34 protein-coding genes and 1 pseudogene (1 of these 35 cut by a window edge) are annotated in these 45,492 nt (G+C 73.2%); 27 read left to right on the top strand and 8 right to left on the bottom strand.

The window, feature by feature from the left end:
• Window positions 1–92: 92 nt before the first annotated feature.
• The gene (locus AB0F77_RS30940) at window positions 93–4,163 is read right to left on the bottom strand and encodes a discoidin domain-containing protein (RefSeq protein WP_361954996.1); all 4,071 of its coding nucleotides are present in this window, start codon (window positions 4,161–4,163) and stop codon (window positions 93–95) included.
• A gap of 313 nt (window positions 4,164–4,476) precedes the next feature.
• Here AB0F77_RS30940 and AB0F77_RS30935 point away from each other — a divergent pair, with 313 nt between their 5' ends.
• From AB0F77_RS30935 to AB0F77_RS30865, 15 genes are all read left to right on the top strand, one after another.
• A complete protein-coding gene (locus AB0F77_RS30935; RefSeq protein ID WP_361954995.1) occupies window positions 4,477–6,639 on the top strand; it encodes a glycoside hydrolase family 27 protein in 2,163 nt (720 codons plus the stop codon).
• A gap of 115 nt (window positions 6,640–6,754) precedes the next feature.
• Window positions 6,755–8,041 carry an ABC transporter substrate-binding protein gene (locus AB0F77_RS30930; protein ID WP_361954994.1) on the top strand — a complete coding sequence of 429 codons (1,287 nt, stop codon included), beginning with the start codon at window positions 6,755–6,757 and terminating at the stop codon, window positions 8,039–8,041.
• Between the two features lies 1 nt (window position 8,042).
• A complete protein-coding gene (locus AB0F77_RS30925) occupies window positions 8,043–8,978 on the top strand; it encodes a sugar ABC transporter permease (protein ID WP_361954993.1) in 936 nt (311 codons plus the stop codon).
• The gene (locus tag AB0F77_RS30920) at window positions 8,978–9,835 is read left to right on the top strand and encodes a carbohydrate ABC transporter permease (protein WP_361954992.1); all 858 of its coding nucleotides are present in this window, start codon (window positions 8,978–8,980) and stop codon (window positions 9,833–9,835) included. Before AB0F77_RS30925 ends, AB0F77_RS30920 begins: the two co-directional genes overlap by 1 nt.
• The gene (locus AB0F77_RS30915) at window positions 9,832–11,907 is read left to right on the top strand and encodes an alpha-galactosidase (protein WP_361954991.1); all 2,076 of its coding nucleotides are present in this window, start codon (window positions 9,832–9,834) and stop codon (window positions 11,905–11,907) included. Before AB0F77_RS30920 ends, AB0F77_RS30915 begins: the two co-directional genes overlap by 4 nt.
• 64 nt (window positions 11,908–11,971) lie before the next feature.
• Window positions 11,972–12,742, top strand: coding sequence for an SDR family NAD(P)-dependent oxidoreductase (locus AB0F77_RS30910; RefSeq protein ID WP_361954990.1), 771 nt, complete (start codon window positions 11,972–11,974; stop codon window positions 12,740–12,742).
• 64 nt (window positions 12,743–12,806) lie between these two features.
• Window positions 12,807–13,544, top strand: a complete 738-nt coding sequence (locus tag AB0F77_RS30905; RefSeq protein WP_361954989.1) for a FadR/GntR family transcriptional regulator — start codon at window positions 12,807–12,809, stop codon at window positions 13,542–13,544.
• Window positions 13,541–14,686 carry a galactonate dehydratase gene (gene dgoD / locus AB0F77_RS30900; RefSeq protein ID WP_361954988.1) on the top strand — a complete coding sequence of 382 codons (1,146 nt, stop codon included), beginning with the start codon at window positions 13,541–13,543 and terminating at the stop codon, window positions 14,684–14,686. The genes AB0F77_RS30905 and dgoD overlap by 4 nt, the downstream gene beginning before the upstream one ends.
• Before the next feature lies 1 nt (window position 14,687).
• Entirely contained in the window at window positions 14,688–15,500 is an 813-nt protein-coding gene (locus AB0F77_RS30895; RefSeq protein WP_361954987.1) for a hypothetical protein, read from the top strand.
• Between the two features lie 30 nt (window positions 15,501–15,530).
• The gene (locus tag AB0F77_RS30890; RefSeq protein ID WP_361954986.1) at window positions 15,531–16,163 is read left to right on the top strand and encodes a bifunctional 4-hydroxy-2-oxoglutarate aldolase/2-dehydro-3-deoxy-phosphogluconate aldolase; all 633 of its coding nucleotides are present in this window, start codon (window positions 15,531–15,533) and stop codon (window positions 16,161–16,163) included.
• Window positions 16,160–17,044, top strand: a complete 885-nt coding sequence (locus tag AB0F77_RS30885; RefSeq protein ID WP_361954985.1) for an SMP-30/gluconolactonase/LRE family protein — start codon at window positions 16,160–16,162, stop codon at window positions 17,042–17,044. The genes AB0F77_RS30890 and AB0F77_RS30885 overlap by 4 nt, the downstream gene beginning before the upstream one ends.
• A 311-nt stretch (window positions 17,045–17,355) precedes the next feature.
• A complete protein-coding gene (locus AB0F77_RS30880) occupies window positions 17,356–18,354 on the top strand; it encodes a sugar kinase (RefSeq protein ID WP_361955002.1) in 999 nt (332 codons plus the stop codon).
• Window positions 18,355–18,417: 63 nt separating this feature from the next.
• Window positions 18,418–19,377, top strand: coding sequence for a helix-turn-helix domain-containing protein (locus AB0F77_RS30875; RefSeq protein ID WP_361954984.1), 960 nt, complete (start codon window positions 18,418–18,420; stop codon window positions 19,375–19,377).
• Window positions 19,374–20,420 carry an NAD-dependent epimerase/dehydratase family protein gene (locus AB0F77_RS30870; RefSeq protein ID WP_361954983.1) on the top strand — a complete coding sequence of 349 codons (1,047 nt, stop codon included), beginning with the start codon at window positions 19,374–19,376 and terminating at the stop codon, window positions 20,418–20,420. The genes AB0F77_RS30875 and AB0F77_RS30870 overlap by 4 nt, the downstream gene beginning before the upstream one ends.
• 144 nt (window positions 20,421–20,564) lie before the next feature.
• Window positions 20,565–23,939 carry a pyruvate carboxylase gene (locus AB0F77_RS30865; protein ID WP_361955001.1) on the top strand — a complete coding sequence of 1,125 codons (3,375 nt, stop codon included), beginning with the start codon at window positions 20,565–20,567 and terminating at the stop codon, window positions 23,937–23,939.
• Between the two features lie 728 nt (window positions 23,940–24,667).
• On the opposite strand, the gene AB0F77_RS30860 is transcribed toward AB0F77_RS30865, so the two are convergent.
• Window positions 24,668–25,297, bottom strand: coding sequence for a 2'-5' RNA ligase family protein (locus AB0F77_RS30860; RefSeq protein WP_361954982.1), 630 nt, complete (start codon window positions 25,295–25,297; stop codon window positions 24,668–24,670).
• A 13-nt stretch (window positions 25,298–25,310) separates the two neighbouring features.
• Window positions 25,311–26,759: a helix-turn-helix transcriptional regulator gene (locus AB0F77_RS30855; protein WP_361954981.1), complete on the bottom strand. Its 1,449-nt coding sequence runs from the start codon at window positions 26,757–26,759 to the stop codon at window positions 25,311–25,313.
• Window positions 26,760–27,230: 471 nt separating this feature from the next.
• Between AB0F77_RS30855 and AB0F77_RS30850 the strand changes: the two genes are divergently transcribed.
• From AB0F77_RS30850 to AB0F77_RS30810, 9 genes and pseudogenes are all read left to right on the top strand, one after another.
• The gene (locus tag AB0F77_RS30850; protein ID WP_361954980.1) at window positions 27,231–27,710 is read left to right on the top strand and encodes an ATP-binding protein; all 480 of its coding nucleotides are present in this window, start codon (window positions 27,231–27,233) and stop codon (window positions 27,708–27,710) included.
• A gap of 99 nt (window positions 27,711–27,809) precedes the next feature.
• Window positions 27,810–28,639: pseudogene (locus tag AB0F77_RS30845) on the top strand (helix-turn-helix transcriptional regulator).
• A gap of 140 nt (window positions 28,640–28,779) precedes the next feature.
• A complete protein-coding gene (locus AB0F77_RS30840) occupies window positions 28,780–29,835 on the top strand; it encodes an enoyl-CoA hydratase/isomerase family protein (protein WP_361954979.1) in 1,056 nt (351 codons plus the stop codon).
• A 58-nt stretch (window positions 29,836–29,893) separates the two neighbouring features.
• Entirely contained in the window at window positions 29,894–30,409 is a 516-nt protein-coding gene (locus AB0F77_RS30835; RefSeq protein ID WP_361954978.1) for a MarR family transcriptional regulator, read from the top strand.
• A 47-nt stretch (window positions 30,410–30,456) separates the two neighbouring features.
• Window positions 30,457–32,271, top strand: coding sequence for an MFS transporter (locus AB0F77_RS30830; RefSeq protein WP_361955000.1), 1,815 nt, complete (start codon window positions 30,457–30,459; stop codon window positions 32,269–32,271).
• 74 nt (window positions 32,272–32,345) lie between these two features.
• Window positions 32,346–32,903, top strand: coding sequence for an isochorismatase family cysteine hydrolase (locus tag AB0F77_RS30825; RefSeq protein ID WP_361954977.1), 558 nt, complete (start codon window positions 32,346–32,348; stop codon window positions 32,901–32,903).
• Between the two features lie 88 nt (window positions 32,904–32,991).
• Complete coding sequence (locus AB0F77_RS30820; protein ID WP_361954976.1) at window positions 32,992–33,450, top strand: MarR family transcriptional regulator; 459 nt, start codon at window positions 32,992–32,994, stop codon at window positions 33,448–33,450.
• Between the two features lie 46 nt (window positions 33,451–33,496).
• A complete protein-coding gene (locus AB0F77_RS30815; RefSeq protein ID WP_361954975.1) occupies window positions 33,497–35,218 on the top strand; it encodes an MFS transporter in 1,722 nt (573 codons plus the stop codon).
• A 358-nt stretch (window positions 35,219–35,576) separates the two neighbouring features.
• Window positions 35,577–36,041: a hydrolase gene (locus AB0F77_RS30810; protein ID WP_361954974.1), complete on the top strand. Its 465-nt coding sequence runs from the start codon at window positions 35,577–35,579 to the stop codon at window positions 36,039–36,041.
• A gap of 333 nt (window positions 36,042–36,374) precedes the next feature.
• Here the strand turns inward: AB0F77_RS30810 and AB0F77_RS30805 are convergent, their stop codons facing one another.
• Window positions 36,375–36,872 carry an Lrp/AsnC family transcriptional regulator gene (locus AB0F77_RS30805; protein WP_361954973.1) on the bottom strand — a complete coding sequence of 166 codons (498 nt, stop codon included), beginning with the start codon at window positions 36,870–36,872 and terminating at the stop codon, window positions 36,375–36,377.
• Window positions 36,873–37,106: 234 nt separating this feature from the next.
• Here AB0F77_RS30805 and AB0F77_RS30800 point away from each other — a divergent pair, with 234 nt between their 5' ends.
• Window positions 37,107–39,386 carry a pyruvate dehydrogenase gene (locus tag AB0F77_RS30800; protein ID WP_361954999.1) on the top strand — a complete coding sequence of 760 codons (2,280 nt, stop codon included), beginning with the start codon at window positions 37,107–37,109 and terminating at the stop codon, window positions 39,384–39,386.
• A 257-nt stretch (window positions 39,387–39,643) separates the two neighbouring features.
• On the opposite strand, the gene AB0F77_RS30795 is transcribed toward AB0F77_RS30800, so the two are convergent.
• From AB0F77_RS30795 to AB0F77_RS30780, 4 genes are all read right to left on the bottom strand, one after another.
• On the bottom strand, window positions 39,644–41,017 hold the full coding sequence (locus AB0F77_RS30795; protein WP_361954998.1) for a hypothetical protein: 1,374 nt from the start codon (window positions 41,015–41,017) through the stop codon (window positions 39,644–39,646).
• 231 nt (window positions 41,018–41,248) lie between these two features.
• A complete protein-coding gene (locus tag AB0F77_RS30790) occupies window positions 41,249–41,815 on the bottom strand; it encodes a flavin reductase family protein (protein ID WP_361954972.1) in 567 nt (188 codons plus the stop codon).
• Between the two features lie 403 nt (window positions 41,816–42,218).
• A complete protein-coding gene (locus AB0F77_RS30785; RefSeq protein WP_361954971.1) occupies window positions 42,219–43,151 on the bottom strand; it encodes a DsbA family protein in 933 nt (310 codons plus the stop codon).
• Window positions 43,148–43,651: an Rrf2 family transcriptional regulator gene (locus AB0F77_RS30780; protein ID WP_361954970.1), complete on the bottom strand. Its 504-nt coding sequence runs from the start codon at window positions 43,649–43,651 to the stop codon at window positions 43,148–43,150. Before AB0F77_RS30780 ends, AB0F77_RS30785 begins: the two co-directional genes overlap by 4 nt.
• Window positions 43,652–43,907: 256 nt before the next feature.
• On the opposite strand from AB0F77_RS30780, the gene AB0F77_RS30775 reads away from it, so the two are divergent.
• On the top strand, window positions 43,908–44,450 hold the full coding sequence (locus tag AB0F77_RS30775; RefSeq protein ID WP_361954969.1) for a cupin domain-containing protein: 543 nt from the start codon (window positions 43,908–43,910) through the stop codon (window positions 44,448–44,450).
• 572 nt (window positions 44,451–45,022) lie between these two features.
• Window positions 45,023–45,492: the 5' portion of an ABC transporter permease gene (locus tag AB0F77_RS30770; protein WP_361954968.1), read on the top strand. The gene runs 559 nt beyond the window's last position; only the first 470 of its 1,029 coding nucleotides appear in the window; it begins with the start codon at window positions 45,023–45,025; its stop codon lies beyond the right edge, outside the window.

Below are 45,492 nucleotides of genomic sequence, written 5' to 3'. Positions count from 1 at the left end.
GGGAACTCGCTCGCGGCGCCGGCCGGCGGGGGCGGGGGGGGGGGGGGGCCGGGTCCGCCCGGAAGGGACGGACCCGGCCCGGCTCCCGCCGGTCAGCCCTGGGCGGTGACCCGGGGCACGTTGTAGCCCTCGACCCGCAGCCTCGGACGGCCCTGGAGCGCCTCGGCCGGCCAGGACGCCGTCACCGTCCGCGACTCACCGGGCAGCAGCCACAGGTAGTTGTCGCCGTAGAGGGTCGGCAGCACCCGGTCCCCCGACTTCGAGTCGAGGAGCGTGAGGCGCACCATCGACGCGACCGACGAGCCCCGGTTGGTGACCTTCGCGGTCAGCTCGTGCCGCGGGCCCGAGCCGTCCGTGTCCGTGACGTCGACCGCGACCCGGGTCCGCTGCGCCTTGCCGAGCGCCTGCATCGCCTCCGGGGTGCGGTAGCGCCAGTAGGTGTTCTCGGACAGGACCTCGCCCCGCGCGCCGGTCAGCCGCAGCCGCAGCAGGTGGAAGTCCGGCAGCCCGTCCGTCCCGTCCGCGGTGAACACCTCGGTGGCCGCGGAGGACGCCAGATCGAGCTTCCGCTGCCGCTCGGGGACGATCTGACGGCCCGACAGGTCGTACCAGCGCGCCGAGACGGTGGCGCCCTCGATCCGCGCGGCCGTGTGGTTGACGGCGATCACCGTGCCGTCCTGCGGCGTGAACTGGACGTGGACCTGCTCGCTCGCCTTGCGCGCCCCGTAGTAGGCGCCGTTGACGTCGAAGTCGTAGTCGTAGGTCTGCCACACCGTGCTGTACCAGGCGGGGTGGGACATCCACAGCAGCAGACCGCTCGCGTCCTGCCACAGACGGGCGTTCCACGCCTCGAACATGGCCCGCACGTTCTCGTAGTTGACGAACTGCGCCTTGCGGCAGAAGTCGTCCAGGTCCTTCGCCGTGCCCAGCCGCGACTCGATGGCGGCGCGGTAGTTCTGCGGTGCCTGGTTCCCCCTCGTGCTCCAGTCGTGGTAGTACCAGGCGCCGCCGACGGGCCACTCGGGCTCGTCGCCGACCAGCCGGCGCATCGTCTCCGCCGTGGACACGACCGGCATGCCGATCTCGGTGTGGAAGCCGTAGTTCTTGCTGCCGTACGTCGAGGCCGAGTAGTAGCGCTCCGGCTCCACCCAGCCGTAGGGGCCGCCGCCGGTGACGATGCCGTCCGCCGAGTGGCTCTGGTAGAGCACCCCGGGCGCCCCGGAGCGCACCGCGTCCCGCATGCCGTCGTCGATCGCGGCGGGCGGGGTGCCCTCGTTGGCCCCGCACCACACCACGACGCTCGGGTGGCTGCGGTAGCGCAGCACGGTGTCGCGCGCGGTGTCGTTGAACGCCTTGTGGTCCGGCGGGTCCATGCCCCAGGCGTTCGGGAAGTCGTTCCACACCAGGATGCCGTGCTCGTCGCAACTGGCGTAGAACTCCTCGCGGTTGCTGCATCCCACCCAGTTGCGGATCATCGTGAAGTTCATGTCGCGGTGCATCCGCACGGCCGCGTCCATGCGCTCCGCCGGCATACGGCGCAGCAACTCGTCCCAGCCCCAGTTGCCGCCCCGGCAGAACACCCGCACGCCGTTGACGCTGATCTTCAGCGGGGCGACGGAGTTGTCGACCGACGTGACGTCCTTCCAGTCGGAGCCGTCGTCGGAGACCTGGACGGTGTACGTCTTCGCGTACGCCTGCTCCCAGGTGATCGCGACCCGGTCGAAGCGCTGCGGCGAGCCCAGGTCGAACCGGATCCACTGGTCGTCCTCGTAGAGCGAGGTCCAGCGGGTGTTGACATCCCCGTCCACCGCGTTGCCGGCCACCGTGCCCTCGCCCTCGGTGGACGCCGTGGCCGGCTTGCCCCGCGCGAGGTCGACACCGGGCCGGGCGCTGTCCGCGACGGCCAGGCCCCACATGGAGAAGCCCCAGCCGGTGGCCCGGGTACGGCAGAACACCCGGACGTAACGCCCCGTCACCGCGTCGAACTCGACGTCCTGCATGCTCGCCGAGCCGGAGGTGTTGAAGGGCAGGGGCGCCGCCGCGTTGTCGACGTCGCGCACGTCGCTCCAGGCCGAGCCGTCCTCGGAGACCTGGACGGTGTACGTCTTCGCGTACGCCTGCTCCCAGGTGATGGCGACGCGGTCGAAGGCGAGGGAGGACCCGAGGTCGACCTGGATCCACTGCTCGTCCTCGAAGGCGGAGGACCAGCGGGTGTCCGCGTCGCCGTCGGTGGCGTTGCCGGCCCCGTTGCCGGGGGTGTCGGTCGAGGACGCGGTCGCCTTCTTGCCGAGCGCCAGGTCGTCCGCCGGCGCGGTCCTGTTCAGGACGGACAGGCTCCACATCGACGAGCCCCACTCGGTGGCGCGCGTGTGGCACAGGACGCGCACGTAACGCGCCTTGCGCTGGGCGAAGTCCACGTTCTGCGTGAACAGGTCGCTGCTCCAGCGGAACGTCATCGGCACGGCGCCGTACTCGTAGCCGAACTGGCGTATGCCGAAGCGGGTGGTGCGCCGGTCGCTCTCCCGGCCGTCGACGGACGCGGTCAGGGTGAGCTGGTGCAGGTTCTGCTCGCCGTAGCCGTTGGGCCACCACAACTCCGGGTCGCGCAGGCGTAGTTGCGGGTGGTCGGCGGGGGAGAACACCACGTCGGCGCTCTCGCCGCCGGGCACGCTCACGGTCTGCGTCACCCGCACCTTGCCGAACGCGGCGGTGACGGCGATCCGTCTGGCGGCGTCGTCGGCGTTGCGGACGGGAACGACGACGGTCAGCTCGGCGGTGCGGGTGCCGGGCAGGTCGGGCAGCACCGTGTCCACCCGCGGGTCGCCGATGACGGCCGCGCCCGTGGAGCGCAGCCGGACGTGGTTCCAGATGCCGGCCGCGCGGTCGCGCACCGCGGGCATCCAGTCCCAGCCCGAAGAGGCCAGGTACGTCGGCGAGTTGCGGTTCATCATGTTCGCGCCCGCGTCCACGAACGCGAGACCCGCCGGGCCCTTGTCCGTGGGGCTGCCCGGGAACGGCATCGGGGTGATCTTCACGGCGAGCGCCTGCCCGCCGTCGGCCAGCAGCCCGGTGACGTCGTGGACGGAGCGGGAGAACGGGTTGCTGAAGGAACCGACCCGGCTGCCGTTGAACCAGATCTCGGCCTCGTGGTTGACGCCGTCGAACTCCAGCCAGACGTGCCGGCCCGAGCCCGTGGGCAGCCCCTTCGGCAGGGCGAACTCCCGCCGGTACCACCAGGAGTGCCGGGACAGGGCCTCGGGCACGTGCAGGTTGTCGAAGCCGGCCACCGGGTCCGGCAGGTGCCCCTGGTCGACGAGCGAGGTGAGCACGGTGCCGGGGACGGTCGCGGGCAGCCAGCGGCTCGTGTCGTAGGAGGTCCGGGACAGCGCGGCGCCGTCGCCGCCGGCCCGGTCGTCCATGGTCAGGTCCCAGCCGGACTCCAGCGGGACGGTGCCGTCCGCGGCCACGCGCAGGGGCTCGGGGTGCCGTTCGCGCACACCCCAGTCGGTCCAGCCGGTGGCCTCGGGACGCCGGGCGCGGGAGGTGCCGTAGACCTGGAAGCCGTTGACGCCCAGGGGGTTGGAGTTGGACCGCTTGGTGACCGTCAGCCGCACCCAGCGGGCCGTGACCGGCTTCGGCAGCGGGATCTCGACGACCCCGCCCCTGCCGGAGTCCGTCCGGTACACCGCCGTCCACGCCGAGTGGTCGCGCGAGGTCTCCACGACGAACTCCACCGCGCAGCTGGAGAGGATCTCCTGGCCGGTGGTGTTGTCCCGGGGGCTGCCGGTCGGCGAGTCGTGGAACGGCGGGTCGTCCGCCGTCGCCTCGAAGACCAGCCGCACCGACTCGACGTCGCACAGCGCCTGGAGGTCGACCGAGATCCACTGCGGGTCGCCCGCCGCGGCCCGCCACCCGGAGCCGCGCACCCCGACGAGGTCCAGACCGTCGACGGCGAACTCGGCGGGGGTGGGCGCGTAGTCGGTGGAGGAGACCTCGACAGGGCGGAAGGCGGCGAGCTCGCCCCGCGAGGACTGCTGGGGGTGTCCGGAATCCGCCACGGCCACCGCACCCGGCAGCGTCATGCCGAGGCCGAAGCCGGCGAGCAGGGTGGACCCGGCGGACAGGAGCGTACGACGTGAGGGCTGAGCGGTCTGATCCGACATCTGCGGCGGCTCCGATCAGGGGTGTTCAGGGGGGAAACGAGGAATAACGAGGAATTCCGCGAAAGGGGGCGGCTGGACGCCACCCTGTATGACAACGTTGCCAAGACCCGGCGACAACGTTGCCGAACACTGCACCGCCCGTTCTGGGCTGTCAAGGTTTCCGACGGGGGAAAGAGACTCTCTCAATAAATTAGGAATAATTCTTGACAGCGTTTCGGCCTCACGCCACAGTCGTCGCCGTGACGCCGAAGACGCCCGTCCGAGGGTGGCCGCGTCATGTCTTTCCTTGCTTCCCAACCCTTCGGAGAGGCACGTGACTCCACACCCGCCCGCACGGCGGCCTCGCCACCGCACGGCCGGCCGCGGCGCCGTCTCGACCGCGATCGCCGTGGTCCTCGCGGCGACCGCGGCCCCCCTGGCCACGGCCGTCCCCGCCGCGGACCGGGGCACGTCCGCCGTGGACCAGGGCGCGCCCGCCCCGTACGACAGCGGGCTCGCACCGATGCCCTACATGGGCTGGAACACGTACTACGGGCTCGGGGCACCCACCGAGAAGGAAGTGCGCTCCGTCGCCGACAAGCTGGTCGCCAGTGGTCTGCGCGACAGCGGTTACGACATCGTGTGGCTGGACGGCGGCTGGCAGGCGGACAACCCCCGCGACGCGCAGGGCCGGCTCACGGCCGACCCCGAGCGCTTCCCGTCCGGCATCCCGGCGCTGGTCTCCTCTCTGCACCGGCGCGGTCTGAAGGCCGGCATCTACACCGACGCCGGCACCTACGACGGCGGCAAGAGCTGCGGACTCGGCAGCCGCGGCCACTACACGGAGGACGCAAGGCAGTTCGCGGACTGGAAGGTCGACGCGATCAAGGTCGACTTCCTGTGCGGCATCGGCGAGAAGCTCGACCCGGGCCCGGCCTTCAAGGAGTTCAGCGACGCGGTCGCCAAGTCCGGCCGCAGGATGCTGCTCAACCTGTGCAACCCGCTCACCGACGACTGGGGCCTGCCGCACACCCCCGAGCAGGACGCGCACAACACGTTCGCGTACGCCCCCACGATCGCCGACTCCTGGCGCACCGGCACCGACATCGCCTGGGGCACCCCGAGCCCGGGCCAGTGGCCCAACGTGCTGCGCAACATGGACGCCAACGCCTGGCACCCCGAGGCCCAGGGCCCCGGCCGCTACAACGACCCCGACTACCTCATCCCCATGCGCCGCATGGCCGACGGCTCCCTGGAGCTGACGGAGGAGGAGTCCACCACCCAGCTGGTGATGTGGGCCGAGATGGGCTCGCCGCTGGTGCTCGGCTCGGACCCGCGCACCCTCTCCGACTCGATGCTCGCCACCCTGCGCAACCCGGAGATCATCGGCGTCGACCAGGATCCGCTGGCCGTGCAGGGCGTCCGGGTCGCCACCGACGCGTCGGGCGACGTCTACAGCAAGGTGCTGTCCGGGCACGGCAGGCGCGCGGTCGTGCTGCTCAACCGCTCGGACAGGGCCGTCGAGCGCACCGTGACGTTCTCCGACGTCGCGCTGGGCGGCCATGTGAAGGTCCGTGACCTGCGGGCGCGCGCCGACCGCGGCACGCACACCGGGTCGTACACCGTCGAGGTCCCGGCGCACGGCACCGCGTTCCTGAAGCTGAGCGGCGAGGACGCGCTGCCGGGCACCGACCTGGGCGCGAAGACCTCGGCGAGCCCGGCGGTCGTCCGCACCGGCGACGGCCTCACCACCTTCCTCCGGAGCCCCGGCGGTTCGCTGGTCCGGCGCACCGGCGACGGCGCGCGGCAGCGGACCACCGACCTCGGCGGCCCGGCCCGCGGGAAGATCCTCGGTCAGCCCGCGGCCCACGCCTCGGCCGGCGGGCGGATCGACGTCTTCGTGCGCGGCGCCGACTCCCGCGCGTACCGGCGGGTGTTCTCGCACGGGCACTGGGGTGCCTGGCAGGACCTCGGCGGCCGGCTGACGGACGCGCCCTCGGTGGCCTTCACCGACCCGGAGCACTGGACGCTCGTCGCGCGCGGCGCGGACGGCGCGGTGACGCGGCGCGGGCCGGGCTCCGGCTGGTCCTCGCTCGGCGTCCCGGGCGGCCGTCCGGTCCAGGGCAGGCCCTCGGCGGCGGTCGACTCGCAGGGCCGGGTGCACGTGGCCGTGCGGACCGCGAACGACGACGTGTGGACGCGCTCGCGCGGCACCGACGGGCAGTGGACCGACTGGAGCGCGCTCGGCGGCACGGTGAGCGGCAGCCCGACCCTGGTGGCCTCCGGCGACTCCGTGGCGCTGTACGCGCGGGCCGGCGACTACACGCTCTGGCAGCAGCGCTACGCGAACGGCGCGTGGCAGGGCTGGAGCAAACGAGAAGAGTTCCCGAGCGCCGCGTTCGACGGCTCGCTCGGGGCGGTGGGTGGTCCGGACGGCGTGATCGACGCCGTGTACCGCGGGGTCGACGGCTCCGTGCACCGGACTCAGTTCAAATAAATTAGGAATTAATCTTGACGTGGTGATCCAGCCACGCGAACCTGGATCCGCCGCGAGCGGGGACCCGGCCGTCAGGAGGGCCGGCCCCGCCGTGCGGATCCACAGGGAGCACTTCATGACCATCCAACACCCCAGCCGACGCATGATGCTCGCCGGCCTCGGTGCAGTCGGGACGACGGCACTGCTGAGCGGCTGTGTCACCTCCAGCTCCTCCGGGAAGGGCTCCGGGGGCGGCGCCGTGACCCTCCAGTCCAACCTGTCCGCGCCGCTGGCGAAGGACGCGATGGAGGACCTGGTCGCCGCCTACGCCAAGAAGGGCTCCGGCAAGGCCAGCCTCAACACCGTGGCGGCCGAGACCTTCCGCACCCAGCTTCCCACCTACCTCACCTCCGCCAACCCGCCGGACGTCTACACCTGGTACCCCGGCTCGGTCGCGAACGCCTACGCGGAGAAGAAGCTGCTGCTCGACCTCGACGAGGTCTGGGAGTCGCCCGACCTCAAGCGCTACACCAAGGCGCTGCACACGCTGTGCACCTCGGGGGCAGGCAAGAAGGTCTTCGTGCCCAACACCTACTACTGGTGGGGCATGTTCTACCGGAAGTCCAACTTCGCCAAGTGGGGCGTCCAGGAGCCCAAGACCTGGGACGAGTTCCTCGACCTGTGCGACAAGCTCAAGTCCAAGGGCGTCGCCCCCATCGGCCTCGGCGCCGGCGGCAACACCGCCTGGGTCGCCTCCGCCTGGTTCGACTACCTGAACATCCGCATCAACGGTGCCGCCTACCACCGCGAACTCCTCGCCGGCAAGCACCGCTTCGACGACCCCGAGGTGCGCAAGGTCTTCGACCGCTGGGGCGAGGTGCTGCCCTACTTCGACCCGAACGGCACCGCGGTCGCCTTCCAGGACGCCACCACCTCCCTGCTCAACGGCCGCAGCGGCATGATGCTGATCGGCACCTTCTTCGCCGACGCGGCACCCAAGGACGCCCTCGACGACATCGACTTCTTCCGCTTCCCGGTGATCGACAGCAAGGTCCCGCTCGCGGAGGAGGCGCCCGTCGACGGCTACTTCGCCAGCGCCCGCACCGGCCGCCGCGACGGGGTCTTCGACCTGATGCGCTACCTCGCCACCGCCGAGGCCCAGGAGATCTACATCAAGGGCTCCTCCGGCACCGTCCTGCCCACCCACCCGGACGCCAAGGACGCGGGTACCCCGCTGGTGAAGAAGGGCCGCGCGCACATCGAGGAGGCCACGGAGATCACCCAGTTCTTCAACCGCGACTCCAGCGACGCCCTCCAGCCCACGGCCGACACCGCGCTGACCAAGTTCATCGCCCAGCCCAAGAGCGTCGGTTCGATCCTGACGACCTGGCAGCGTGACGCCGAGAAGATCTGGAACGCGTGACGTGGCCGTGCTGACCGCCCCCGAACGCACCTCCCCGGCCCCGCCCTCGCCTCGCGGCGGGCGGGCCCGGGGGCCCCGGCGCACCCCGCCGATCGTGCTCGCCTTCCTCCTGGTGCCGCTGCTCGCCGAGGCCGTGTGGGTGTTCTGGCCCGCACTCCAGGGCTTCTACCTCGCCCTCACCAGCTGGGACGGCGTCTCCGCGCCCCGCTTCGTGGGCCTCGGCAACTTCCGGGAGATGGCCCACGACGAGGTCTTCCGCACCGCCGCCGTCGACACCGTGCTGTGGCTCGTCCTGTTCGGCGGGCTCTCGGCGCTCCTCGGCCTCGGCGCCGCGCTCCTCCTCCAGCAGGAGCGCCGCGGCGTCGGCTTCTACCGCGCCGCCCTGTTCCTGCCCGTGGTGTTCTCCCTCGTCGCCACCGCCCTGGTCTGGCAGGCCATCTACCAGCCCGACGGCGTCCTCAACCAGGTCCTGGAGACCCTCGGGCTCGGCAGCCTGCGGCACGCCTGGCTCGCCGACCAGGACACCGCCCTGTACGCGGTCATCGTGCCCGCGCTGTGGCGCCAGGTCGGCTACGTGATGGTCCTCTACCTCGCCGGACTCAAGGGCATCGACCCCGCCCTGTACGAGGCCGCCAAGGTCGACGGCACCGGCCCCTGGCAGCGCTTCCGCTATGTGACCCTGCCCCAGCTGCGCAGCGTCAACGCGGTCGTCCTCTCGGTCATCATCATCGACTCGCTGCGCTCCTTCGACGTCGTGTGGTCCCTCACCCGGGGCGGCCCCTACCACTCGTCCGAACTGCTGAGCACCTACATGTACTCCACAGCTTTCCAGTCCCTGCGCCTGGGATACGGCTCCGCCCTGGCCGTCGTCATCTTCGTCCTGGCCTTCGGCGTCATCGCCTCCTACCTCGTGCGCGCCTTCCGGGAGGCCGACTGATGGCCATGACGTCCCAGAACACGACGGCCCTGCGCCGGCGCCGCACCGCCACCGCGGGCTTCCACCTCAGCGCCGGACTGATCGCCCTGCTGTGGCTGCTGCCCATCGTCCTGGTCCTGGTGACCAGCCTGCGGTCCTTCGACGACATCGCCGCCCACGGCCTCGGCAGCTGGCCCCGCTCCTTCACCCTGGACAACTTCCGCCAGGCGTGGGTCGACGGCGGACAGCAGCGCGCCCTCGTCAACAGCCTGCTCGTCACCGTCCCCTGCGTGGTGATCACGCTGGCCCTCGCCGCGATGGCCGCGTTCGCGCTCAGCCGCTACGACATGCCCTTCCGGCGCGCGCTGCTGCTGCTCATGCTCGGCGGCAACCTGCTCCCCCCGCAGATCCTGCTCATCCCGGTGTCCAAGCTGAGCGAACTCATGGGCGTCTACGACACGCTGCCCGCGCTCGTCGGTGTGCAGATCGGCTTCGGCGTCGGCTTCTACGTCTTCGTCCTGCACGGGTTCATGCGGTCCATCCCCGTCGAGATCCAGCAGGCCGCCGTCGTCGACGGCGCCGGCCCCTGGCAGATCTTCTGGCGGATCATCCTCCCGCTCACCCGCCCCGCGCTCGCCGCGCTCAGCGCCCTGTCGTTCACCTGGATCTTCAACGACCTGCTGTGGGCCATCACCGTGCTGCGCAGCGACACCAAGATGCCCATCACGGCCGCGCTCATCGGACTCCAGGGACAGTACGTGTCCATGTGGAACGTGATCGCCGCCGGCTCCGTCATCGCCGCGGCACCCACCGTGGCCGTTTTCCTCCGGTTCCAGCGCCACTTCGTGGCCGGACTCAACCTCGGAGCGGTCAAGTGACCTCGTACCAGCGCTGGACCCTGCGCACCGACCGCACCGGCTACACCGTGCGGCTGTCCGCGGACGGCCCGTGGGCCGAACTCGACGCCTGGGGACCCCACGGCGTCGAGACCGGCCCCTCCGCACTGGCCCGCTCGCACCGCACCCACTTCCTCACCCCCGCCGACGCCGCCCCGGCCGAGTACCTGCCCTCCGGACTGCGCCCGTTCACCGGCGCCGACCTGGTGGCCTCGCACCCCGGCGACGAACGCGGCGTGTGGTGGGAGTTCGCCGGCGCCGAGGAGGGCGAGGGCACCCTGCGGCTCGCCTTCACCGACGACGTCCTCGGACTGCGCACCGTCCTGTGCTACGAGACCGTGCCCGGTACCGACGTCATCCTGCGCTGGACCGAGTTCACCGCCTCCCGCGACGTGCGCCTGGACCGCCTCGACTCGGCCGCCGTCACCGTCCCGGTCACCGGCCCCGCCCGGCTGACGTACCTCACCGGGCAGTGGTCCCAGGAGTTCCAGCACACCCAACTCGACCTCACCCGCGGCACGTTCACCATGGGCAGCACCCAGGGCGTGCCCGGCCACGCCTACGCGCCCTGGCTCGCCGTCCAGGACGGCCCCGACGCGCCCGCGTACGGCATCGCCCTCGAATGGCCCGGCAACTGGCACATGACCGCCGAGGCCGAACCCGGCGGATTCGTGCGTGTGCGCGCCGGCCGGGTCCCGCACGAGGGAGCGGTGTACCTCACCCCCGGCGAGACCCTCACCACCCCGCGCCTCGCCTGCGCCTTCAGCGCGGAAGGGCTCGACGGGCTCTCCCGCGTCTGGCACCGCTACGAGCGCCGGCTCACCGGCGAGCGGCTGCACCGGCCCCGCAAGGTCCTCTACAACTCGTGGGAGGCCACCGCCTTCGACGTCGACGCCGCGGGCCAGCTGGAACTCGCCAGGACCGCCGCGGAGATCGGCGCCGAACTCTTCGTCGTCGACGACGGCTGGTTCACCGGCCGCCCCGACGACACCGGCGGCCTCGGCGACTGGTACCCCGACCCCGCCGCCTTCCCCGACGGCTTCGACCGGTTCGTCGCCGACGTGCGCGCCCTCGGCCTCGACTTCGGCCTGTGGATCGAACCCGAGGCCGTCAGCCCCGGCAGCCGGCTGCACACCGAACACCCCGACTGGGTCTACCGCATCGACGGACGGCCCGCCCGGCTGGTGCGCAACCAGCTCCTGCTCGACCTCGGCCGCACCGACGTCCAGGACTTCGTGCTCGCCACCCTCGACCGGCTCCTCACCGAGTACGACATCTCGTACCTCAAGTGGGACATGAACCGGCCGCCCACCGAGCGCGGCCGCCCCGGCGCCGGACCCGCCGACCGCCTCGACCTCGACGCCCGGCACGTCGCCGGCTACCTCCGCGTCCTCGACCACCTGCGCACCGCGCACCCCCACGTCACCGTCGAGGGCTGCGCGGGCGGCGGCGCCCGCGTCGACCACGCCACCCTGGCCCGCACCGACGTCCTGTGGCCCAGCGACAACACCGCGCCCCTGGACCGGCTCGCCATCCAGTACGGCTTCCTGCACGCCCACGCCCCGCACGTGATGAGCTCCTGGGTCACCGACGCCCCCGGCGTCTTCGACCCCCGCCCGCGCAGCCTCGCCTTCCGCTTCGTCAACGCCATGTGCGGCGTCCTCGGCATCGGCGCCGACCTGCGCCACTGGGACGCCGGACAGCGCGCCGAGGCCGCCCGCTGGATCGCGCGCTACAAGGACGTGCGGGACGTGATCCACCTCGGTGAGGCCCGCCTCCTCGGCAGCCCCCGCGAGGCCATCTGCGGCGTCCAGTACGACGGCGCCGACGGCCGCACCGTCGTGGCCGCCCTCGGCACCGGACCGCTCGACGGCGCCCCGCTCGTCCCCGGCCGGCCCGCCCGGCTGCGCCTGCGCGGCCTCGACCCGGCCGCGACGTACCAGGACGAGGACTCGAAGACCCTCTACAGCGGCGCCCATCTGCTCCTGCACGGCCTGCCGTTCGCCTGGAGCGCGACGCACGACGCGGAACTGGTGGTCCTGACCCGGCGATAGAGACCGCCCGACCGGCATATGTTCACCCCACACACACAGCACAGCGAAGGAGCCGAACCACCCGATGGAACAGTCCCGCCGCCCCGGTGACCGCTTCACCGGCCGCACGGCCGTGGTCACCGGGGCCGCCTCCGGCATCGGAGCCGCCACCGCCGAACGGCTCGCCCAGGAGGGCGCCGCCGTCGTCCTCGCCGACGTCGCCGAGGAGCGCGGCACGGCCGTCGCCGAGCGGATCGGCAAGGACGGCGGCCGGGCCCGCTTCGTCACCGCCGACGTCTCGGACGAGGGGGACTGGGCGCGCGTCGCCGCCGCCGCACACGACTTCGGCCCCGTCGACCTCCTCGTCAGCAACGCCTACACCGTCGAGGTCGCCCCGGCCCACGACATGACCCTCGGCTCCTGGCGGCACCAGCTCGACGTCAACCTCACCGGTGCCTTCCTCGGCTTCAAGGCCCTCCTGCCCGACCTGCGCGAGCGCCGCGGAGCCGTCGTCCTCACCTCCTCCGTCCACGCCCACAAGGGCATCCCCGGACACCCCGCCTACGCCGCCTCCAAGGGCGCACTGCTGTCCCTGTGCGGCCAGCTCGCCGTCGAGTACGGGCCCGAGGTGCGCGTCAACGTCGTCGTGCCCGGCCCGATCCTCACCGCCGCCTGGGACCGGGTGTCCGCCGAGGACCGGGAGCGCAGCGTCGCCGAGACCGCCGCCCGCCGCTTCGGCAGCCCGGAGGAGGTGGCCGCCGCCATCGCCTTCCTCGGCTCGGGCGAGGCGTCGTACATCACCGGGTCGAGCCTCCTCGTGGACGGCGGCTGGAGCGTCGTCAAGGCATCCGCATGACCTCAGCGCCCCCCGTGACCTCCATGTCCACAGTGGACCCCCCGCAGCAGAAAGGCACTACGACATGACGCCCTACGCCCGCCGCGGCGTGCACGGCCAGACCGTGGAGGCGCTCGCGCGCCGCATCTTGGGCGGCGAGATCCCGGAAGGGGCCACGCTCGACCTGGTCGCCCTCCAGAGCGAACTGGACGTCAGCCTCACCGCCCTGCGCGAGTCCCTGAAGGTCCTGGCCGCCAAGGGCATGGTCGACGCCCGCCAGAAGCGCGGCACGTTCGTGCGCGCCCGCGCCGACTGGAACCTGCTCGACGCCGACGTGCTGCGCTGGCAGTTCGAGAGCGACCGCACCACCGAGGCCGACCGGGCCCTGCTGCACAGCCTCGCCGAGGTCCGCTCCATCATCGAGCCGGCCGCCGTGCGCCTCGCCGCCGAGCGCCGCACCGACGCCGACCTCGTGGCCCTGGACGCCGCCCTCGACGCCATGGCCGAGCACGACGGCGACGCCGCCCACGCGGTGGAGGCCGACCTCGCCTTCCACCGCGCGCTGCTCACCGCCACCCACAACGAACTCCTCGAACGCATGGAGATGGTGATCGAGTCCGGTCTCGCCCACCGCGACCGCATCGTGCACAGCTCCCCCCACGGCGAGGACCCCGTACCCGCGCACCGTGCCGTCCTGGACGCCGTGCGCGCCCGGGACCCGCGGGCCGCGGAGGCGGCCATGCGCGCCCTGCTCGACCAGGCGGGCCGCGACCTCGACCGGGTCGGCGGGCCCGAAGAGACGGAAAGGCTCACCGGCCAGTGAAGATCACCCGCATCGAGACCTTCCTCGTGCCGCCGCGCTGGCTGTTCTGCCGCATCGAGACGGACGACGGCGTGGTCGGCTGGGGCGAACCCGTCGTCGAGGGCCGCGCCGAGGTGGTCCGCGCCGCCGTCGAGGTCCTCGCCGACCACCTCATCGGCCAGGACCCGCTGCGCATCCAGGACCACTGGCAGGTGCTCACCAAGGGCGGCTTCTACCGCGGCGGGCCCGTGCTCTCCAGCGCCGTCGCCGGGCTCGACCAGGCCCTGTGGGACATCGCGGGCAAGACCTACGGCGCCCCCGTGCACGCCCTGCTCGGCGGCCCCGTCCGCGACCGCGTCCGGGTGTACGCCTGGGTCGGCGGCGACGAACCCGCCGAGCTGACCGACCAGATAGCCGCCCAGGTGGAGGCCGGCTTCACCGCGGTGAAGATGAACGGCGCCGGCGCCACCTCACCGGTCACCACCGCCGGCGAGACCGCGGCCGTCGTCGCCCGGGTGGCCGCCGCCCGTGAGGTCCTCGGCCCGGACCGGGACGTCGCCGTCGACTTCCACGGCCGCTTCTCCGTCGCCAGCTCCCGCCGCGTCCTGGCCGAACTCGCCCCACTGCACCCGCTGTTCGTGGAGGAGCCCGTCGTCCCCGAGCAGAGCCACCTGCTGCCCGGCCTGGTCGCCTCCAGCCCCGTGCCCCTCGCCACCGGCGAACGCCTCTACTCCCGCGCCGAGTTCCTGCCCGTGCTCGCCGCCGGCATCGCCGTCGCCCAGCCCGACCTCTCCCACGCGGGCGGCATCTCCGAGGTCCACCGCATCGCCTCGCTCGCCGAGACGTACGGCGCCCAACTCGCCCCGCACTGCCCGCTCGGCCCCATCGCGCTCGCCGCCAGCCTCCAGGTCGCCTTCGCCACGCCGAACTTCCTCATCCAGGAGCAGAGCCGGGGCATCCACTACAACAGGGACGTCGACCTGCTGGCCTACCTCGTCGACACCGAGCCCTTCCGGTTCGTCGACGGCCACGCCCGGCGCGGCGAGGCCCCCGGCCTCGGCATCACCGTCGACGAGGCCGCCGTACGCGCCGCCGACCGCACCGGGCACGCCTGGCGCAACCCGGTCTGGCGCCACCCCGACGGTTCCTTCGCGGAGTGGTGACGTGACCCTGGAGATCGTCACCGACCCGGCGCACGGCGGCCGTTGGACCTCGCTGCGCGCCGGGGGACGCGAATGGCTGTGGCACTCCACCGCGACCGGCCGCGACCGGGTGTCGCCGGGCGACGCCTTCGTGGACGCGGGCGGCCTGGAGGAGTGCGTGCCCACCGTGCGCGGCACGCCCGACCACGGCGACGTCTGGGCCCGGCCCTGGACCCGCGAGGGCGCCACCGACACCGTGCGCGCCGACCGGTTCACCCTGGCCCGCACTCTGCGCGCCACCGCCGGCGGCGCCGAGGCCGACTACGTGCTCACCGCCGACCCCGGCTTCCGCTTCGTGTGGGCCGCCCACGCCCTGCTCGACCTCGGCCCGGACGCGACCGTACGACTGCGGCCGGGCGCCCGCACCCGGCTGCACCCCGAGGCCGCCCCGCTGCTCGACCGGCCCTGGCCGGCCGGCGCCCCCTGGGCCGAGGGCGACTGGCCCGCCCCGCTCGGGCTGTCCCTGGACCGGTTCGGACCCGACGACGGCACCGCGGTCGGCGCCGTCGTCGACACCCCCGACGCCTGCGTCCACGACGGCGCCGACCGGCTCTCCTTCGCCCTGGAGGCCGACGGACAGCCGCTGTCGACGGCCCTGTGGCGCAACCTCGGCGGCTTCCCCGCCGAACACCCCTACCGCAGCACGGGAGTCGAGCCGATGCTCGGCCGCGCCTTCGACCTCGCCGACGCGGGCCCCGGTGACGCGGCGGTCGTGCCCGCCGCCGGTGAGGTCCGCTGGCGGCTCACCCTCGCTGCCTCCTGCCGCTGCCCCTGAACCCGCCCTTCCGTACAAGGAGTTGTGTCCGTGGACCTGCAAGCCGCCCTGGCCGTCCACCGCTTGGTCGCCATCGTGCGCGGCGACGACCCCGAGGCCGCGCTGCGCACCGTGCTCGCCCTGGCCGACGAGGGCATCGAACTGATCGAGGTGTCCCTCAGCGGCAAGGACGCCCTCGGCGTCATCGAGCGCGCCCGCGCCGCCCTCGGGCCCGAACGGCACCTCGGCGCCGGCACCGTCCTCACCGCCGACGACGCCCGCGCCGCCCACCGGGCCGGCGCCGACTTCGCCGTCACCCCCGGCCTCGGCGACGGCGTCGTGGAGGCCCGCGCCCTCGGGATGCCGGTCCTCGCCGGGGTGATGACCCCGACCGAGGTCGTCGCCGCCCTGGCGCTCGGCGCCGAGGCGCTGAAGATCTTCCCCGCCGCCCAGGCCGGCGGCGTCGGCTACCTCAAGGCACTCAGGGCGCCGTTCCCGGACGCGGCGTTCGTGCCCGTCGGCGGGGTCGACGAGGCCGCCGCGCGCGCCTATCTGGCCGCCGGGGCACGCGCCGTCGGCGTCGGCTCCCCGCTGATCGGCGACGCGGCCGACGGCGGCAGCACGACCGCCCTGCGCGAGCGCGCCCGCGCCTTCCGCACCGCCGTACTGGAGACCGCCCCGTGACCGACGCACCGGCCGCCACCCGCCCCGACCGCCTGGAACTCGGCGAGGGCATCCGCTTCACCGGCGGACGCCTCGTCCTCGTCGACATCCTCGCGGGACGGCTGCTGACCGCACCCGACGACCCCACCGCGCCCCTGGAGACGCTCGCCCGCCTCGACGTACCCCTGGGCGCGGTGGCACCGGTGGCCGGCCGGCCCGGCGGCTGGATCGCGGCGGCGGGCACCGGCATCTGCCTGCTCGCCCCCGACTCCACGCCGACCTGGCTCGCCCGGCCGGAGGCCGACGCGCGGCCCGCGCTGCGCATGAACGACGGCACCGCCGACCCCTCCGGACGGTTCTGGGCGGGCAGCATGTCCTACGACGCGGACCCCGACGCCGGTTCGCTGTTCCGGGTGGACCACGATGGCACGGTGGTGCGGGTCCTGGAGGGCATCACCGTGCCCAACGGGCCCGCGTTCACCGCGGACGGGCGGACCATGTACCTGGCGGACAGCGCGCGGGGCGTCGTGCGCCGCTACCCGGTCGACCCGGGGACGGGGGAACTCGGCGGGCCGACGGTGTTCGTCACGGTCGACGACGGCAGCCCCGACGGGATGACCGTCGACGACGAGGGCGCCGTGTGGATCGCCGTCTGGGGCACCGGGACCGTGCGCCGGTACCTGCCCGACGGCACGCCGGACCGGACCGTCCGCGTCCCCGCGAGCCAGCCGGCCGGCGTGTGCCTCCAGCACGACGTCCTGCACATCACGTCGGCGACGGTCGGCCTCCCGGCCCCCGGCCCCCACGACGGCGCGGTCTTCTCCCTCCGCGTGGGCGTCCCCGGCCCCCCGACGGCCATGTTCCGCCCCTCCTTCTCCGTGGCTCCGGAGGCCGGCGGATGAGCGCGTCCTGGCCCCCGGGCCGCGACACCGACGACATGCCGCACGGCGCGAAGCCCACCCGCAGGTCACCGGGCGGTACGGACACCGCGAGCGGGACCGCCGCGAGCGAGGGCGCCGTGCCCCCGCCGACCGCCGCGCCCACCGGCGAACGCGCGGACGGACGGCCCTCCGCCGCCGCGGACGGGACGTCGCGTGCGGGGCGCCGCTCGTCCGGCCGGACCGGATCCGACGGGACGAGGCGTGTGCCGGCGGATGGCCGCGGGCCGGGAAGCGGCGCCCGCCCGGACGCCGGTGGCGGCGAGGTGGAGGCCGTGCCCGCGACCGTCCGGCCTGGCGAGGGCGCGTGGCGGCCCCGGGACGGGAGCGTCGTGTGTGTGGGGGAGACCATGGTGGCGCTGGCGCCCGAGGACGGGGGCCCGCTGGACGACACGGGCAGCCTGCGGGTCTCCGTCGCCGGCGCCGAGTCCAACGTGGCGATGTACCTCGCCGACCTCGGCCGCCCCGCCGTATGGCTCTCCGCCCTCGGCGACGACCCCTTCGGGCACCGGGTGCGCGCCGCCGTCGCCGCGACCGGGGTCGACGTGTCCGGCGTACGGCACGACCCCGACCGGCCCACGGGCGTGCTGGTCAAGGACCCGACGCCCACCGGGACCCGCGTCCACTACTACCGGCGCGGCTCGGCGGCCTCCGCCCTCGGCCCCGACGTCCTCGACGCCCCCGCCCTCGCCGCGGCCACCCTCCTGCACCTCACCGGTGTCACCCCGGCCCTCTCCCCGACCTGCCGCGCCCTGGTCGAGCGGGCACTCGCGACACCGCCGCACCGGCGGCCGTACGCCGTCAGCTTCGACGTGAACCACCGCCCCGCCCTCTGGCCGGAGGGCACCGCCGCCACCGTCCTGCGCGACCTGGCCGACCGCGCCGACATCGCCTTCGTCGGCCTAGACGAGGCCCAGCGCCTGTGGGGCGACCACCTCGACGCGCACGGCGTGCGCAAGGTGCTCGGCGGGCCGCGGCTGCTCGTCGTCAAGGACGGCGGCCGGGCGGCCACCGCCTTCAGCGACGGCCACGAGGTCACCGTGCCCGCACTGCGCACGGAGGTCGTGGAACCGGTCGGCGCGGGCGACGCGTTCGCCGCCGGATTCCTCGCGGGGCTGCTGGCGGACGGCGACCTCACCCGCGCCCTGCGCCTCGGCCACGTCACGGCCTCCTCCGCGCTCCGGGTGACCGGCGACCACGGCCCCCTGCCCGACCCGGCGACCCGGGACCGACTGCTCTCCCTGAGCGTGCGGGAGTGGGCCCGGCGCGACTGACGCCCCCAGCCTCTCCCTCCCACGGCCAGGATGAAATCCCTGGTCAGCCGTACGGTGAGGGGCATGGTCACGGGAACGGAACTGGGGGAGTACCTGCGGGCGCGGCGGGAGCGGCTGCGGCCCGAGGAGTTCGGGCTGCCGGCCGGCGGACGGCGGCGCACACCGGGGCTGCGCCGGGAGGAGGTCGCCCACCTCGCGGGCATCAGCCCCGAGTACTACATGAGGCTGGAGCAGGGCCGCGACCGGCACCCCTCCGAACAGGTCCTGGAGAGCATCGCCCACGCGCTGCGCTTCGACCGCAACGAGGAGGCGTACCTCCACGACCTGGCCCGCCCCGGCCGCCCCCGGCGCCGCCGCGGCTCCCGCGCCGAACGGGTCGGCGACGGCGTGCGCGCCCTGATCGACAGCTGGCCGCTGACCCCCGCCGTCGTCCAGGGCCCGTACCTGACGACCCTCGCGGCCAACCGGCTCGCCGTCGCGCTCAGCCCGTACTTCGCGCAGGGCGTCAACACCCTCCGCGCGGCCTTCCTCGAACCGGAGATGCGGGAGTTCTACCGGGACTGGGACGCGATGACCGCCAAGGCCGTCGCCCAGCTGCGCACCCTGATCGGCGGCGGTCACGAGGACGACCCGAGGCTCGCCGCGCTGATCGGCGAACTCAGCCTGCGCAGCGACCGCTTCCGCACCCTGTGGGCCCGCCGGGACGTCCGCCACACCACCAGCGGCGTCACCCTGCTGCGCCACCCCCTCGTGGGGGACCTGGACCTGCGGTACGAGAAGTTCGCCCCGCTCGCGGCGCCGGGCCAGATCCTCGTCACCTACCACGCTCCGCCGGGCACCGACTCCCACGAACGGCTGCTGCTGCTCGCCCAGTTGGCGACCCCGGCCACCGAACCCTCCCGCACCGCCGCACCCGATCCTTCCCGCACCGCCGCACCCGATCCTTCCCGCACCGCCGCACCAGATCTCTCCCGCCCCACCCCACCCGATCCCTCGCACACCGACAGAAACGGAACGACATGACCGGCACGACCGTACTGGTGACCGGTGGCACCGGTTTCCTCGCCACCCGCTGCGTCGCCCAGGCCCTCCGGGCGGGCCACCGGGTGCGCACCACCGTCCGCTCCGCGCGGCGCGAGGACGACGTCCGCGCCGCGGTGGCCGCCGCAGGCGCCGACGCGGGCGACGCCCTGTCCTTCGTCACCGCCGACCTGACCTCGGACGACGGCTGGCAGCGGGCCGTCGCCGGATGCACCTACGTCCTGCACGTCGCCTCCCCCTTCCCGCCCGCGCAGCCGGAGCACGAGGACGAACTGATCGTGCCCGCCCGCGAGGGCACCCTGCGCGTCCTGCGCGCGGCCCGCGACGCGGCCGTACGGCGGGTGGTGGTCACCTCCTCCTTCGCCGCCGTCGGCTACGGCCACCCCGACACCGAGCGGCCGTTCACCGAGGACGACTGGACGGACGTCACCGCGGACATCTCCCCGTACGTGAAGTCCAAGGCCCTCGCCGAACGCGCCGCCTGGGACTTCGCCGGGGACACGGACGGCGGCCCGGAGCTGACCGTGGTCAACCCCGTCGGCATCTTCGGCCCCGTCCTCGGCCCCGACCACGCCTCCTCGATCGACCTGATCAGGTCGCTGCTCGACGGGAACCTGCCCGGCACACCGCGGCTGCACTTCGCCGTCGTGGACGTACGGGACGCCGCCGATCTGCACCTGCGCGCCATGACCAGCCCGCAGGCGGCCGGGCGGCGGTTCATCGCCGCCGCCGGGGACGCGGTCTCGCTGCACGACATCGCCCTCGTCCTGCGCGAGCGACTGGGCGACGCGGCGAGCCGGGTGCCCGCCGAGGACCTGCCCGACGACGTCGTCCGGCGGCTCGCTGAGACCGTCCCGGCGATGCGCGAGGTGGCGGCCGGCCTCGGCCGGGTCCGGCACGTGGACGGCTCCCTCGCCCGCCGTGTGCTCGGCTGGGCACCCCGCTCCACGGCCGACGCCGTCACGGCGACGGCCGAGAGCCTGCTCGCCCTGGGCCTGGCCGGGGACGCCGCTCCACGGCCGTGACCGGGCCCGCCCCGGGGGACCGGCGTCGATCTCGTGTCCGCGGTCTTCTGCGGTTCCCGGCCCGCCCCTAACGTGGCCGCGTGGCAGGGCAGCGGTGCTGCCGACACGATGGTGTTCGTCGCCGCCGGGCTGAAGGGGTCGAGGATGTTCCGCAAGGTGCTGGTCGCCAACCGTGGGGAGATCGCCATCCGGGCGTTCCGTGCCGGCTACGAGCTGGGCGCGCGGACGGTCGCCGTCTTCCCGCACGAGGACCGCAATTCCCTCCACCGGCTCAAGGCCGACGAGGCGTACGAGATCGGCGTCCCGGGCCATCCGGTGCGGGCGTACCTGTCGGTGGACGAGATCGTGGCCGCCGCCCGCCGGGCGGACGTCGACGCCGTCTACCCCGGCTACGGCTTCCTGTCCGAGAACCCGGAGCTGGCCCGGGCCTGCGAGGAGGCCGGCATCACGTTCGTCGGGCCGAGCGCGGACACCCTGGAGCTGACCGGCAACAAGGCGCGGGCGGTGGCCGCGGCCCGCGCCGCCGGAGTGCCCGTGCTCGGCTCCTCGGCGCCCTCCACCGACGTGGAGGAACTGGTCAGGGCCGCCGACGAGGTCGGCTTCCCCGTGTTCGTGAAGGCCGTCGCGGGCGGCGGCGGACGCGGCATGCGCCGGGTCGAGGACCCCGACCGGCTGCGGGAGTCCATCGAGGCGGCCTCCCGCGAGGCCGCGTCCGCGTTCGGCGACCCGACGGTCTTCCTGGAGAAGGCCGTGGTCGACCCGCGCCACATCGAGGTGCAGATCCTCGCCGACGGCGACGGCCACGTCATCCACCTCTACGAACGCGACTGCTCGGTGCAGCGCCGCCACCAGAAGGTCATCGAGCTGGCCCCCGCCCCCGACCTCGACCCGCGGCTGCGGGACCGGATCTGCGCGGACGCCGTGCGCTTCGCCCGCGAGATCGGCTACCGCAACGCGGGCACCGTCGAGTTCCTGGTCGACCGCGACGGCAACCACGTCTTCATCGAGATGAACCCGCGCATCCAGGTCGAGCACACCGTGACCGAGGAGGTCACCGACGTCGACCTGGTCCAGGCCCAACTGCGCATCGCCGCCGGGGAGTCGCTCGCCGACCTCGGGCTGTCCCAGGAGACGGTCACCCTGCGCGGCGCCGCCCTCCAGTGCCGTATCACCACCGAGGACCCCGCCAACGGCTTCCGCCCCGACACCGGCCGGATCAGCGCCTACCGCTCGCCCGGCGGCTCCGGCATCCGCCTCGACGGCGGAACCACCCACGCCGGTACGGAGATCAGCGCGCACTTCGACTCCATGCTGGTCAAACTCACCTGCCGGGGACGGGACTTCGCGTCGGCGATCGGCCGCGCCCGGCGAGCCGTGGCCGAGTTCCGCATCCGCGGCGTGGCCACCAACATCCCCTTCCTGCAAGCCGTCCTGGACGACCCGGACTTCCAGGCCGGGCGCGTCACCACGTCGTTCATCGAGCGGCGCCCGCACCTGCTCACCGCCCGCACCTCCGCCGACCGCGGCACCAAACTGCTCACCTACCTCGCCGACGTGACCGTCAACAAGCCCCACGGCGAACGCCCCCACCTGCCGTCCGCGCTCACGAAGCTGCCCCCGCTGCCGGAGGGCGAGCCGCCCGCGGGCTCCCGGCAGCGGCTCGTCGAACTCGGTCCCGAGGGCTTCGCCCACCGGCTGCGCGAGTCGCCGCTGCTCGGCGTCACCGACACCACCTTCCGCGATGCCCACCAGTCGCTGCTCGCCACCCGGGTGCGCACCAAGGACCTGCTCGCCGTCGCCCCCGTCGTGGCCCGCACCCTGCCCGGACTGCTGTCCCTGGAGTGCTGGGGCGGCGCCACCTACGACGTCGCCCTGCGCTTCCTCGCCGAGGACCCCTGGGAGCGGCTGGCCGCGCTGCGCGAGGCCGTGCCCAACATCTGTCTCCAGATGCTGCTGCGCGGCCGCAACACCGTGGGCTACACGCCGTACCCGACCGAGGTCACCGACGTGTTCGTGCAGGAGGCCGCCGCCACCGGCGTCGACATCTTCCGGATCTTCGACGCGCTCAACGACGTCGGACAGATGCGGCCCGCGATCGACGCCGTGCGGCAGACCGGCACGGCCGTCGCCGAGGTCGCCCTCTGCTACACCGCCGACCTGTCCGACCCGTCCGAACGCCTCTACACCCTCGACTACTACCTGCGGCTCGCCGAGCAGATCGTCGAGGCGGGCGCCCACGTCCTGGCCGTCAAGGACATGGCCGGACTGCTGCGCGCCCCCGCCGCCGCGACCCTGGTCTCCGCGCTGCGCCGGGAGTTCGGGCTGCCGGTGCACCTGCACACCCACGACACGGCGGGCGGCCAGCTCGCCACCTACCTCGCGGCGGCGCAGGCGGGCGTGGACGCGGTGGACGGGGCCGTCGCCTCCATGGCCGGCACCACCTCGCAGCCGTCGCTGTCGGCGATCCTGGCCGCCACCGACCACTCCGAGCGGCCCACCGGGCTCGACCTCCAGGCCGTCGGGGACCTGGAGCCGTACTGGGAGAGCGTCCGCCGGATCTACGCGCCCTTCGAGGCGGGCCTCGCCTCGCCGACCGGGCGCGTCTACCACCACGAGATCCCCGGCGGCCAGCTGTCCAACCTGCGCACCCAGGCCGTCGCGCTCGGCCTCGGCGACCGCTTCGAGGACATCGAGGCCATGTACGCGGCCGCCGACCGCATCCTGGGCCGGCTGGTCAAGGTCACCCCGTCCTCCAAGGTGGTCGGCGACCTCGCCCTGCACCTCGTCGGCGTGGGCGCCGACCCGGCCGAGTTCGAGGCGGCACCCGACCGGTTCGACATCCCCGACTCCGTGATCGGCTTCCTGCGCGGCGAGTTGGGCACCCCGCCGGGCGGCTGGCCGGAGCCGTTCCGCACCAAGGCGCTCCAGGGACGCTCCGGGGCGCGGCCCGTCCAGGAGCTGACCGCCGAGGACCGCACCGGCCTGGAGAAGACCCCGCGGGCCACCCTGAACCGGCTGCTGTTCCCCGGTCCCGCCCGGGAGTTCGAGGCGCACCGGCAGACCTTCGGCGACACCGGTGTCCTCGACAGCAAGGACTTCTTCTACGGGCTGCGCCCCGGCACCGAGTACGCCGTGGACCTCGAACCCGGCGTACGGCTCCTCATCGAGCTCCAGGCGGTCGGGGACGCGGACGAGCGGGGCATGCGCACGGTGGTGTCCACCCTCAACGGGCAGCTCCGCCCGCTCCAGGTGCGCGACCGCTCCGCCGCCTCCGACGTCCCGGTCACCGAAAAGGCCGACCGCGCCGACCCCGGCCAGGTGGCGGCGCCGTTCGCCGGTGTGGTCACCCTCGCGGTGGAGGAGGGCGACGAGGTGGAGTCGGGGGCGACGGTGGCCACCATCGAGGCGATGAAGATGGAGGCGGCGATCACGGCTCCCCGGGCGGGCCGGGTCACGCGTCTCGCCATCAACCGCATCCAGCAGGTGGAGGGCGGCGACCTGCTGGTCCAACTAGGCTGACACACCCGCGCGCCGCTCACCCAGGCGGAGTGCCGCGCCACCGGCGGCGCGGTCATCCCACTCCCCCGGCTTCCAGGGCGTCTGCTGGTGGTTCCTGCCCGACGGCACCCTGGACAGCGCCCAGATCACCGACATGCTGCCGCGTTTCTGAGTCTTCGGGGCGGCAGCGGCCAACGCCCGACAGGCCGGCCGAGGGGCTGTTCCACTGGGCGGCACCTTCGGGAGCACGCCCCCGACCGTCACGCCGCCGACTCGTCGTCGGACGTCGGTTCGTCCACCCACCGCACGGCGCCCGCGAGGTTCGCGGCGGTGCCGGCGGTGGAGGTCGAGCGGCGGACGGCGCCGTTTGCGGTAGGCCGCGACGGTCGTCGGGTGGGCTACGGCGAGCCCGGCGGCGCGGACCCTCGTTGGACCAGGGCGCCCCGGACGGCGGCGCAACGGGGCTGACGAACTGGGATGACGTCCTTGGCTCTGCCCGCACGCTGTCCGACTGGGCGGACCAGCACCTGATTTCGTGGTCGGTGGACCCTGGGCGTCTTCCGCGTGGAGAACGGGGGCGAGAGGATCTGGCCCATGAGAATTCTCGTCATCGGCGGTACCTGGTTCCTGGGGAAGTACATTGACCTCTCCGGTTTCTCCGCAAGCTTGGCGCTTTACCGCATCAGCGCGTCGCGTTCGGTGGTGAGTTGCTGATTCCGGCGGGTCGATCCCGCCGTACTCCCACGGTGTCACCCGAGAGGCACTGTCGCGTAGGACTGCCACTCGTACATCTGGTTGTCGCGGTGGATGACGATGAGCTCCGCTGCACTGATGTGTGCGGGTGCCGACCGGGTGTCGAGAGTGGCCAGGGCCTCGACGATGGGGGCGACAGGGCCGTCGGCGGCGGAGTAGGCGACAGACATGTGCGGGGTGAAGCCGTCGGCCTGCTCCGGGACGTTGGGAGCGCCCAGGACGTCCGCCATGGCGGCCCGGATCGCGTTCCGTACGGATCGGACGGGCTCGCTGGGGCGGGCCGGCAGCAGGACGGCTTCGGAGTCGATGGTCTCCGGCCCGAACTGGACGTCGAAGGCGGGGACGGCGGAGAGACGTGACCGGGCTGCGCCCACGACGGCCTCGATGTCGCTCTCCGCGATCTCCTCGACGAAGTTGATGCCTTGCATGGTGAGGTGCAGCCACTGGTCGGGAATGAGCGTGAGTGCCGGTTCCAGGGGGGTGAGGGCGGAACGGTATTCGGCGGCGAGCCGGTGCACGTCGTGTTGTCCCTCGAAGGTGATGTGCCAGGTGTAGAAACGGCGGCCCACGCTCCATCCGGGTCGCCACCACCAGTGATTGCGCATGCTGCTGGGTTCAGTTGTCATGGCGGTGATCCAATCAGGCGTCGTCGCGCCCTGACGAGAGTGCCGCAAGACGACGGGGCGCGGAGTCTCGCCCGAATTCATCGATCGCCGCGCGCAGGCCGACAACGGCCCTGCCGGCCACTCGGATCTGGCCGAGGCCGGCGCCGAGTTGCATCAGTCTGTCGGTGACGGGGGCCAGACGCCGGTCCGGGGAGAGTGTGAGCACCGGCCGTAACGCCTCGTATGCGCCGTCGAGCTCCGCGAGATGCAGGTGTGCCGCCGCGCGGCTGATGTGGATCTGTGCGACGGTGCCGTACGCCCGCACCGGCTGGGCGTTGATGAGGCAGAGTGCGCGGTCTGCGGATTCCAGGGCGTCGGTGGGCCTGCCGATGCGCAGTTGCGCGGCGGCGGCGTAGTTTTCCTGCCGTGCGGGCGTGCAGGCGAACAGGCCGCCGATGTCGTCCGCACCGGCGACGGCTTCCCGGGCGGCTTCGGCACGGGTGAGCGCGTCCAGTGCCTCGTCGACGGCTCCGAGTTGCGACCACGCGTCGGCTTCCTGGCAGGCGAGCAGAACGGTCACCGTGCCGCAGGGTGAGTAGGAAGCTCCGCGACGGGCGTGCTGGAGGGCGTCATCGAGCCGTCCGTTCCAGAAGGCGGTCTTGGAACGGACGGACAGGATCCAGGCCCGGAGTGTGTCGCTGCGGGCCAACTCTGCGCACAGCCATGCCGTCTCGCTCTGCGTCTCGGCTTCCGCGATGTGACCCAGGTCTGAGGACATCCAGGCAAGCAGGCTGCACAGATAGCCGCTGATCGTGTAGAGCTCCCTGGCCTGGTGCGGGTGTTGGTGGCCGCCCAGCAGCCGACCGACCTCGGCACGCAGTTCGCGGGCGCTGTTGAAGAGGGCCATGGGGGTTGAGTCCGGTTGGACGTACTGAGAGGCCAGCAACTGCGTCTGTCCCCACAGTTGTTCGAGGGAGAAGGAGCCGACGTTGGTGGTCTCCGCCCAGCGTGCCCAGGTCAGGGACTCGTCCGCGGCCAGTTGCACCAGTTCGGCCCCGCTGGGCTCGGCGTCAGCGGGGGTCATCCGGTTGAGGACAGCCAGTTCCCATGCGGGCAGTTCCGCTCGGTCCTGGAGGTCAAGCAAATCCTCCACTTGACATCCGTAGACGTCGGCGAGCGCGATCAGGACAGGGATCGTGGGTCTGCGCCGAGTGGACATGACCGGCCAGCGTTCCCACTTGCTGACGGTGGAGGTCTCCGCAGCGATTGTCTCGCCCTGCTGGCCACTTCTGTCGTTGAGGCGGTCGGCTACCTGTTGCAGGGACCAGCCATGGGCGTGGCGCCAGGCTTCCCGCGGTCTGAATCCGAAGTGCGTCCGCATCTCCGCTGCGACGGCAGCAATGGGGCTGCCCAACTCGGTCATCCGGCGCCGCAGGGCGTCCCTTGCCACCTTCGAGTTCTTGGCTGATGACGGCGTGCTCATGCCCTGCCCCCTGGGTGTCGTCGTCGGCCAACCGTAGACCTGCGGTTTGGCAAACCGTTCCAGATGGTGAGGGTCCTCGGCCCCGGTGTGCCGAAAAACGTGAGTAGGAGAGCTTTTCTTGCAGGTCACAGTACTGTCTGGCATCCGGAAAATTTGGTTACGGCTGACCGTGACGCCACCGTGCGGGTCTTGAAACCGTAGGAGCAGGACACCAGCCGTCTCCGGGGCTCCGCGTGCGACCCGCGGAGCCTTCCTTTCCTGCCCGGTCGACAGTCCATGTCGGCCAGCAGCTGAAACGGCGGTCTGGCGCCCTCGTCAATGACCGGGTCACCGGGTGAGGAGCATTCAGGTCAGCCGCGCGTCCCCGTCGCGGCGACGGGCTCCTCCTCCGGTGGCCCGCTCCTCCCGCTGCGTCACCGAGGTTCTGATGTCTTCACTTCTGACTTGCCGCCCGTCCGGAGATGGTGCGTTATGACGACGACAGCCGTATGGCTGTCCCGCGCGGTCCTGTACCGCGACCGGGACGTGATGGACGAGCGGATCGAGCTCCGGTCCAGCACCCGTGGCGCTCAGCCCTGCTCTGAAGACGCCGCCCGTGTAGGCGCCATACGCCGGATCGCCGCCGCACGTCTTCGGTACTGCGGCCTGGACGCCCTGCGCGATGACGTGATGCTGGTCGTCTCCGAGCTGGTGACCAACGCGGTGCTTCACGCCGGTACGAGCGAAGTCCGCGTGAGCATGACGGTCCGGGACGGCTTCCTGGTCGTCACTGTCGTCGACGGCGTTCCGGGGGCTGCGGCGACCAGGCACACGGACGGGAACTCGGAGTCCGGGCGGGGCCTGGAACTGGTCGAAGCCGTGGCGAGAGTGCATGGCGGTTCCTGGGGAACGAGCAACGCCGGCGCGGAGACCTGGTGCCGCCTCGCGGTACCCCCGCAGATACAGCCGTGAGTGCGTACGTCGTCACCCCCCAGCTGGGCAATCCGAGGCCCCGCCACCGGCCATTCCTTGAAATCCAGGACCCCGCTGACAGTGAAGAAAAGGTCGTCCGTGACCAACATCAACGTGCTCGATCCGGGCGCCTCGCCGCTCGATTACTACGGATCCGAACTCCGCCGGCTCCGGGAGAGAGCGGGCCTGACGCAGCGGCAGCTCGGTGACATGGTCGCCTATACGGGGTCACTCGTCGGTCAGATCGAGACCGCCAGGAAGCTGCCCACGGCGGAGTTCAGCGCACGGGCCGATGCCGCTCTGGAGACGGGTGGGCTGCTGTCCCGGCTCGTGGATCTGGTCCTGAGGAGCCGACTCCCGAGGTGGTTCCGGGAGATCGCGGAGCTGGAAGCACGGGCGACCGAGATCTGCACCTTCCAGATGGGCATGGTCCATGAACTGTTGCAGACCCGGCCCTACATCCATGCGGTACTCCGCGCGTTCGAAGAGACCGAACCCGAGGACCGGACCGCCGCGCGGCTGACCCGGCAGCGCGTCTTCGAGAAGGAGAGACCGCCGGTCTTCTGGATGGTTCTCGGCGAGGCCGCACTGCACCAGGAGATCGGGGACCGGGAGATCATGCGTGGGCAACTCGCCCATCTGGCCACCTTCGAGTGCAACACCCGGGTCAACGTTCAGGTGCTGCCGTTCTCGGCCGGAGCGCACCCGGGGCTCACGGGCTCGTTCACCGTGTTCCGGTTCGGGGCCGATCCGGCCGTCGTCCATGCCGGGGGGGGTACGGAGCCGGGCATCCGACGGCAGACGCGAAGACGGTCGGCAGTTGTTCGCTCCGGTACGACCACCTCCGGGCCGCCGCACTGTCCATCAAGGACTCGGCGCAGCTGATGCGGCGCATGGCGGAGGACCGCTACGGAGAGCGGGCGAGGTAAGGGGGAGGGGGAGCGCCACAGGGTCAACCGTCCTTCGTTCACGGGGAGTTCGTGGGTTGGGGGAGGGCTGGTGCGGAGGCCGGGGCGGGGGTTCGGCATTGTGGGGGTGTGGAGATCGATCACGCACCCGAGGAGGCCGGATGACCGGCAGTGGGGAATCCGTTCTGTTGCGCACCGCCGGGCGCGCCGCGTACGTCACGCTCAACCGGCCCCGGGCCATCAACGCCCTGAACCACGAGATGGCCCGCCGGATCGACGCCGCGCTGAGCGCGTGGGAGGACGACCCGGCCGTCGAGACCGTCGTGCTGACCGGCGCGGGGGAGCGCGGGCTGTGCGCCGGCGGCGACATCCGCGCCGTGTACGACGACGTCCGGGACGGCGACGGCAGCCGCGCCGCCGCGTTCTGGCGGGACGAGTACCGGCTCAACGCCCGCATCGCCCGTTACCCCAAGCCGTACGTCGCCCTCATGGACGGCATCGTCATGGGCGGCGGCGTCGGCCTGTCCGCGCACGGCAGCGTACGGATCGCCACCGAGCGCTCGCGCATCGCCATGCCCGAGACCGGCATCGGTTTCGTCCCCGACGTCGGCGGCACCCACCTCCTCTCCCGCGCCCCCGGCGAACTCGGCACCCACCTCGCCCTGACCGGCGTCGCGGTGGGCGCCGCCGACGCCCGGCTGGCCGGGCTGGCCGACCACTGCGTGCCCTCGGCCGTCCTGCCCGCGCTGCTGGCCGACCTCGCCGACAAACCCGTGGCCGAGGCCCTCGCGCCGCACCTCGTACCGCCCCCGCCGGGCGAGCTCGCCGAGGCACGGGGCTGGATCGACGCCTGCTACGCAGCCGACACCGTCGAGGAGATCGTCGAGCGGCTGTCCGCCGACGGGCGCACCCCCGCCAAGGAGGCCGCGCAGACGCTGCTCGCCAAGTCGCCCACGTCCCTCAAGGTCACCCTCGCCGCGCTGCGCCGCGCCCGGCGGCTCGGTTCGCTGGAGGAGGTCGTCGACCAGGAGTACCGCGTCTCCCTCGCCGCCCTCACCGCCCCCGACCTGGTCGAGGGCATCCGCGCCCAGGTCGTCGACAAGGACCGCGCCCCGCGCTGGTCCCCGGCCGGCCTCGCCGAGGTCACCGACGCCGACGTGGAGCGGTTCTTCGCGCCGCTGGGCGAGCGGGAACTCGGACTCGCCCCGTGCGCTTGATTACTCAGGCTTGGTTGAACAGTCCAGACTGATAAACCTATTGTTATTACCTGTGGAAGTGGAGAAAGCAGCAGGTCACAGCACATCCGGCAAAGACGGGGACACCCGCAAGGACGGGGACACCGGCGGCACCGGGGACGTCGGCAAAACCGGGGACACCGTCCCGCTCGCCGCCGCCCTGCGTCTGGCCGTGGCCCGGATCACCCGTCGGCTGCGCCAGGCGCACGCCGTGGGCGACGTGTCCCTGTCCGGCGTCTCGGTCCTGGCCCGCCTCGCGGGCGCCGGACCCGACTCGCCGGGCTCGCTCGCCGCGCTCGAACGCGTCAGGCCCCAGGCGATGGCGACCACCCTCGCCGGACTCGAACAGCGCGGACTGGTGCGCCGCACCCCCGACGCGACCGACGGCCGGCGCACCATCGTCGTGATCACCGACGACGGGCGCACCGTGCTGGAACAGCGCCGCTCGGAGTCCGTGGGCCGGCTCGCGCACGCCCTCGCGGAGTTCACCCCGCGGGAGCGCGCCGTCCTCCACGACGCCCTGCCCCTCCTCGACCGACTGGCGGAACGACTGTGAGCGCACACCCGGCCGACGGCACCGCACGCGGCGGACTCCTCGCACGGATCGCCCGCCCCAAGGACACACCCCCGGGCCCCGGCTACAAGTGGGTTGCCCTGTCCAACACCACGCTCGGCGTCCTGATCGCCACGATGGACGCCTCCATCGTGATCATCTCCCTGCCGGCCATCTTCCGCGGCATCGGCCTCGACCCGCTCGCCGCGGGCAACATCGGCTATCTGCTGTGGATGATCCTCGGCTACCTGCTGGTCTCGGCGGTGCTCGTCGTCGTCCTCGGCCGGCTGGGCGACATGTTCGGCCGGGTCAGGATCTACAACCTCGGCTTCCTGATCTTCGCGATCGCCTCCGTGGCCCTGTCCCTCGACCCGTTCCGGGCCGGTGCCGGAGCCCTGTGGCTGATCCTGTGGCGCGTCGTGCAGGCGTTCGGCGGTTCCATGCTCACCGCCAACTCCGCCGCCATCCTCACCGACGCCTTCCCCGCCCGGCAGCGCGGCACCGCCCTCGGCATCAACCAGATCACCGCGCTCGCCGGCCAGTTCCTCGGTCTGCTCGCCGGCGGTCTGCTCGCCGCGGTCGACTGGCGCGCGGTGTTCTGGGTGAGCGTCCCCGTCAGCGTCACCGGGACCGTCTGGTCGTACCTGAGCCTGCGCGAGACGGCGTCCGGCAGGCGCGGCCGGGTCGACTGGTTCGGCAACGTCACCTTCGCCGCGGGCGCCGGCATCCTCCTCGCGGGCATCACCTACGGCATCCAGCCCTACGGCACCAGCGCCACCGGCTGGGGCAACCCGCTGGTCCTGACGGGCCTGATCGGCGGCGTCGTCCTGCTCCTGGTCTTCTGCGTCGTCGAGACCCGGGTCGCCGAACCCATGTTCCGGCTCTCCCTGTTCCGGGTGCGGGCCTTCGCCGCGGGCAATCTGGCCGCCCTGCTGACCGCGATCGCGCGCGGCGGACTCCAGTTCATGCTCATCATCTGGCTCCAGGGGATCTGGCTGCCGCTGCACGGCTACGACTTCGAGGACACCCCGCTGTGGGCCGGCATCTTCATGCTGCCGCTCACTGTCGGCTTCCTCGTCGCGGGGCCCCTCTCCGGATACCTGTCCGACCGGTTCGGCGCGCGGCTGTTCTCCACCACCGGACTCGTCGTGGTCGCCGCCTCCTTCCTCGGGCTGCTCGCCCTGCCCGTGAACTTCGACTACGGCCTGTTCGCCGCCCTGCTGCTGCTCAACGGCCTCGGCCAGGGCATGTTCTCGGCGCCCAACACGTCGTCGATCATGGGCAGCGTGCCGCCCGAGTACCGGGGCGTCGCCTCCGGTATGCGCTCCACGTTCCAGAACTCGGGCACGGCCCTGTCCATCGGCGTGTTCTTCTCGCTGATGGTCTCGGGCCTGGCCTCCTCGCTGCCGGCCACGCTCAGCCAGGGCCTCAGGGCGGGCGGCGTTCCCGCCGCCACGGCCGAGCAGGCCGCGTCGCTGCCACCGGTGAGCACCCTGTTCGCGACGTTCCTCGGCAACAATCCGATCAGCCACCTGCTCGGCTCCAGCGGCGCGCTCGACCGGCTGAGCGACGCCCAGCGCGAGGCGCTGACGGGCCACACCTTCTTCCCGCGGCTGGTCTCCGGGCCCTTCCACCACGGCCTGACCATCGTCTTCGGCGTCGCCGCGGCCATGGCCCTGATCTCCGCGTTCGCCTCGGCCCTGCGCGGCCGCGACGCCTCCACCGCCGGACGCCCGACGAAGGAGGCCCCGGCGACCGGCCCCCGCGCGGACGACCCGGACGACATGAACGACACGGACGGCACGGACGACTCGAACGAGGCGGACGGCGCACCTACCGCAGGGGCCCGGCGCCCCGCCCGGTGACCCCACCTCCGACCGATCACCTCGCACCGACCATTTCACCCCCCACCTCTGAACCGATCCGAAAGGACCCAGGCATGGCGAACAGCGCCCTGCTCGTGATGGACGTCCAGCGCTCCATCGTCGACCGCTTCCAGGACGGCGGCGGTTACCTGCCGCGGCTGCGCGAGACCGTGGACGCCGCCCGCACGGCCGGCCTGCCGGTGATCTACGTGGTCGTCCGCTTCCGCGACGGCCACCCCGAGATCAGCACCCGCAACGAGGCGTTCGGCGCCGCCGCGAGCGCCGGTGCGTTCACCGAGAGCGACCCGGGCAGCGAGATCCACCCCGACGTGGCGCCCCGACCCGGCGACGTCGTCGTCACCAAGCGGCGCGTGAGCGCGTTCGCGGGCAGTGACCTCGACGTCGTGCTGCGCGCGGGCGGCATCGAGCACCTCGTCCTCACCGGCATCGCCACCAGCGGTGTCGTGCTGTCCACCCTGCGGCAGGCCGCGGACCTCGACTTCCGGCTCACCGTCCTGGAGGACGTCTGCCTCGACGGCGACCCCGAGGTGCACCGTGTGCTGACCGAGAAGGTCTTCCCGCGCCAGGCCGACGTGCTGACCGCCGCGGAGTGGATCAAGACCCTCGGCTGACACTCCTCCCGCCCGACCCCGGTGCGGTCACGCGACGGCGCGGCCGCACCATCTTGTTTCATGCTACATCTAAGTGCATAATGCCGTTATGCATCATCGGGTCACGGGTCCGGCGGTCACCGACGCGTCGGCGGAGGAACTGATCACCGCCGTCGAGCAGATGGTCCGCTTCGTCCGCCACAGCGCCACCGCCGGCGGCCTCGGCACGGCCGCCTCCGCCGTCATGGCCCGGCTCGGCCGCGAAGGCCCCCAGCGCCTGACCGAACTCGCCCGTGCCGAAGGCGCTTCCCAGCCCAACATGACCCAGCTCGTGACCCGGCTGGAGCGGGCGGGCCTGGTCCGGCGCACCGCGGACCGCAGCGACGGCCGTGGTGTGCTGGTCGCGGCCACCGACACCGGCCTTGACGTCCACCGGCGGCGCCGCGCCGAACGCACCGCCGCCCTCCGGGACCTCGTCGGCGAACTGGCCCCGCCCGAACGGCAGGCGGTCCTGGCCGCCCTGCCCGCCCTCGCCCGCGCCATCGAGGACCGCCGGGCCCGCTCCTGACCCGTACGCCCCTCCCGTCCCCCAACGCTCCGGAAGAGAAGCGCACATGAGTGCACCGCACGCACCGGCTGCCAGCCCCTTCAAGCAGCCCAGGGCCGTCTGGGCCGTCGCGTTCGCCTGTGTCATCTCGTTCATGGGCATCGGTCTGGTCGACCCGATCCTGCCCGCCCTGGCCGACAGCCTGCACGCCACGCCCAGTCAGGTCTCCCTGCTGTTCTCCAGCTACCTCATCGTGACCGCGGTCGCCATGCTGATCGTCGGCTGGTTCTCCAGCCGCTTCGGCGCCAAGCGCACCCTCGTCATCGGGCTCGCCGTCATCGTCGTCTTCGCGGGGCTCGCCGGCACCTCCGGCTCCATCAACGGCATCGTCGGCTTCCGCGCCGGCTGGGGACTCGGCAACGCCCTGTTCATCGCCACCTCCCTCGCCGTGATCGTCGCCTCGGCCAGCGGCGGCTTCGGCGGCGCGATCATCCTCTACGAGACCGCGCTCGGCCTCGGCATCGCCGTCGGACCGCTGCTCGGCGGCGAGTTGGGCGCCATCAGCTGGCGCGGGCCCTTCTTCGGCGTCGCCGTGCTCATGGCCGTCGCCCTCGTCGCCACCGTGGCGTTCGTGCCGTCCCTGCCGAAACCGGACCGCGTCACCTCGCCCCTCGCCCCGATCCGGGCGCTGCGCCACCGCGGCCTGCTGACCATGGGCATCATGGCGCTGCTCTACAACTGGGGCTTCTTCACCATGCTCGGCTACGCGCCGTACCCGATGGAGCTGAGCGCCCATCAGCTCGGTCTGGTCTTCACCGGCTGGGGTCTGCTGGTCGCCGCGTTCAGCGTGTTCTTCGCCCCGCGCCTCCAGGCCCGGTTCGGCACCGCGCCCGTCCTGTACGCCAATCTGCTCGGCCTCGGCGTCGTGATGGCCGTCATCGCCGCGGGCGTCGACAGCCCGGCGGTGGTGATCGTCGCGGTCGTCGTCAGCGGCGCGTTCATCGGCATCAACAACACGCTCACCACACAGGCCGTCATGCTGGTCTCGCCCGTCGAGCGCCCGGTCGCCTCCTCCGCCTACGGCTTCCTGCGCTTCATCGGCGGCGGCCTCGCCCCGTACGTCGCGGGCAGGCTGGCCGACGCCACCGACCTGAGCGTGCCCTTCTACCTGGGCGCCGCCACGTTCGTCCTCGCGATACCCGTGCTCGCCAGCGGCCACCGGCTGCTGCGCGCGGCCGAGTCGGGCACCGGGGCGGCCGGGCCGGTCGCTCCTGCCCTCACCCCCGTGGGCGCGGCCCCGACCGGCGGCACGCCCCCGGTGATCGTCGCCGTGGGCGCCCACGACCGCGCCGCCGGGATCGTCGACACCGCGGCCCGGCTCGCCCGGGACACCGGCAGCCCGCTGGAGGTCGTCCACGTCCGGCAGACCGCCGTGGTGGAGGAACAGGCCGTCGACACCGAGACGCCCGAGGCGGCCCGCGCCGCCGTCCGGGCCCACCTCGACCGGCTGGCCGCCCGGGGCGTCGCGGCCACCGGGCAGATCCTGACCAGCGTCGGCGACCACGCCGCCGCGGGCCGGGTCCTCGCCCAGCACGCGGCCGACGTCCGCGCCCGCACCCTCGCGGTCGGCCGCTCGCCGCGCGGCCCCGTCGCCCAGTTCGCCGACGGCAGCCTCACGACCGCGCTGATCCACACGGCCACCTGCACCGTGGTCCTCATCGACCCCGACACCGACCCCCGCCCCCTGACCCCGGCCACCCTCGACGAACTCCGGACCGCCCACGACTGACGCCCCGCGGGCGACGCACGCCGTCCGTCCCCGCACGGCCCCGAGGGCGACCGGGCGGAGTGCCCGAACCCACCCCGCCCGACTTCCGGTGTCCTGCGCCGCACGGGCTCCGGGGGAGTGCGGTCACGGCAGGGAAGGAGAGGGCGGCCACCGCGTGGTGGAGGCTCCGGTGCCACGTCCTTCCGCGGACGGGCTCAGGTGGCCTCCTTGCACGGCCCGGAGCGCTTGTCACCCTCGGGCCGGCCCGGGGGTGACGCCGCCGGTCTCCCGCGTCGCACGCATGTCCCGCCCACTCGGGAGACCGTCCGACGCCGTGCGGACCGGGCGCACGTGGGGTCGGCGCGGGCATGCTGGGGAGATGGACCCCTTGCTCGACCGGCTGTCGCCCGGAATGCTGTGTGTGCCGTACGTCGGGGCCCGGTACCCCGGGTCCCGGGCGGTCGCCGAGACGCCCGGGGTGGAACGGGGCGCCAACTGCCAGCTGTTCGCCTACGCCGTCCTCGCCCACTTCGGGCTGTCCGTACCCCCGTTGCGCTCCAGCGAGCTGTGGACGGACACCGCGTCCACGGTCCGCGTCCGCGCCGCCGGACCGCTCGACCTGCTGCTGTTCAACGCCACCGACGATCCCTACGGCGCCCACGTCGGCGTACGGCTGCACGAGGACCGCGTGCTGCACCTGTGCGCGGAGGCCGGCCGCCCCGCGGTCTGGCCCCTGGCGGAGTTCGCCCGCCGTGAGCGCTACCGGGTCCTGCTCGGCGCCAAGCGGGCCCTGCTACGTATCGACGGCTCCCCGTACGTGGTCCCCGCTCCCCCCGGTACGTAGGTCCGCGCCCGGCCCGGCCGCCGGATCCCGCAGCGCGGCGAGATAGACCCGGCACAGCTCCTGCCCCGCGGCGCATCTGCGGGGCACACAGCTCGGACAGCCCCGCACATGGTCCACGTACGCCTCGTAACGGCCCAGCGCGGCGGGCCGGATGGATTCCCTCATGCCACTGCTCCCCGTGAATCGTTCCTCCCCGCGGCGCGCGCCGCGGGGAGGACGGCATGCCTCCACCTTCGGGCCCCGCACGGCCCCGGCGGCGGACAACACGGCGGGATCCGTATACGGAAACCCGGTACGTACGGCCGGCGGGACGGGGTCCCGGCGCGCACCGGGTCAGCGGCCGCCCCGCGGGGCCCCGCCGCCGGCCGCGCGGTGCAGCAGGGGGGTGAGCCGGTGCGGGACCAGCTCCCGCATGGCGAGCGAGGTGGCGGTCCGCTCGACGTACGGGATCGCCAGGATCTGCCCGGCGATCCGGTACAGGTCCTCCGCGTCGCAGGCGACCACCCGCACCAGCAGATCGGTCTCGCCGCTCAGCCCGAACACCTCCACCACCTCGGGGATGCGGGACAGGGCCTCGGACACCTCCGCGAGCCGCGGCTGGTCGACCCGCGCCGTGACGAACGCGGTGAGCCGGTAGCCCATCGCCCGCGGCAGGATGCGGCGTTCGAAGGAGCCGAGCGCCTCCTGCTCCAGCCGGCCGAGCCGCGCCTGCACGGTGTTGCGGGACAGGCCCAGCCGCTCGGCGAGGGCGACGACCGTGGCCCGCGGCTCGGCCGCCAGGGCGAGCAGGATGCGGGCGTCGGTGGGGTCGAGCGTCCGTCCACTGTCCACGCTGTTCACCACGGGCCCTCGTCTCCGGGAAGTTCTGAGCAGAATGCTCAATCAGCAAGCGATGACTTGTGCAGTTTACGGCTGGCCTGTCTACTCGTGCAGCAGAAGGTCAACCCCAGTCAGAGAGCCGATCCGCCGAGCCGAGCGGCGTGATGGAGGTGAGCCGAGGTGGTTTCCCAGATGGCGCCGGAGGGCGTCGAGGACACGGGCGGTGCCCGGGAAGACGGGCACCGGATGCTGGAGGCGGTCGAACGGCGGGTGCTGTGGCTGTCCACCGCGATCGTCGACCACGCCAACCGCGTACGCCCCAACCCCTCAGGTCTGAAGGTCGGCGGCCACCAGGCGTCGAGCGCGTCCATGACCACGATCATGACGGCGCTGTGGTTCCACACCCTCGCCCGCGAGGACCGGGTGTCGGTCAAACCGCACGCGTCCCCCGTGCTGCACGCCGTCAATTACCTCCTGGGCGACCTGGACGCGTCCCGGCTGACCACCCTGCGCGCCTTCGGCGGACTCCAGAGCTACCCCAGCCGCACCAAGGACCCGGTCCCCGCGGACTACTCCACCGGCTCCGTCGGCCTCGGCGCCACCGCCCCGGTCTGGGGCGCGATCGCCCGCCGCTACGTCGAGGGCCACTTCGGCGGCGCGGGCACCGGACGCCAGTACGCGCTGCTCGGCGACGCGGAACTCGACGAGGGCGCCTGCTGGGAGGCCGTCCAGGACCCCTCGGTGGCGCGGCTCGGCGAGGTCGTGTGGATCGTCGACCTCAACCGGCAGTCCCTCGACCGGGTGGTCCCCGAGATCGCCGCCGACCGGCTGCGCGGGATGTTCGCCGCGGCCGGCTGGCAGGTCATGACCGTCAAGTACGGGCGGCTCCTGGAGGAGCTGTTCACCCGCCCCGGCGGCCCGGACCTGCGCACCCGCCTCGACACCATGGGCAACGCCGAGTACCAGCGGCTGCTGCGCTGCGCCCCCGCACAGCTGCGCGAACGGCTGCCCGGCGGCGGGACGACCGCCGCGCCCGTCGCCCGACTGATCGCGGGGCTCGACGACGAGGAACTGTCCGCCGCGTTCCGCAACCTCGGCGGGCACGACCTGCGCGCCCTCACCGACGCCTACGACGCCATCGACGACACCCGGCCCACGGTGATCTTCGCCTACACGGTCAAGGGCCACGGCCTCGCCAGCGAGGGCCATCCGCAGAACCACTCCTCCCTGCTGACGGATCGGCAGATGCGCGACCTCGCCGGGCGGCTGGGCACCGACCTCGACGACCCGTGGGCGCCGTTCCCCGCCGGCAGCGCCGAGGCGGACCTGTGCGCCCGCACCGCCGAGCGCCTGCGCCGCCCCGCCCTCCCGCCGCGGCGGCCCCCCGAGCTGCCCACCGACCTCGGGCGCACCCCGTCGGGCGTCGGCAACACCCAGCAGGCGCTCGGCCGGGTCCTGCTCGACCTGACGCGCACCGCCCCGGAGGCCGCCCGGCGCGTCGTCACCGTCAGCCCCGACGTCAGCTCCAGCACCAACCTGGGCGGCTGGCTGAACAAGGTCGGCGTCTGGTCGCCCACCGAACGTCCCGACTGGTTCGCGGACGACGCCGAGACCCTGCTGCACTGGCGCGAACACCCCCTCGGCCGACACGTCGAACTCGGCATCGCCGAGACCAACCTCGTCGGGCTGATCGGGGAACTGGGCGCCACCTGGAGCCGCTGGAGCGAGCCCCTGCTGCCGATCGGCGTGCTCTACGACCCGTTCGTCAACCGGGCGCTGGAACCCTGGTCGTTCGGCATGTACTCGGGCGGGCAGTCGATCCTCGTCGGCACCCCGTCCGGGGTGAGCCTCGCGCCCGAGGGCGGCGCCCACCAGTCCGTGACCACCCCCTCCCTCGGCATCGAACAGCCCGGATGCACGGCCTACGAGCCGGCGTTCGTGCTCGACACCGAGTGGTGCCTGCTCGCCTCCCTCGCCCGGCTGGGGCGGCCGGACGGGCAGTCGGCGTACCTGCGGCTGTCGACCCGGCCCGTGGACCAGGGCCTCGCCGACGTGCCGTCCGATCCGGCCGCGCGCGAGCGGCGCAGGCGCCAGGTCGTGGCCGGCGCCTACGCGCTGCGGCGGCGGACCCGGCCCACGGTGACGATCGCGGCGATGGGCGCGACCGTGCCGCAGGCACTGGAGGCGGCCGACCGGCTCGACGCCCTCGGGCAGCGTGCCGACGTCGTCTGCGTCACCAGCCCGGACCTGCTGTTCCGCGCGCTGCGGGCCCGCGCGGGCCGCGAGGAGGGCTCCTCCTGGATCCTCGACCAGGTCTTCCCGGCCGAGCGGGCCGCGCCCCTGGTGACCGTGGTCGACGGCCACCCGCACACGCTGGCGTTCCTCGGCACGGTCGAGAACGTACCGGTCGTCCCCCTCGGCGTGAGCCGCTTCGGGCAGAGCGGGAGCATCGAGGACGTGTACCGCCACCACGGCATCGACACCGACGCGATCGTCACGGCCGCGCTGGACGTCTGCGAAGGCTGAGCCGCGGCCCGTCGGCCCGCCCGAGCCCGGTCGGCCCGGCGAGGGGGTGCTGCGCCGTGCGCGCTGCACCCGGAGGAGGTGCGTCGGCCTTTCCGGGCGTCGTGTGGACCGAGGGTGTCGACCATGCTGCGGCCATGCCCGTGATCACCCGGATCGTGCCCGGTGCGGCGGGACGCCGGGGCCCGACCCGGTCCGGCACCCGGGAACGTGGTGCGGCCCCGCCCGGAGGCGGAGCCGCGGCGGTGTTCACGGTGTTGTCACGGGGCTATGCCGACACCCGGGACACGGCTCCAGGCCTTCTCCTGCGCCGAGCTCATCGCCGGCCAGTCGCGCCCGCCCGGCCGGGCGAGGACGCGCGAGGCGTACGGCGCGGGGTGGAAGTCCGGCTCGTAGAAGCAGCCGGTGCCGTAGACGCGGTCGAACGACGCGCACGACGAGGCGAGGGCCGCCGGGGTCGGCTTCCTGCCGGTGCGCACCCAACGGTCCAGCGCCGAGATCGAGTTGGCGTACTCCGAGTTGCTGAGCTGGCTGTGCTCGTGCTCGTCGGTGAACGTCTGCACCAGGTACCGGTCGCGGTGGGCGCCCTGGAGCGTGGCCCGGTACGCCGCCTCGTGCTCCACGAACGCCGTCGGGTCGTCGATGGCGTGCATGGTCAGGATCGGGATGTCGACCTTGCCGGTCAGATCGCTGTCGTACGACAGGTCCCGCACGGCGGCCGGATCGGCGGAGAAGCGCTCGACGCCGGCGTTCAGGGCCTTGTCGTCGTGCGAGCCGGAGTACCACACGCCCTTGTTGGAGAACGGGTTGCGGCCGCCCAGGCGCGTGGACACGATGTCGCGGAACGTGAAGGTGGCGAAGCGCAGGTGGGACTCCAGCGTGCGCTCCGGGATCTTCGTGACGGCGAGGATGTCGTCCAGGTTGCGCTGCTGGAGCGCGGTGCGGTCCGCGGGCGCCGAGGAGTAGCCGGTGCACTCCTGGAGCCGGGCGCGCAGTCCGGTGGTCGTCATCGTGGAGTCGGGACGCAGTCCCTCCCACAGCGGGTACTGCGGCTCCGTGGGCCGGGGGTGGTTCTGGCAGTAGTACTGGTAGACCACGCGCAGGTCCACCCGGTAGTCGTAGCCGCGCGAACCGCCGCCCAGGACACCGCTGGTGAGCAGTGCGCCGTCGTACGGCCCGTTCTTCCTGCCGTACATCTCGACGGCCTTGGCGGCGACGTCCCCGCCCCACGACTGGCCGTGGATGTACGTCCGCTTCGGGGTGCCGAACTCGCGGACGAACAGGCGCCGTACGTTCTCGGTGTCGATGGCGCCCATCCGGGTGCCGTAGCCGCCGCGGCGGTACGACGAGCCCGCCCAGGCGTAGCCCTCGTCGACCATGACGGCCCAGCGGTTCAGGTCGTCCAGGCTGCGGGCGGGGTCGGAACCGTCGCCCAGGTCGGGGCCGCCGTGCGCGTGCACGACGAGGGAGCCGTTCCAGTTCTTCGGGACGGCGATCGCGTAGTAGGCGCCGTTCGCGTCCTGACCGGTGTAGCAGGTGGCCTTATCGGCGACGTCGGCCGGGCAGGCCGCCGCCGCGGGGCGGTCCGCACCCGTGGCGGCGGGCGCCGCCCCGGTGAGCGCCGTGACGGCCATGCCCGCCGCGCCGGCGGCGGCCAGGGCCGCGCGCAGTCTCCCGCGCAGTCCTCTGCGTGTCTGCGGTGCTGGGTTTCGCCTGATCAAGGTCTGCTCCTAGCCTTCGGCGACGCGTCGTCGCGCCGCGCGCAGTGATGCTAGGAACGAGCAGGGCGGGGGGCCATGCCTTGATCGGTTGTGTTCATAGTGTTCGCCCGTGGCACCTTTGTCCGGTCTCCGGTCGGTCGGGTCTCAGGCGAGGGGGAGCGCGGCGGCGAACGCGCCGTCGTGGTGGACCAGCGGCGGGGTCTCGCGCTCCACCGTGCCGCCGTCGACCTCGCCGACGACGAACACGTGGTCGCCGAGCGTCTGGCGGTGGGTGACACGGGCCGTCAGCCAGGCGCTCACCCCGTCGAGTCGGGGCAGCCCGCCGGGTTCGGCGTGCCAGGGCACCTCCGCGAACCGGTCGATGCCGCTCGTCGCGAACCGGGCCGCGACGGCGGTGTCCCGGTCGCCGAGCAGATGGACGGCGAACCGGTCGGCGCGCTCCACGGCGGGCGCGGCCGACGCGGTGAGCCCGACGCAGAAGGAGACCAGCGCCGGGCGCAGGGACACCGAGGTGAAGGAGGTCGCCGTGAAGCCGGCCGGTCCCGGCACGGTGATGACGGTGACGCCCGCGGCGTGCCGGCGCAGGGTGCTGCGGAGGATCTCGGCGGTGGCGGTGGCGGTGGAGGTGGCGGTGGAGGGGATCGGGGCCGGGGAGGGGGAGGGGATCGGGGCGGGGACGGGGGTGAGGCGGGGGCTGGTGGAGGCGGGCACGCGGCTTCCCTTCGGGCGGGAGCGAACTCCCCGGACGGGCGGGGGAGTTCGGGGCAGGTGGGATCGGGGCCGGGTGGGGAGCGACGGCGGTACGGGAGCGCTGCCGAGCACCGGACACCGGTGTCCGGGAGGTGCGCGGAGGGTCGCCGTCGGGAAGAAGCACCGGGGGTGGCGTGGTCGGCGGGCGCGGTCGGCCGGCCGGCGGCGTCAGGGCCTCGCGGTCAGCGACACAGGGCGCTGGAGGTGCGCCGGTAGTCGACGTAGCGGCAGAGCACACCGGGGTGCAGCGAATGCATGGTCCACATCCTTGGCCGCCCCGACCGCCCTGTCAATGGACACCTGTTGGTGTCTCATGGGCCGAGACCAGGTCGTCGCCCCGGGGCGGCTCGCCGGCCGGCCGGGATCACACCCGCGTCCTCGCCTCCGGATGCGGTGCGTCCAGCGCCGGATGGACGGCGGCCTCGTCCGGGTGCAGCCACAGCGCCCCGTAGGCCGTGGGGAGTTCGACCGCGCCCGGCGGCGGAGTGCGCGAGCCGGTGAGGAGTTCGAGCTCCGGACCGGTGAGGCTGCGCCAACGCTCCAGCGCCGTACGGGAGTCGAGCGGTCCGGCCACCGGCAGCGCCTCGCCCGCCGCGGACCGGGCCGCCGCCAGGTACGCCGGTGCGTCGCGCCAGCCCGGTACGCAGAACCGGCCGCCCGGACCGTCGAGGAGCAGCGTCGGCAGCGCGTACCGCCGTACCCCGCCGTCGAGTTCCTTGGCCCGCCCCGGATGCGGCCCGGGGGCGTCGAGCGTCCGCACCTCACGGCCGGGCCGGCGGGTCTCGGCGTGGTCGGCCGCCACGGCCTCGCGCGTCGCGGGCCGGGCGGCGTCCGCGAGCAGCGCCCCGACGTCCAGCCCCGGCACCCCGCGCACCGCCCAGGCCACCCCGGCGGCCGAGTCCGCCGGCGTACCGGTGACGAACGTGCTCTCCCGCAGCCGCCGCAGCACCCGTTCGGCCTGCTCGGGGCCCTGGCGTTCGGCGGCCTTGGCGGCGAGGGACGCGGGCCAGCTCGTCCGGGTCAGCCACTGGAGCCGTACCGGCGCGGGCGCGTGCGTGTGGGCGGTGACCTCGCGGACGAACCCCTCGTACCAGCGTGCCTCGGCGCCGGGATCGGGGGCGGGGTCGTCGTCCTCGTCGAAGAGGATGCCGTACACCCGGCGCCAGCGCAGCCGTCGGCCGAGCACCGTGCGCAGCAGCCGTAGGACCGGCTCGGAGCCCCAGGCCCAGGGGCACGCGGGGTCGGTGAACTCCGTGACGGAGACGGTGATTCCTCCGCCGGGAGGTGCCGCGCTCACCGGCCGGCCGCCGCCGTCGCCCGGTCGGCCGCCGGTGGTGTGCGGTCGGCCGCCGCCGGTGTCCGGGCGTTCTCCGGTGGTGTGCGGTGGTCCGGGCCCCGGCCGCGTGCGGCGAGGCCGGCGATCGTGGTGCGCTGGAGGAGGGTCAGCGCGACGGCCTCCACGTCCTGCCACACACCGGGCACCCCGCGCCCCGCGCCCGGGTAGTCCAGGTCGCAGGGCGACTCGCCGCGCACGGTGAAGAACGATCCGTCGACCGCGGTCATCACGTCCGCCACCGTGATGCCGGCGGCGTCCCGTCCGATCCAGTAGCCGCCCTCGCAGCCGCGCTGACTGCGCACCAGACCCGCCGCCCGCAGATCGCGGAAGACGGACTTCAGGAACCGGAACGGGATCTCCTGCGCCGCCGCGATGCCCTCGCAGGTGAGGGGGCGCTCGCTGTCCGCGGCGAGCTCGACCAGCGCCCGCACCGCGTAGTCGGCCTTCGCCGAGATGTGCATGTGCACCGTCTTCCGTGTCGTCGGTGGCCTGCCGCGCCCGCGGACCGCGTCCCGGCCCCGCCTCTGGCGCCACGGCATTGGACACATCTTGACATCCATTTGCCGGGCTCTCTACCGTCGCCGCAGGATCTCGCGCGGACCTGCGATCCGCCGATCCGCGACGCGCGGACACGTCGACGCGCGGACGGCGCACCGGGGCCGACGCCCCGGCCCGTCCCGCCGCGGAGGGCCGCACACCCGGAGGAGCACGACCGCCATGACCTCGCAGCAGGACACGCCCCCCGTCGGCACCGAGGAGTGCGGGACGGCCGGGCACGACGCCTTCCACCCCGACCTCACCGAACCCGCGGGGCCCGTCGCGCCGTTGCGGGCCCGGCTGCACCACGTCCGCGCCGGCTCCGTCGACGGCGGCACCGCCCAGAGCGAGGGCATGCGGCGCTTCGCCGCGATCAGCGGCGCCACCGTGGGATCGGAGCGGATCTGGATGGGCCAGACCCATGTCTCGCCCCGCACGGCGTCCTTCGACCACCACCACGGCGCCTCCGAGACCGCCATCCACGTGATCGGCGGCAACCCGGAGTTCGTGTTCCTCGACGACTCCTCCGGCACGCCCGAGGAGGTGCGCATCCGCACCGCGCCCGGCGACTACGTCTTCGTGCCGCCGTTCGTCCCGCACCGCGAGGAGAACCCCAGCCCCGACACCGAGGCGGTCGTCGTCATCGCCCGCAGCACACAGGAGGCGATCGTCGTCAACCTGCCCGGACTGTACGTCCTGGAGCAGGAGCGGTCGGCGGACTGAGCCACCGGACACCCTCCCCGACGTACGGCGAAGGCCCCGCTGCACGGCGCGCGGGGCCTTCGCCGTTGCCGTCGCGGCTGGCCCGCGGGTCCACCGAATGAGACATCAATTGGTGTCCATTGACAGAGGGTCGCGGCTGCCCCCAGGATGTGCACCATGCTCACGACGCACCCCGCAGTGGTGTGCCGCTACGTGGACCTGCGGCGCACCTCCAGCGCTCTCTGTCGCTGACCGCCGTCCGCACCCACGGGCACGGCCCCGCCGCCTCCCGGTCCCACGCCTGACCCCAGGGTGCCCACCCCCGCGCGTTCCGTTCTCCGCGTTCCCCGTGCACCGTTCTCCGCGCCGCGCGCCGTCGCGGCCTCGTCCGTGCCACCGCGTGGCCGCCGACACTCCCCTCCCGGGCACCGCCGCCCGGCCCGTGCCCCGCCGTCCCCGCACTCCGGCCGCCCCCACGGGCAGGTGCCGGCATCCGCGCACGGTCGCACTGGCGTCACCATCGGCGCCAACCGACCACCTGCACACCTGCACCCCTGCACACGGCACTTCACCCACAGAGAGGGGGAACCCCCATGACCACGACCGCCGTTCCGGCCGTGCCGGCCCGCAGTCGAGGGCCGGCCGCCGCCCGCGCACGCCACGCGCTCGGCCGCATCACGGCCGTGCTGGCCCGCTCGGTCGCGATCTTCGTACCGGTGTTCCTGGTCGCGACGTTCGTGACGTTCGCGCTGCGCTCGCTCAGCGGACTCAGCCCGGCCCGCATCCAGCTCGGGGAGGAGGCGACACCCGAGGCGGTCCACCGCGTCGAGGCGCAATGGGGGCTCGACCGGCCCTTCCTGACCCAGTACGCCGACTGGTTCACCGGCATCCTGCACGGGCGGCTGGGCACCAGCTGGGTCAACGGCGCCGACATCAGCACCCTCATCGGGCTCGGCCTCGGCGTCAGCCTCTCCGTCGCGATCCTCGCCCTGACCATCGGCGTGCTGGCCGGCTTCGGGCTCGGCACGCTCGCCGCGCTGCGCCGCACCACCTGGATCGACCG

The organism is Streptomyces sp. NPDC026672 (genome assembly GCF_040638185.1).
Classification (GTDB): Bacteria; Actinomycetota; Actinomycetes; order Streptomycetales; family Streptomycetaceae; genus Streptomyces.
This window is presented reverse-complemented; position numbering and strand designations above follow the sequence as displayed.

Excerpts from the sequence above, each read along its gene's own strand:
- AB0F77_RS30840 (WP_361954979.1), top strand. The coding sequence starts at position 28,780 with ATGACCGGCAGTGGGGAATCCGTTCTGTTGCGCACCGCCGGGCGCGCC.
- AB0F77_RS30940 (WP_361954996.1), bottom strand. The coding sequence starts at position 4,163 with ATGTCGGATCAGACCGCTCAGCCCTCACGTCGTACGCTCCTGTCCGCC.
- AB0F77_RS30860 (WP_361954982.1), bottom strand. The coding sequence starts at position 25,297 with ATGACAACTGAACCCAGCAGCATGCGCAATCACTGGTGGTGGCGACCC.
- AB0F77_RS30870 (WP_361954983.1), top strand. The coding sequence starts at position 19,374 with ATGACCGGCACGACCGTACTGGTGACCGGTGGCACCGGTTTCCTCGCC.
- AB0F77_RS30820 (WP_361954976.1), top strand. The coding sequence starts at position 32,992 with ATGCATCATCGGGTCACGGGTCCGGCGGTCACCGACGCGTCGGCGGAG.
- AB0F77_RS30815 (WP_361954975.1), top strand. The coding sequence starts at position 33,497 with ATGAGTGCACCGCACGCACCGGCTGCCAGCCCCTTCAAGCAGCCCAGG.
- AB0F77_RS30850 (WP_361954980.1), top strand. The coding sequence starts at position 27,231 with ATGACGACGACAGCCGTATGGCTGTCCCGCGCGGTCCTGTACCGCGAC.
- AB0F77_RS30810 (WP_361954974.1), top strand. The coding sequence starts at position 35,577 with ATGGACCCCTTGCTCGACCGGCTGTCGCCCGGAATGCTGTGTGTGCCG.
- AB0F77_RS30875 (WP_361954984.1), top strand. The coding sequence starts at position 18,418 with ATGGTCACGGGAACGGAACTGGGGGAGTACCTGCGGGCGCGGCGGGAG.
- AB0F77_RS30795 (WP_361954998.1), bottom strand. The coding sequence starts at position 41,017 with ATGGCCGTCACGGCGCTCACCGGGGCGGCGCCCGCCGCCACGGGTGCG.
- AB0F77_RS30865 (WP_361955001.1), top strand. The coding sequence starts at position 20,565 with ATGTTCCGCAAGGTGCTGGTCGCCAACCGTGGGGAGATCGCCATCCGG.
- AB0F77_RS30920 (WP_361954992.1), top strand. The coding sequence starts at position 8,978 with ATGGCCATGACGTCCCAGAACACGACGGCCCTGCGCCGGCGCCGCACC.
- AB0F77_RS30855 (WP_361954981.1), bottom strand. The coding sequence starts at position 26,759 with ATGAGCACGCCGTCATCAGCCAAGAACTCGAAGGTGGCAAGGGACGCC.
- AB0F77_RS30905 (WP_361954989.1), top strand. The coding sequence starts at position 12,807 with ATGACGCCCTACGCCCGCCGCGGCGTGCACGGCCAGACCGTGGAGGCG.
- AB0F77_RS30825 (WP_361954977.1), top strand. The coding sequence starts at position 32,346 with ATGGCGAACAGCGCCCTGCTCGTGATGGACGTCCAGCGCTCCATCGTC.
- AB0F77_RS30780 (WP_361954970.1), bottom strand. The coding sequence starts at position 43,651 with ATGCACATCTCGGCGAAGGCCGACTACGCGGTGCGGGCGCTGGTCGAG.
- AB0F77_RS30930 (WP_361954994.1), top strand. The coding sequence starts at position 6,755 with ATGACCATCCAACACCCCAGCCGACGCATGATGCTCGCCGGCCTCGGT.
- AB0F77_RS30800 (WP_361954999.1), top strand. The coding sequence starts at position 37,107 with ATGCTGGAGGCGGTCGAACGGCGGGTGCTGTGGCTGTCCACCGCGATC.
- AB0F77_RS30775 (WP_361954969.1), top strand. The coding sequence starts at position 43,908 with ATGACCTCGCAGCAGGACACGCCCCCCGTCGGCACCGAGGAGTGCGGG.
- AB0F77_RS30910 (WP_361954990.1), top strand. The coding sequence starts at position 11,972 with ATGGAACAGTCCCGCCGCCCCGGTGACCGCTTCACCGGCCGCACGGCC.